The organism is Acinetobacter sp. BD54 (assembly GCF_044778325.1).
GTDB classification, from domain to species: Bacteria; Pseudomonadota; Gammaproteobacteria; order Pseudomonadales; family Moraxellaceae; genus Acinetobacter; species Acinetobacter baumannii.
In genome coordinates, this window is sequence record NZ_JANJEP010000017.1 from 1 (window position 1) to 48,721 (window position 48,721).

39 protein-coding genes and 5 pseudogenes are annotated in these 48,721 nt (G+C 38.3%); 17 read left to right on the top strand and 27 right to left on the bottom strand.

The genetic code is table 11. The annotated features are described in order from the left end of the window. A pseudogene (locus NQ782_RS18150) lies at window positions 1-88 on the top strand (aldehyde dehydrogenase); the annotation flags it as partial. 77 nt (window positions 89-165) lie between these two features. Here the strand turns inward: NQ782_RS18150 and NQ782_RS18155 are convergent. Continuing rightward, window positions 166-786, bottom strand: a complete 621-nt coding sequence (locus NQ782_RS18155) for a TetR/AcrR family transcriptional regulator (protein WP_001278394.1) — start codon at window positions 784-786, stop codon at window positions 166-168. A gap of 166 nt (window positions 787-952) precedes the next feature. Here NQ782_RS18155 and NQ782_RS18160 point away from each other — a divergent pair, with 166 nt between their 5' ends. Then, entirely contained in the window at window positions 953-2,530 is a 1,578-nt protein-coding gene (locus tag NQ782_RS18160; RefSeq protein ID WP_057094082.1) for an MFS transporter, read from the top strand. Further along, entirely contained in the window at window positions 2,527-3,615 is a 1,089-nt protein-coding gene (locus tag NQ782_RS18165; RefSeq protein ID WP_057094084.1) for an HlyD family secretion protein, read from the top strand. The genes NQ782_RS18160 and NQ782_RS18165 overlap by 4 nt, the downstream gene beginning before the upstream one ends. Before the next feature lie 67 nt (window positions 3,616-3,682). Here the strand turns inward: NQ782_RS18165 and NQ782_RS18170 are convergent. Further along, window positions 3,683-4,612, bottom strand: a pseudogene (locus NQ782_RS18170) (aminotransferase class III-fold pyridoxal phosphate-dependent enzyme); the annotation flags it as partial. On the opposite strand from NQ782_RS18170, the pseudogene NQ782_RS18175 reads away from it, so the two are divergent. Continuing rightward, window positions 4,596-5,475: pseudogene (locus tag NQ782_RS18175) on the top strand (LysR family transcriptional regulator). The pseudogenes NQ782_RS18170 and NQ782_RS18175 overlap by 17 nt on opposite strands. Before the next feature lie 232 nt (window positions 5,476-5,707). On the opposite strand, the gene NQ782_RS18180 reads toward NQ782_RS18175, so the two are convergent. The 6 genes and pseudogenes from NQ782_RS18180 to NQ782_RS18205 all read right to left on the bottom strand — a co-directional run bounded on the left by NQ782_RS18180 (window position 5,708) and on the right by NQ782_RS18205 (window position 15,971). Beyond that, window positions 5,708-6,187: a hypothetical protein gene (locus tag NQ782_RS18180; RefSeq protein WP_024437453.1), complete on the bottom strand. Its 480-nt coding sequence runs from the start codon at window positions 6,185-6,187 to the stop codon at window positions 5,708-5,710. A gap of 11 nt (window positions 6,188-6,198) precedes the next feature. Next, complete coding sequence (locus NQ782_RS18185; RefSeq protein WP_086230956.1) at window positions 6,199-12,744, bottom strand: DUF637 domain-containing protein; 6,546 nt, start codon at window positions 12,742-12,744, stop codon at window positions 6,199-6,201. Window positions 12,745-12,768: 24 nt separating this feature from the next. After that, entirely contained in the window at window positions 12,769-14,508 is a 1,740-nt protein-coding gene (locus tag NQ782_RS18190) for a ShlB/FhaC/HecB family hemolysin secretion/activation protein (RefSeq protein ID WP_057093711.1), read from the bottom strand. 356 nt (window positions 14,509-14,864) lie between these two features. After that, a pseudogene (locus tag NQ782_RS18195) lies at window positions 14,865-14,981 on the bottom strand (hypothetical protein); the annotation flags it as partial. A gap of 87 nt (window positions 14,982-15,068) precedes the next feature. Beyond that, complete coding sequence (locus tag NQ782_RS18200) at window positions 15,069-15,527, bottom strand: DMT family transporter (protein ID WP_000153881.1); 459 nt, start codon at window positions 15,525-15,527, stop codon at window positions 15,069-15,071. 9 nt (window positions 15,528-15,536) lie between these two features. Further along, entirely contained in the window at window positions 15,537-15,971 is a 435-nt protein-coding gene (locus NQ782_RS18205) for a DMT family transporter (RefSeq protein ID WP_001166494.1), read from the bottom strand. Window positions 15,972-16,070: 99 nt separating this feature from the next. Between NQ782_RS18205 and NQ782_RS18210 the strand changes: the two genes are divergently transcribed. Beyond that, complete coding sequence (locus tag NQ782_RS18210; protein ID WP_000366425.1) at window positions 16,071-17,003, top strand: LysR family transcriptional regulator; 933 nt, start codon at window positions 16,071-16,073, stop codon at window positions 17,001-17,003. 100 nt (window positions 17,004-17,103) lie between these two features. Here NQ782_RS18210 and NQ782_RS18215 read toward each other — a convergent pair whose 3' ends face one another. Then, window positions 17,104-18,447, bottom strand: a complete 1,344-nt coding sequence (locus tag NQ782_RS18215; protein ID WP_057093772.1) for an MFS transporter — start codon at window positions 18,445-18,447, stop codon at window positions 17,104-17,106. A 295-nt stretch (window positions 18,448-18,742) separates the two neighbouring features. Between NQ782_RS18215 and NQ782_RS18220 the strand changes: the two genes are divergently transcribed. Further along, window positions 18,743-19,621, top strand: a complete 879-nt coding sequence (locus NQ782_RS18220) for an SMP-30/gluconolactonase/LRE family protein (protein WP_057093415.1) — start codon at window positions 18,743-18,745, stop codon at window positions 19,619-19,621. Window positions 19,622-19,714: 93 nt separating this feature from the next. Here the strand turns inward: NQ782_RS18220 and NQ782_RS18225 are convergent, their stop codons facing one another. Next, entirely contained in the window at window positions 19,715-20,446 is a 732-nt protein-coding gene (locus NQ782_RS18225) for a GntR family transcriptional regulator (protein ID WP_057093416.1), read from the bottom strand. A 111-nt stretch (window positions 20,447-20,557) separates the two neighbouring features. Between NQ782_RS18225 and NQ782_RS18230 the strand changes: the two genes are divergently transcribed. Genes NQ782_RS18230 through NQ782_RS18240 form a run of 3 tightly spaced genes read left to right on the top strand, consistent with a single transcriptional unit; the run spans window position 20,558 to window position 24,017 of the window. Beyond that, window positions 20,558-21,847: an SLC13 family permease gene (locus NQ782_RS18230; protein WP_000126040.1), complete on the top strand. Its 1,290-nt coding sequence runs from the start codon at window positions 20,558-20,560 to the stop codon at window positions 21,845-21,847. A gap of 7 nt (window positions 21,848-21,854) precedes the next feature. Then, window positions 21,855-22,667: an amidohydrolase gene (locus NQ782_RS18235; protein WP_057093417.1), complete on the top strand. Its 813-nt coding sequence runs from the start codon at window positions 21,855-21,857 to the stop codon at window positions 22,665-22,667. A 9-nt stretch (window positions 22,668-22,676) separates the two neighbouring features. After that, window positions 22,677-24,017 (top strand): MFS transporter, encoded by a 1,341-nt coding sequence (locus tag NQ782_RS18240; RefSeq protein WP_016685633.1) that lies wholly within the window; start codon window positions 22,677-22,679, stop codon window positions 24,015-24,017. 193 nt (window positions 24,018-24,210) lie between these two features. Here NQ782_RS18240 and NQ782_RS18245 read toward each other — a convergent pair whose 3' ends face one another. From NQ782_RS18245 to NQ782_RS18300, 12 genes are all read right to left on the bottom strand, one after another. Beyond that, window positions 24,211-24,351 (bottom strand): hypothetical protein, encoded by a 141-nt coding sequence (locus NQ782_RS18245; protein WP_000770271.1) that lies wholly within the window; start codon window positions 24,349-24,351, stop codon window positions 24,211-24,213. Window positions 24,352-24,618: 267 nt separating this feature from the next. Continuing rightward, window positions 24,619-24,936 carry a hypothetical protein gene (locus tag NQ782_RS18250; protein WP_000721410.1) on the bottom strand — a complete coding sequence of 106 codons (318 nt, stop codon included), beginning with the start codon at window positions 24,934-24,936 and terminating at the stop codon, window positions 24,619-24,621. A gap of 202 nt (window positions 24,937-25,138) precedes the next feature. After that, complete coding sequence (locus tag NQ782_RS18255; RefSeq protein ID WP_000174324.1) at window positions 25,139-26,176, bottom strand: hypothetical protein; 1,038 nt, start codon at window positions 26,174-26,176, stop codon at window positions 25,139-25,141. A 126-nt stretch (window positions 26,177-26,302) separates the two neighbouring features. After that, window positions 26,303-26,860 carry a TetR/AcrR family transcriptional regulator gene (locus NQ782_RS18260; protein ID WP_057094320.1) on the bottom strand — a complete coding sequence of 186 codons (558 nt, stop codon included), beginning with the start codon at window positions 26,858-26,860 and terminating at the stop codon, window positions 26,303-26,305. Window positions 26,861-27,624: 764 nt separating this feature from the next. After that, entirely contained in the window at window positions 27,625-28,527 is a 903-nt protein-coding gene (locus NQ782_RS18265; protein ID WP_000534579.1) for a bile acid:sodium symporter family protein, read from the bottom strand. Window positions 28,528-28,601: 74 nt separating this feature from the next. Then, window positions 28,602-30,242, bottom strand: a complete 1,641-nt coding sequence (locus NQ782_RS18270; RefSeq protein WP_057092804.1) for an AMP-binding protein — start codon at window positions 30,240-30,242, stop codon at window positions 28,602-28,604. Window positions 30,243-30,379: 137 nt separating this feature from the next. Next, a complete protein-coding gene (locus NQ782_RS18275) occupies window positions 30,380-31,753 on the bottom strand; it encodes an outer membrane protein transport protein (RefSeq protein WP_002058393.1) in 1,374 nt (457 codons plus the stop codon). 156 nt (window positions 31,754-31,909) lie between these two features. Beyond that, window positions 31,910-33,733 (bottom strand): acyl-CoA dehydrogenase, encoded by a 1,824-nt coding sequence (locus tag NQ782_RS18280; protein ID WP_057092806.1) that lies wholly within the window; start codon window positions 33,731-33,733, stop codon window positions 31,910-31,912. 9 nt (window positions 33,734-33,742) lie between these two features. Continuing rightward, window positions 33,743-34,204: a MaoC family dehydratase gene (locus NQ782_RS18285; protein WP_057051687.1), complete on the bottom strand. Its 462-nt coding sequence runs from the start codon at window positions 34,202-34,204 to the stop codon at window positions 33,743-33,745. A 2-nt stretch (window positions 34,205-34,206) separates the two neighbouring features. Next, window positions 34,207-35,118, bottom strand: a complete 912-nt coding sequence (locus tag NQ782_RS18290; RefSeq protein WP_000154576.1) for an SDR family NAD(P)-dependent oxidoreductase — start codon at window positions 35,116-35,118, stop codon at window positions 34,207-34,209. A gap of 44 nt (window positions 35,119-35,162) precedes the next feature. Beyond that, entirely contained in the window at window positions 35,163-35,918 is a 756-nt protein-coding gene (locus NQ782_RS18295) for an SDR family NAD(P)-dependent oxidoreductase (protein ID WP_000272931.1), read from the bottom strand. Window positions 35,919-35,930: 12 nt separating this feature from the next. Continuing rightward, entirely contained in the window at window positions 35,931-36,695 is a 765-nt protein-coding gene (locus NQ782_RS18300) for an SDR family oxidoreductase (protein WP_000190715.1), read from the bottom strand. A 178-nt stretch (window positions 36,696-36,873) separates the two neighbouring features. Between NQ782_RS18300 and NQ782_RS18305 the strand changes: the two genes are divergently transcribed. The 5 genes from NQ782_RS18305 to NQ782_RS18325 all read left to right on the top strand — a co-directional run bounded on the left by NQ782_RS18305 (window position 36,874) and on the right by NQ782_RS18325 (window position 41,743). After that, window positions 36,874-37,809, top strand: coding sequence for a LysR family transcriptional regulator (locus NQ782_RS18305; protein WP_057092808.1), 936 nt, complete (start codon window positions 36,874-36,876; stop codon window positions 37,807-37,809). 93 nt (window positions 37,810-37,902) lie between these two features. Next, complete coding sequence (locus NQ782_RS18310) at window positions 37,903-38,472, top strand: TetR/AcrR family transcriptional regulator (RefSeq protein ID WP_032059457.1); 570 nt, start codon at window positions 37,903-37,905, stop codon at window positions 38,470-38,472. Window positions 38,473-38,612: 140 nt separating this feature from the next. After that, window positions 38,613-39,632 carry an MBL fold metallo-hydrolase gene (locus NQ782_RS18315; protein ID WP_057092811.1) on the top strand — a complete coding sequence of 340 codons (1,020 nt, stop codon included), beginning with the start codon at window positions 38,613-38,615 and terminating at the stop codon, window positions 39,630-39,632. Window positions 39,633-39,830: 198 nt separating this feature from the next. Beyond that, entirely contained in the window at window positions 39,831-40,379 is a 549-nt protein-coding gene (locus tag NQ782_RS18320) for an Rrf2 family transcriptional regulator (protein WP_057092981.1), read from the top strand. 158 nt (window positions 40,380-40,537) lie between these two features. Further along, the gene (locus tag NQ782_RS18325; protein WP_057092983.1) at window positions 40,538-41,743 is read left to right on the top strand and encodes an NAD(P)/FAD-dependent oxidoreductase; all 1,206 of its coding nucleotides are present in this window, start codon (window positions 40,538-40,540) and stop codon (window positions 41,741-41,743) included. Window positions 41,744-41,834: 91 nt separating this feature from the next. On the opposite strand, the gene NQ782_RS18330 is transcribed toward NQ782_RS18325, so the two are convergent. Further along, window positions 41,835-42,527 (bottom strand): type 1 glutamine amidotransferase domain-containing protein, encoded by a 693-nt coding sequence (locus NQ782_RS18330; RefSeq protein ID WP_057092985.1) that lies wholly within the window; start codon window positions 42,525-42,527, stop codon window positions 41,835-41,837. Between the two features lie 155 nt (window positions 42,528-42,682). Between NQ782_RS18330 and NQ782_RS18335 the strand changes: the two genes are divergently transcribed. Continuing rightward, window positions 42,683-43,099, top strand: coding sequence for a MerR family transcriptional regulator (locus NQ782_RS18335; protein ID WP_001026795.1), 417 nt, complete (start codon window positions 42,683-42,685; stop codon window positions 43,097-43,099). A gap of 76 nt (window positions 43,100-43,175) precedes the next feature. Further along, window positions 43,176-43,982: a type 1 glutamine amidotransferase domain-containing protein gene (locus NQ782_RS18340; protein WP_057092987.1), complete on the top strand. Its 807-nt coding sequence runs from the start codon at window positions 43,176-43,178 to the stop codon at window positions 43,980-43,982. Window positions 43,983-44,043: 61 nt separating this feature from the next. On the opposite strand, the gene NQ782_RS18345 is transcribed toward NQ782_RS18340, so the two are convergent. The 3 genes from NQ782_RS18345 to NQ782_RS18355 all read right to left on the bottom strand — a co-directional run bounded on the left by NQ782_RS18345 (window position 44,044) and on the right by NQ782_RS18355 (window position 47,355). Further along, window positions 44,044-45,111, bottom strand: a complete 1,068-nt coding sequence (locus tag NQ782_RS18345; RefSeq protein ID WP_057092989.1) for a trans-acting enoyl reductase family protein — start codon at window positions 45,109-45,111, stop codon at window positions 44,044-44,046. Window positions 45,112-45,126: 15 nt separating this feature from the next. Next, entirely contained in the window at window positions 45,127-46,365 is a 1,239-nt protein-coding gene (locus tag NQ782_RS18350; protein WP_057092991.1) for an NADH:flavin oxidoreductase/NADH oxidase family protein, read from the bottom strand. A 159-nt stretch (window positions 46,366-46,524) separates the two neighbouring features. Then, the gene (locus tag NQ782_RS18355; RefSeq protein ID WP_057092993.1) at window positions 46,525-47,355 is read right to left on the bottom strand and encodes an alpha/beta fold hydrolase; all 831 of its coding nucleotides are present in this window, start codon (window positions 47,353-47,355) and stop codon (window positions 46,525-46,527) included. Between the two features lie 329 nt (window positions 47,356-47,684). On the opposite strand from NQ782_RS18355, the gene NQ782_RS18360 reads away from it, so the two are divergent. After that, window positions 47,685-48,581 (top strand): hypothetical protein, encoded by an 897-nt coding sequence (locus NQ782_RS18360; RefSeq protein WP_004747046.1) that lies wholly within the window; start codon window positions 47,685-47,687, stop codon window positions 48,579-48,581. Window positions 48,582-48,633: 52 nt separating this feature from the next. Here the strand turns inward: NQ782_RS18360 and NQ782_RS18365 are convergent. Beyond that, window positions 48,634-48,721 (bottom strand): annotated as a pseudogene (locus tag NQ782_RS18365) (aldehyde dehydrogenase); the annotation flags it as partial.

Consider the following 48,721-nt stretch of genomic DNA (forward strand, 5'->3'; position numbering starts at 1 on the left):
AAGTTTATTGCCGGAAGCCTTAAAAGACAGCAATCCGTTGCAGATTTTAAGACTGGTAAATGGTGAGATGACCAGAGAAGCGATCTAAGAATAAAAAGAGACCACAAGTTGGTCTCTTTTTACTTCTACATTTAGGGTTTTTAAGGAGTTATAAGCTCCTTAAAATCAATCTAGTTTGTAATTAATATTTTTTAAAAATAAATCAACAGCGTATTCAACCCAAATACTAATTTCATTAGCTGAGATTAAATAATCAGGATGAGTCAAACATTTTAAGTGAGCATCACTTCTTAACAGTGATAAAAATATATTTGCTGCGACTTCCGAAGAAGACGTTAATTCAATTTCTCCTTGTTTAACCGACTTTTCAAGATAACCTGCAATAATATTTGCTAGACGTTGTGGTCCCACTTCAAAGAACTTTTCGGATAATTCCGGGAACCTTACAGCCTCTGCAATACAGACTCTAAAAAAAGCCAAACCTGAATGCGATAAGATAAAGCACAGATAAGTTTTCCCAATTTCGGTTAAGGCTGAACGTAAATTTTTGGCTTTTGTCTCGACCGACATAATTTGTTTTTGCATGTTGGTACATTGACGTTCAATGACCGCAGCAAACATCGCTTCTTTATTTTTAAAACAACCATACATAGTCGCTTTTGAAACGCCGGCTTCTTTTTGAATCATATCTGTGGTTGTTCCACTAAAACCATGGATCAGAAAAAACTTTGTTGCTGCATCCAGAATTTTTTGATCTTTCTCATTCGTTTTAGTGCAATCAGACATACGACCCTACAAACATATTTAGCAATTTCATTCTTAGTGTAACTCATCGAAAAGTTCAAAATCGAGAATTGACGTAAATTTAATAAGATAGTAGAGTACCGATCGGTACAGTTGAGCTTAATCACCGCTATAAGCATTAAGCTCATTTTAAAATTTAAGGTAAAAGATGAATATACGACCACTCATCGGTTTGGCAGGTGCAATTTTTGCAGCCATGACTGTCGAATTTAATAACCGAATTAGCAGCATTACCTTGGTCGATATTCGCGGTGAGATGGGTATTAGTGTCGACTCCGGTTATTGGGTCAGCAGTATTTATGCCAGTGCCATGATTATTGGGATGATCCTGTCCACCAGTTGGGCGGTTATTTTTTCTATGCGTCGGGTTCTTCTTTTTGCGATAGGACTTTGCCTCTTCTCTAGCGTTTTAATTCCTTTTAGCCCAAATATCGAAATATTTTATTTATTACGGGGCTTACAAGGACTCGCCAATGGCTTAACCATTCCTTTATTAATGGCATGTGCACTTAGATTCCTAGGACCTGAAATTCGTCTATGGGGCTTGGCCTGCTATGCATTGACAGCAACTTTTTTCCCAAACTTAAGCGCTGCGCTTGCTGCCTTTTATTTAGATGTGATTGGTTGGAAGATGATATTTTTCCAAACCATTCCTTTTTGTGCTTTAAGTGCTGCGTTAGTTTACTTCGGTATTCCGCAAGATCCGTTAAATTACTCAAGAATAAAAACTTACGATTGGACTGGCGCGATTCTATCCATTATTGGTTTGGCAAGCCTTAGTACCATGCTTTTGCATGGCAATCATTTGGACTGGTTCCATTCAAAATTGATTTGTGTTTTGGCTTTAATAAGTGCCATTACCCTACCTTTATTTTTAATACATGAATGGCGCTATCCAACACCATTAATTAAACCGCAAATGCTCGAAATACGAAATTTTGGTTATGCTGTTATTGCGTTGTTCTGCTTTGTGGTTATTGGTATGTCAACCAGTACATTACCCCTTAATTACTTAAGCGCTGTGCATGGTTATAAGCCCACTCAAACCATGTGGATTGGCTTACAAATTGCCGCATTACAATTTATCTATATCCCAATTGTTATTAAAGTTTTGAACCAAGCTTGGGTTGATAGCCGATATGTACATGGGTTTGGTTTACTTTTGGTTATGGTTGGCTGCTTAGGTGCAAGTCAGCTTGATACGACTTGGAACCAAGACCAATTCTATTTTTGGCATGCAATCTCATGTTTAGGACAAACCTGTGTAGTGCTTTCGCTCCTCATGATGGGTACAAATAGTGTCCACCCAACTATGGCAATCTATGCTTCACCTATGATTAACACCCCGCGTGCTATTAGCGGCGTACTTGGTGTGTGTCTTTTAGACTGGGTCAATCGAGTACGTGGTGAATACCATTCAACACGGCTGATTGAAAATACTGCACAACATGTTTTTCAAAATATTCAAGGTCCTGTTATTAATCCTCTTACCCCGCCTGTGCTGAGTGCAGATGGTACCGAACGTGTTTCCGGTGGTTTATCTGCCTTAAATTCTGCGATTCAGGCACAGCAATCTGTTTTAGTCATTAGTGATCAATATCTGATTTTAGCGGGACTTACTGCAATTTTATTTATCGTTATGCTGATTTTGCCAGTTAGAACTTATCCACCACGCATTGCTCTCATTAAGTTAATGAATAGTCATAACTCAGGAAAATCTTTATGAGTACTCTCGAAGCCCAAGATCACTCCATGACCGAGTCACCCAAGTTAACAAAGATGCAATATCTTAAGAAACACTGGGTTATGGTTATTGCATTTATTATCGTTCTAGTTTCCATTTTATGGATTTTAAAAGTTATATTTTTACCTTATTCCATTGTTAAAACTGACGATGCGCGGGTAGATGTCGAGTACTCAACCATTGCTCCCAAAGTGTCAGGTAATATTGAAGAAATTTATATTAAAGATCACCAGACCGTAAAAAAAGGCCAGCTTTTGGCACGAATTGATGCACGTGATTATCAGGCGGCTTTAGCTGAAGCTGAATCTAATTATGCCAAAGCACAAGCTGACTTAAATGAAGCAATGCTGGCAGTAGAAAGACAACCAACTGTTATTCGAGAAACAGAGGCCCAGCTTAGAAAAGTAGAAGCCGGCATTAAACTCACTAAAGATAATACCGCACGCTATGAGCAATTACAGGCACTTGGCGCTGAATCTAGATTGATTACACAACAGTCAAAAACCACACTAACCGAGCAATATGCCGACTTGGACAGCAGTAAAGAAAAAGTCATTGATGCGCAGTATCAGCTCAACCAATATAAGATTCAGGTTCAAGCTAAACAAGCGGCTTTGAAACAAGCCCAAGCTGCGCTTGATAAAGCAAAACTGAATCTGAGCTATACAGAAATTCGAGCGCCTATTGATGGTATGATTGGGCAGAAGTCTGCAAATGTGGGCAACTTTGTTGGCGCAGGTAATCCACTCATGGTGGTTGTGCCTTTAGATCAAGTGTATGTAGAAGCAAACTTCCGTGAAATTGAGCTAAAACAAATTAAAATCGGCCAGCCTGTCACTGTTTATGTCGATGCTTATAACGTTGAGTTAAAAGGTGTGGTAGATAGTTTTTCACCATCGACTGGTGCATTCTTCTCGCCAATTTCAGCAACAAATGCGACGGGTAACTTTACTAAAATTGTTCAGCGTTTACCTTTACGCATCAAACTCCTTGAGAACCAACCTGATATTAAATTGTTGCGTCCTGGTCTATCTGTTGTGGTTTCTGTAGATACGACTAAAAAATAAATTTGAGGATGCTAGTATAATTAAGAAAAAAGAGACCATTCACTGGTCTCTTTTTAATTAATCTAAATTCATGGCTTACCACCACGCCACCCAGTGGAATAGCGCCGTTGGTAATTTGTTTGGCAAAATTTAAAATATCTGGCGTGACATCAAAATATTCTGAAGCCGTCCATTTCCCCATTCGCCCAAAACCAGTAATGACTTCGTCAAAAATAAGTAAGATATCGTGTTGATCGCAGATTTCTCTTAAGCGTTTTAAATAACCAGTCGGCGGCACAATACATCCTGCCGAACCTGACACTGGCTCTACAATAACTGCGGCAATATTCGAAGCATCATGTAGCTCAATTAACTTAAGCATTTCATTGGCAAGCTCTACGCCACCTGTTTCAGCACAGCCTTTGGTAAAACTTAAATCGGGCTGCAAGGTATGCGGTAAGTGGTCTACATCCATAAGCTGACCAAATATTTTACGGTTGCCACCAATACCGCCTAAGCTTGTTCCCGTAACGTTTACACCATGATAGCCACGGGCACGACCAATCAATTTAGTCTTGCTTGGTTTACCTTTAATGCGCCAATAGGCACGCGCCATTTTAATTGCGGTGTCGGCAGACTCTAAACCTGAGTCGGTAAAGAACACATGCTGCAATTTTTCAGGCATAAGCTGAATAATTCGTTCAGCCAATTGAAACGACAATGGATGGCCAAACTGAAATGCCGGTGAGTAATCCAACTTTGCCAACTGAGTACTTACGGCTTGCTGAATTTCAGAAAGTGTATGCCCAGCACCACAAGTCCATAGACCTGATAATGAGTCGTAGACTTCACGACCAGTGCTATCAATTAAATATGATCCTTTAGCACCGACAATCATGCGCGGATCTTTATGGAAATTACGATTTGCAGAAAATGGCATCCAATGCGCTTGATAATTTAAGCTCATCTGAACATTTGATTGAACGGTTTCCGATTTTGATATTAAATTACTTAAAATATTTAAACCGGTTTGTGACTGTCACAGCTTTACGTCTGCCGAAAGTATTCTCGGCATTAGTCGTTCTGGAATTAGTTTACATATGAGCGATTTAGAAAATCGTTTAGGCATTCGGCTATGCCAACGTGGCCGCGCAGGGTTTGCACTAACTGATGAAAGTCGTGAAATTTTAGAATATATAGAAGTCCTCACCGCTTCTATCGAAGACTTTCGCTCCAAAGTCAATCAAATGCATAACCGTCTAAAGGGTGAGTTTAATATAGGTATTATTAATAACCTCGTGACCATGCCAAGTGGCTACATTACCAATACGCTGGCACAACTTGCCGAAGAACATTCTGAAGTGATCATTAATATTAGCATGAGTACACTTTCAGATATTGAGTGCCGTGTGCTAGACAACCGTTTACATGCGGGAGCAATTCCCCTTGTGACTCCGCTGTCTGGCCTAGACTATTTTGACTTAATATAGCGAAAGTTCATTTTTATATTACGGTAAAAACCATCCCTTTTTTAGCAAATGTAGCAAGATGGATTTAGATGAATTAAAAAAATGGAAAGCTGCACTTCCCAATTATGCAATCACACCTGAAGCAGCAAAGTTGCACCAGCTTTTAGACTGTAAAGCGACAGCAAGTGACCGTGAAGGAATTGCATTTCTAATTTTAACCGGAAAATTTTTAGGTTTTTTACCCGATTACTATACAAAGAAATGGGTTGAAGATGGTTTTATGCAAGCCATTTCAAAAGAAAAAATGCATTACAGCACACCCATTTGCTTAATTACTCACAAAGGCAAAAACCATAATATTATTTTAAAAACCTTTATGGAGATGCTTGAGAAGCGGATCGTTGCGAGTTAAAAATCTTTATATTAATAGAGCTGTTCTATTAATTCATGGATGTATAAAATAGTAACTTATTAAGAATAAGTTACTATTTTATAGGGCGAAGCCCATTTAAAATGGACTTCGTGTAATTAATTTTCTTTAAGTGTTTAGCTAAATATTTAAGAGTTTAACTCCAAGTGACGAGATTTTAAGTTAATATCGCCATCAAAATATTTACCAGACAATAATTTAATTTTGAAAAAAATCATAAGAATTGTAGATTTAACCTTTTAGCTTCAGCTTTATCACCATACCACCAGACCGTTTTGTTTTTTACTTTAGCTGACATCTCTTCATCAACCCCATAATATTCCTCTGGATATTTTGGAGCTGGACTACCATCTTCAAATCTAGTTAATGTCGTATTATTAACGAATAAATCATATGCCTGTTGATGACAATTTGGGCAGGGAGGTAATGAGCTTAAAAACCGTTTTAGTTTATTTTTATAGTACTCTCTGTAAATTGGTCCACTGTCAGGTATATTACTATCATCTTCATTCAAAATAGGATCATTACGACCTGTTATCCATACGATTGTATAGCAGTTTCCACATTGACCACCTGCCGGTTCTGCTTGTGAATCTCTTTGAGGCTGATATTGTAAACCATGTTGCTGATATTTATTTAAATAATAAGGTATCACTCCAATCATATTCGCTGCTACTTGATGTAAGGCTCTCATTGTCTCACTCCTTATTTCTTTAAAATCGGTTTATCTAGTACTGGTTTAATCTTTTCAGCATCATAACGTCCACCAAATAGAATCACTGCTCGATTATTGCTGGATCCAGTATTACGACTGCTATTATAAATAATACCAGAGTAACCTTTATCGTAAGCTTGATTAGCTATCTTGTTTGTATACGCATATACAAAATCTTGTTCAGTAGAGGTATTCACAATTTGAGTCAACTTCTTCTGATCAATACCCATTTGTTTTAATATTTTAGGGTCAGTTAAATCCAACATGTTCTTAACCTCTACCTGTCCCACAAATAAAGACTTACCATTGACAGCCTGTCTAACTTCGAAATAAGAGGTCGCAATATTTTCACCAAAATAGACATCCCCCCCAGTTTTTCTATGCGTAGGATCAGAGAATCTATAAGTTGCTCCAGGATTTGTACTCAATGGAGTAAATTGAGGGTCATAGATTTTATGACCATCTAAAGTAACTGGAATACCCTTATCGGAAATTATGATAGGATCTTTCAAGACTTTATAGCCTACTTTTGCGGCTACTTTTTCTGTTAGAATCACTCCACCTTTAGCAATACTAGCCCCACCAGCAAATAAACTCGCTACATCAGCTGTAAGTTTGCCTGCTTCTAAACCTGCATTATATGAGCCTTTAATACCAGCTTTTTCATATTCTGATTCAAGCTTATTAATACGGTTCGTATAATCTTGTTTAATAGCATCACTAATATTACCTAGAGCGTTTTCACTATTGATAACTTCTTTGATCGCTTTATAGGTTTGTATTGGGCTAAGAGCCATTTTTGCCAAACCTACTACCGACTCAGCAACAGAGGTCGGAATACCTACTGCAAAGCCTGCTGCATAATTTGCATCTTGTCCTGCACTAATTGCAGCCCATTTAACAACGACTCCACCACAAGTAAGAACATTACAATCTTTAAGTTCTTGACTTTTTTGCTTCTCTTGCACATGGTTCAAATAATTATTGCTTACGGCTATATCCGCTGCATTTGCAGCAGCAGTCACATTATACCCCGCATAGGCAGCAACAACTCCAGTGGTAAGTTTAGTGATGTTGAGAATTTTTGATTTTTCCGCTTCCGTATATTCAATGCCATTCGCTGGTTTGAACATATTTTCCGCAATAACTTCCCCTAAAGCAGCTCCAAGAGCCCGTGATTTACATTCATTATCAACCACTCCTGTTGCACAACCCGCTGCAGCATGCGCAGCAATAGCAACAACTTTACTCACAAAGGCATTACTACTCATCCCTAATGTGTCACCAATTGCGCCTGCTAATGGTGCTTGCAATGAGTTTGCTAATCCTGCTAATAAAGCTTTTTCCAGGCCTTCGCTTAGGTCTCTACCATTAACCGCAGAATCTATCAACGTACTGCCAACGCCTTGTATCATTCCAGTTGCCATATTATTGGCAATGTCATTCACAATAGCATTACTACTAATATTTAAGTTTGTCGCCACCCCGTTCAACAATCCAGCAGTGACTACTGAAGCTGCTAAATTCTTAACCGAGTCTTTACTCCCTAAATCTTTTAGTGTTTTACCGATATCTCCACCGTTGTTAATCAATCCTACACTTGCTTGAGTTGCTAAACTTGTAATAGCAGCATTTGCCATAGCCCCAAGCGTAGAAACGCCTGTAATTGTTGTAACACCTCCAACTGTTGCTGTTGTAACACCAGCTGAGCCAATCATACTTGCACCCAAGCCTACAGTAGTTCCACTTGCTGCTGTTCCACCAGCAGCTCCTGCGGCTGCAGCAGTTCCTGAACCCATCGTAGCAATCGTTACAATAATGACAATAAGAGCAGCACCCGCAGCTGTTAACCCTTGTGACTTATAATCCCAATCCTTTTGAGCAAGAAGTACTTTCTGCCAATCAACATCTTTTCTATTAACTAATTCTTTGAGATAAGCATTACCTGGCTGATTTGCCAGTTTTAGGATTTCATCTCTCAATTCAACTTTATTAACATCTTTTTCACTGATTGGAACTTGCACACTCAAACCACCTGCCGCTTTAAAGGTAGGTAAAACTGGCCCATTAAAACTTGGTAGCTGAGCAGTTTCAGTAATTGAGCCTTTATCTTGCATTGACTGCCAAACTACAGAGTTTTTATCTCTTTTTAAAGTTTGTTCAACTATATTAGAAGCACTTTCAAGAGAAATTACACCACCAGCTTCAATAGTTGCTCCACTTAAATATTCAAATTCAGGACCTTTTAAACGTGTGTCTAAACCTGATTTAGTACCAATATAGTCTGCTTTCAACGTCGCAGGTAACTCAGCCTTAATATTACGTGTAGCTGTAGTCTTTGATTTATTAAGTTTCACCCCTAAAAAAGATGACTTTTTTGTTATATCATCGGTGTTTTGTTCAACATCAAGTGCAGTAAGAAAATTTAAATCTCCTCCAGCTTGAATGCTAATTTTTCCACCAGTTGCTATAAATTGACTAGAATACATATCAATACTTGTACGGTTTTTCCCCGTCATTTCTTTTGTATTCTGTTCTTTACTCTTAATATTAATATTCTTTGCATTAATGTTTACAGAAACCCCTTCACTTTTATTTGAAGTATTTACCGTAGTTGTGGTGGTTTTTTTACCATACCATTTCTTTTTAGTTTCCGTCGTTGTACTCTTATCGTAACCACTTTCCACAGCCACATCAAAAATGATATTTTTATGGGCTTCGATATTAACATCACCTTCCGAACGAATATCTACTCCTTGTAATACTAAGTTGTCTGTAGTATTGGTTCCTGTAGCTTTAATCTTTACACCCTTTTTCCCATATATGCTTGGAGCATCTACAGGACTTCTCCAAGCATATGTTGTATCTGTTTCATTTCCAAATTCGTATGAATCTTGATTGGCATCAATAATAATACTGCTAGCTATAGCGCCTTGTTTAACACTATTTTCAGTGGCGCTATCATATTGACCTTGAATATTATAAATATTATTTGTTAATGTTCCTGCCGCTTCTATCCGGACTTCTCCTTGTTGAGCATTGACTTTTGAACCACTTAAACTCAAACCTTTGGCCGAAACTAAATTAATATTTCCATCAATTGATTTTATATTTACCGAAGCATGTTGTTGTCCTTTTAAGTTTTGCTCGTAAAAACTAATATTTGCCCCTGACTGATCAATATTTCGTTGCAATCCATTCAAGTTTGTAATTAAAGTTTTATATGTCTCGTTAACCTGAGCTAATTTTCTCTCACCCTCATCTTTCAGTCTTTTTGCTGTTAATGCAATTGATCCTTGTGCTGTTCTCATCCAATCTTCACCAGCTTTTATCTGATCATTTGCATCTTTTAGTGCTTGCTGATAATTTAGATATTCTTGGGTTGCTTTCAGCACATTAAGTTCTTGAATAAAATCAGTTTGTACTATTTTTTCTCTATTGGCCTTATCTGGAAATTTTATATTAGAGAAAGAATTTCTTACACCATCAATTAAAAGATCATCCTTAGTTGATACCACTTGAATATCTTTTTTTGCTATTAGTTGTGAACCTTGAATATCAACTTTAGTACCCTCTAAATTAATACCACCATTTGCTGTATCCAGCTTAACAACTTGTTCCGATCCATTTCCTTTTGCTCCTTCATAGCCTTTTAAAGTCAAAGTACCAGCTTTAGAAACGAGCTCGATATCACCAACAGCCTTTAAGCTGTAAACTTTTGGGTCAATCGTTAAGTTAGAATTTGTTTGAATAGTTAGGTCCCCATTTAAACTATTTAACTTTGTATCATTCTTAAGTAAATCACTTCCGACTGCATTTAAGTTCAATCCAGTCTGGCCTGTAATAAAACCACCCGCTTCTAATAGAACAGCTCCGCCGGTTAAATTTGTATTTTGTAATACTTGGTTTCCTGTAGCCGTTACAGAGGTGACACCCTTAGATGTTAAGTTTGTTACTTTATTCGCAATCCATTTGGTCGCTGGCGTATACTCAGCATTGCTATAAACCGTACGGCCAGAGCTTACTGCCAGATGCTGGTCTGAAGTAGCATTCACGCCCTGTAAAGTCAGTAAATCTTTTGCAAAGAGTTCAGTATTACCTTTTGACGTTAATACGCTATCGATAATTGTACTCATGCCTGCTCTACTATTGATCGCAAGTTTACCAACCGTAGAGCCTAGATCTGTATTTTGGATTTTAATATCGGATTTGCTATTTTCTATCGAAACGGTTTGTCCCTTTAGAACATTATTGACTATTTTGGTATAACCAGTGTCTCCTTTCACAGAAACATCACTATTAGCCTTTAGATTGATTCCATTATTACTCGAAACTAATATATCACCCTGATTCGCATTAACTTGTACCGATTGCAAGTTAACAGTGCCATCACCAATCGAGCCAAGTGTTACGCCTTTTAAACCACTAATAACCGTCTGATCAGTTGCTAATTCATCTTTATCAGCTGAAGGCATCGCCTTGGTTGTTTGGGTCGAGTTTAAATTCAGATTTTTATTCGCGAGTATAGAAATCTTTCCAGCCGAAGATGTGGCCTTTAAGCTATTTGCAGTAACTCCACCAGCAAGTGCTGTAATATTAATATCATTTTGTGTATTTAAATTTTTTTCTAAAATTAGATCATCTTTTTTAGAGGTAATATTAATATTTTTTTGACTATCTAACTCAGAATCTAATTTAAGCTGACTTGCTTGTAAATCAATGCCATCTAATGCAATTAATTTCTTTCCACTTAATGTTAATTTCTCACCAGCTTCTGCTTGTATTTTACCCACGAATTGAGGCGGGGCTTTCGTTAAATAATCCCAAAGTAAGTTATTCTTGCTATACAGTTTAAAGTTTTTAATTTTACTATTACCATCATTTAAAGTTGTAATATCCAAATTTTTTAATAAAGTATTCCCCGAGCTATATAAACTTACATTACCTACCGCATTTAATATTGTTTCAGAAAGATTAATATTACCTAAATTTCCATCATCACTATTGCCTACAATATTAATATTTCCTTTATTTGCAACTAAGCTAGAATATGAAGAATCAATTTTTTGTGCAGAAACATCTAAATCATAAATTGATGTAATACTTGAATTATTTTTAAGTATTATACCATTTTTTGCAATAACAGAATTAGCACCATTACTGCTAATACTTGATTTATTCTCTAATTCAATATTATTAGCATTCAAATACATATTTGAACCTAATTTTAAATTAGATATAGATGCCCTTTCTGAAAGTTTGATATCTCCTTTAGCCTCTATTATTACAGGCACAGGTTTTATAGCGGTACTTTGAATTCGCCCACCATTAAGGTTAATACCACCATTAAGGTTAATATTATTGGATGATTTAATACTTAAAGGTCCTTTGCTAACAATTGCCCCACTGTTTAGAATATCGCCATCTGTAGCTACTCCTATTGTTTCTATATTTAACCAACTCTCTGTCGGGCTGGTTGATTCTAAAGTCCCCTTATTTTCAATTTTCCCGGCACTGGTAATCACCAGGTTGTTTACTGCCTGAATAGTCCCTGCGTTTGTCACGCCTAAGCCTTTTTCAGTTCCCATCAAATAAATATTGTTGGCATACATCCCACCCAGTGCTTTAACATCCACAGCCAATGTCGGTGCAGTTCCAGTACCAGTTTTAGCAGTAACATCCTGTAAATCTGCACTGATATTATTTGCCCCGGCAATCACCTGAATATCATTTTTGGCACGTAGTTCCGCACTGAGTTCTAATGCACGCGCATAGAGATCCACATAATTTGCATCGTTATTATTTCCACCCAAGCCAAATTTAGAATTAGGGTTTGCTGAAACCGTAATTTTTCCTTGGTCAACCGTAAACTGCTTGATACTGCCATCGGCATTTAACTGAGGTTTACCTGTGGTAAAAATTGCCTTATTGGCATTAATAAAACCACCACCTTTAATATTAATACCGGATGGGTTGGCAATAATCACATCTGCCATTTGCCCGGCAACTTCCAAGTTCCCTTCAAAACGTGAGGCAGCGCTGGAATTTACTTCGTTGAGGATGACACGGGCTTCACCAGTCGCTAAAAACGGGTTTGCCCCCACGGCTCCTACCGTTTTAGTGGTAGCTCCTGTTCGGCTGTTATTTAAAACAGTACCTTCAGCCAACACATCAAACTGTTTATAAATATTATGGGATATACCATTTTTTGGAGTTTGAATATTAACTACCGGAACAACTGTACCTGCCGAGTTCTTACCAGCACCGATGACTGCTCTATTCGCAGCATTTGCGGCACTGTCCGCTACGATACCCGCATAAACAGGTGCTAAAGGCATCCACAAACTTATACTTGCAACCAGTGCTTTCACTTGCCAAAGTTGATGAAATGCCTGAGATTCATTGTTATCAATATTGTTCCGAGTACTTGCTTCACTTTGACCAGAAGTCTTGGTTTGGCTTCGTACATTTTCAGCCACAGCCACAAACATTTGACGTGCTTTGCTATAAATAATGCGATAACTATTCTTGTTCATGAATAAAGTCTTTTCTAAAGTAAATTAATAAGAAAGGTTGATACTAAAACCGGTAACCCAGTCTTTTTTTATGCTGTCAGGTGCAATCAGCCCCCGACCTGTAAAGGCATCCAGATAAAAACTATTTTGATAAGTGCGTAGCCCTAAAACACTTCCGAGTAAATAACGCTGACCCGGTATGCTATTGCGGCCATTGACCCAGCCCTGATCGACTGCCATATAAAACTGGGTATTAGGAATTGGTGCATTCAAGCTGATTTCTTGCTGTAGATACTGTCCGTTATCGCCAGAGAGCATGAGTTCACCATCAAAGCCACGCACGCTATAGCGTCCACCAATATAGAAGCGGTCATTGGGTACTAAAATTTTCGGTGCATATTGTCCACGCCAGTTAAAGCGATATTGAGCTGGCTTATCGAGCAAAAGGAACGGTGTAGTAAAACGCAGATCTGCACTCCACAGTGGAGCACGGGAGTAACCTTCAACAGGAAGATGGTTTCCATAAACATCCGTAATGTTTTCTTCAGGGGCAGTTCGGGCTTCCACCCCCATCCCACGACGGTAATCGATGCTGCCGTCTAATACCGCATTTCCTAAATATTGACGGTGTTGAACGCCTAAATTCCAGCCTGAGGTTCTTCGGTGTAAAACATTAATTTCAATATCGTCAATAAAACTTTGGCTTTCTTTATGATAAAGCTTTCCATACACGCTGGTTTTATGTTGTCCGCTACGGCTAATTACACGAGATAAATTTAGGTTGGCTTGCTGACTGTTGCCATGATAAAGCAGTGGACCGTTCCCCCCTAAGACTGTTTGCTTATATTGATAGTCATTGTAGCTAAGGCCTAAATCATAATAACCAACAGGTAACTGATAACTAACAAAATAACTTCGGTTTAAATCTTCATTAAAGTCATCTAAAGAGTGACTCACGTTTAACGATAAAATATCATTTAAATGAAATGGATTATTTATGCCTAAGCCGATATTTCCCATGTAGGTGCCGGTGTCCTGATTACCCGAGTCATCTACACTTAAATTGAAATTAACTTTTTGTAGGGGTTGAAGTTTGAGTATTAAATCGCTATAGCCTGTTAATTCTTTATCTTGAGCAGTTGCGGGAGTAATTTGCATATCTACCGCATAGACACGTTTTAGATTTTCTAGACCCTGATCGAGCCTTTTTAGGTTCACAATGTCGCCCGCTTTAAAGGGCAAGCCTGTCTTAAGCTGTAATGAGGAAATTTTACCTTCCTGAATTATGATTTTATTCAGACGTCCAATTTGCACACTCAGGTTTAAATTACCCTGATTTAAGTCTTGCGGACTCACGACAATTTGACTGGTAATTAAACCCTTTTTTAAAAGTTCATTCTGGGCATAGTTCACAATGTTATGTAAGCTTTGGGTTCCAATACATTTGCCTAGAATATTTTGTGGGTGTTTTTTTATAGCCTTAACCACAAAGTTAAATTGCTGTAAGTCAGATTCCGACTGACCAATTAAAGGGATAAGACTAATTTCTTTAACCGCTACACAGGGGCTTTCTTTAACAGCTAAATACTTAAAGTCCTGTAATGGCTTGGTGTTTTGATAAGGAGTTTGCTGAGCAAGCTGGTCTTGTAATTGCTGGTTAAGCTCTTTTAAACGCTGATCTTGCAATACCTGACTGGGTAAAGAGACATCTTCAATCGCATAAACATATTGGTGAAAACCCGCAAAAAGAATAATAGAAGAATTTATAAAGTTCTTAGTTAACATCACATATACAGAATTGTACGTATAAAAACTTTATTTTACACAAAAAAAACACATTATTCAATTTTTCTTTATATTTGTATAAAATTAAATTTATCAAAATTAAGTAATCTTCCTCTATTTAAGTCATATCCATTAGAATTGATGAAGATCTTGTTAGTATCTCGATAATCTTAGATAGAAAAATTTCTACAATATTATTAATCCTCGCTACAATATAAATTATTTTAAAATCAATTACTTTAATTAATCTCTTATAAAAGATCCAAAAACCTCTAGCTTTTATTTAATTCATTTAAATATAAAGCTGAATTACTAAAAACTTTTATGGAGATGCTTGAGAAGCGGATCGTTGGGAGTTAGAAATTTTTGTTTTTTAATTTATTGAGCTCAAAAATCATATTCTTATATTCAAGGTATACCTTTTCACTGATTAGAATCACAGCATCTTTCTCTTTTCGTGTAATTCCAACGGCTAACTTAATATTAAGCATGGCCTCATTATTAGTATGCTTTACGACTAACAATGAGACTTATATTAATTTCAATATTAAGCCCGTATTTTACCCTTCTACCTTTTTATCCTTACTACTTGAATAGATAAAATATAAAGCAATCCCTAAGCAAATTAGCGCCCCTAATCGATACAATGAAAAAGGAAGCGTTTCATTGCCAAACCAGCCAAAGTTATCAATTAAGATACTCATCAAAAGTTGCCCAAAAATCACAGCCACCGTAGCAACTGCAGCCCCAATTCTTTGTACAGCCAGTACCATAATGACAATATAAGGTACGCCACACATGGCGCCTAATAACTGCCATTTAGGAACATCTAATAACGTTAAGGTATGTTTAGGTTCAAAGTAAAAAATAAGGAGAGCCGTAATTAGAGCACCGACCGAGAAAGTCAAAAAAGCACTACGAAATACACCAACTTTTGCTCCAAGTTGCCCATTAATTGCAGCCTGTACACTCAGCAAAGCACCGCCAATGACGGCGAGAAGAATCATTAAAATTGTCATGGCTGTCTCCTACGCTTTTGACACAAGTACAAGTGCGACAACAATAAAGATGAGTGCCACTACCCGTTTACGGTCTACTTTTCGATGTGGAGTCCCCAGTAAACCATAGTGGTCGATAATCAGACTTTTAGATACCTGTCCCGCTAAAATGCCAATCATGGTCATTGCAATGCCAATAATTGGAGTAGTAATGGTCAAAATAATGACGTAAGCCGGACCTAAAACGCCACCGAGTAATTGCCAAGATGGAAGTGTAAAAAATGAAGGGCTATTGCGTGGGCTAAAAAACAACATGAGTAAAAAAGTAAGTGCTGCACCCACACCAAAAATACTAAACGTGGCCCACAACTCACCTACTTCCTTTCCTAAGGGCCCTAAAAGCCCAGCTTCGACCGATAGCCCCATTCCTCCTAAAATGGTTAGGAGTAGTAATAGAATTTGCATCTACATTGCCTCATCTGTATCTAGGCAACGAATACTAAGGTAGCCAATTCATCAGAAAAACAGCATAATTCATGAATCACTTTTGCAGAAATTGCACAAATGGATTTAACAAATTCGATTGATATCCGCACGCTTCGCTTCTTTATTAGTGTTTACAATGCTCAAAACTTCTCGAATGTAGCACGTAAAGAAGATGTGTCTGCCTCCATGATTTCTCGAACCATTCAACAACTTGAAGATGCGTTGGGGCAGCAACTTTTCTACCGAAATACACGAGCTATCACACCGACCGAATCGGGCAAATTATTTTTTGAATATGCAAAAAGAATTACCGAACAATTTGATGAAGCTCAAAAGGCTTTACAAGATAAAACCATAGAACCATCCGGACTTGTCCGAATTAATGCCCCTGTGTTTTTTGGTCAACGGCATATTGCGCCGTGGTTGGCGGGTTTATCAGAGCGTTATCCAAGGCTTCTAATAGAACTAATTCAAACCGATGAATTTATAGACCCATTACGCGAAAGCACAGATTTAATATTTCGTATTGGAGCACTGACTGATTCATCATTTCATGCCCGTATTTTTGGTACACAAAAATATCATTTAGCCGCCTCTCCTCAGTATGTTGCCAAATACGGTACGCTCGACCACCCAACAGAACTTAATCAACACAAGTGCCTAGTTTATAAAGGTTTTGAAGGTCCTAACCGCTGGTTAGTGAGAAAGCCCAATGAAGAATGGGTACATTATCCAATTACCCCGTTACTTTCTTCAAACAATGCCGAGAGTTTAATGACAGCCGCGCTTCATGGCATGGGGATTGTTTTATTTCCTGATTGGCTGATTGGCGAAGCTTTAAAAAAAGGTGACTTAATAAAGCTTTTACCTGAATATGAAGTCGCGATTAAATCACAACCCCAGCATATCGCAGCCATTTATCCAAATGTTCGTCATCCACCACTTAATATTAGAGCAGTGATAGATTATTTTGCAGAAATCTATGGTGACACACCGTATTGGCAGAATTAGTTTTCTTTTCAAGGCCAGCAAAGTATTCAAATATCGACATACTTTGCTGGTGTCTCACCAGTGATGAAAATAAGACTAAAAACTTTAAATAAATAAGAATTTAATTTGCACTCAAACTTAAATTATCAACTTGTTCTGATTTTTCTTTTTTAATGAGATAACCCAATATAATTTGTAAAATCACGCCAATAAACGCGCAACATGACATTAAGAGAAAACACCAGATATACCCCTGATGACTATGCCAGCCACCAAAGCTCGTAAGCAAATATCCCATAATAATCGGTGCGACAGCCCCACCTACATACTGAGCAACTGTAATTAAACTATTTGCTGTTCCAATTGCTCCGGCTGGCGCATAATCTGATGCTGTCGCATAGAAAATAGGCCAAATTGCGTTGGCAGATAGACCAAAAAACAGTTGTATTGCAATGACGGAAACCACACCTGAGGTTAAACAAAAACTTGCAATGCTGACCGCCATCCAACAACCACATAAAATCAATGTGAGTCTTCTGCCAATCTTATCGGACAAAGTCGGCCAAATAATTTGCCCCATCATGCCGGTAATTGTAAATACAGCGCTCAAGCCAGCCGATTTCGCCAGATCTAACCCGACAATATTGTATAAAAATGCAGGAAAGATAGTTAAAAAACCAATATAAACCACATGGGTAATTAAAGTACTGGCTGCGGTAAACACAATTCCCCGAGAACTTAGAGTTTGTTTTAAACGTTCCCATGTACTATGCGTACTTGTTTTTTCTTCTCCTTCATCGTGCACAAAATCTGTTGGTGGTGTGAATTGATTATCTACACAAGATTGGTGAAACTCTGAATAACGTTTACGGGTCGAATAAATCGCCCAAAAAGTTAATGCCGGTACAGCAAATATAATTCCAAGAAAAAAGGCATAGCGCCAATTTTGCGGGCCAAAATAGGTAATGATGGTGGCCATTGCAACACCGCTAAGTAGCGCTCCAACCGGATAACCTGAGTGATGAGCACCTATGGCAAAACCGCGATGTTCCTTGGGCCACCATTCAGCAGTATTACTCACCCCAACTGGCTCTGCCACCCCACAACCCAAAGAAACCATAATACGTAAGGTTACAAACTTATAGAAACTTGAACTTAAAGATGTAATGCCTGAAAGCAACGAAATAAAAGTAAATCCAATTACTAAGGGCCACTGAAAAATTCCTCGCTTCCAACCGGACGCATGTTTATCACTTAAAGCAGCAACCGGAATACTAAGAACGGCCAAAGAAAGTGTAATTGCAGCAATGGTGTATCCCCATTGCGTCGGAGATAAATTAAATTCATTACAAATCATATTGGCTGCGCGGAAAATCAACTCTCGGTCATATGCAACAACCACCCAGATAATCCAGCAAATCACTAATGATACCCAAGAGTGGTGATGAACTTTTTTTAGGCTCATTTCTAATTCCTTTTTAATTAAAATGCATCCACATGCTTTTACGTATAACGCTATGTCATTTGTCCACTCTTAAACTATCAAGTCGATTTAGAATTACTAATGATATTTCTACACCACGTAATAACTTATATTTATCAATTTAGTTTTAGCTATTTATCTCCATACATTTTTAATCCACTGGACCAATAACAATCCTTTATTAGGTAAAGAAAAATTTTCATTGGTTTTTATATTTAGCTTTCATTAATTTAGTTTCATCGATGAATGACTGAATAAAAGGACTAAAAAAGGAATTATGGAAATTAAAGTATTGGTAGATGTAAAAACAAAACTTGGAGAATGCCCAACTTGGGATGCTGTTCGCCAACGCCTATTTTGGGTAGATATTGTTGATGGACGATTATTCTGTTGTGATGAATTCGGTGGGAATATACGGGCGTGGGAAGTTCATAAAAAAATAGGTTCTTTTGCTTTACAAGAAAATTATAACGGCGCAATTGTTGCGCTCGAAGACGGGTTATATCAACTCGACTTTGAAACAGGCAACTTAAAATTTATTTGCAACCCTGAACCAGACCTACCCCAAAATAGATTAAATGATGGCCGTATTGATCGGCGAGGTCGATTCGTTTTTGGCTCTATGAACCGCCGCGAGGATGGGAATACCGCATCTCTTTATCGATTAGATGCAGACTATAAAATAGAAAAATTAGAAAATAATATTAATACTTCAAATAGTATTTGCTGGAGTCCTGATGGTACTAAGCTCTATTTTGCAGACACATGGCAAGGTGAAATCTGGTCTTATGATTATGATCTTGAAACAGGCCAAATCTCAAATAAAACCATTTTTTGTAAGATAGATACCTCAGACGGTGGTTCAGCAGACGGCTCGACAGTAGATCGTGAAGGTTATTTATGGAATGCAAAAGTATATTCGGGTCAGTTAGTACGTTATCGACCTGATGGAAAAATCGATCGTATTATTGAAATGCCTGTAAAAAAAATTACCAGTGCAGTTTTTGGCGGAAAAAATCTTGATGTCTTGTTTGTTACATCTATGTCACAACCGCCTCTTCCGAGGTTCCCTGATGACAACCAATTGCGGGGCAGTGTTTTTGCCATTTATGGGCTAGGCATCCAAGGAATAGCCGATGCTCGATTTATGGGGTAATGACTCACTTCCTACAAGAAATACTTAACTATAAAAGATAGTAAACCAGCTCTGCAGCTCAATAAGGAAATCTTTATTAAGCTGCATCAAGAATTAATTAATTGTTATTTTATAATGAAAATTATCGGCCAAACCATAAGACTCACGGTATTCGACCGCTACACCTTCAAGATTTTTTGCAATACGGCATACCTTCACTAAAGGGTCTTCAAGGTGGTTATTTAAATAGCTATCTTTAATATTTTTCTCAAAAGTTAACCGTTCTGTTGCAGAAGAAATAAATTGGCCACAGTGCTGATAATAAAAAGGATAAAGTAAGTTACCAAACTCAGCGATTGGAATTTCTTCCAGATTTTTAAATAAGCGTTCAGGTAGCCAGATTCTCTCACTTAATACAACGACATCTTCATGCTTACGGACACGCTCGATATAAAGCAACTTGTCAGTGTGCCCAAGCCCTAACTCGGCATTTACTTCCGGTATTGCATCACACACTTCTACTTTTTTGATTTGTCCTTGTGGCTGAATGAACTCGCCTTTTTTATTACGTAATCTAAAAAAACGAATGAGCGAATTTTCAAAATTAGGTTGTTTGAGGAAAGTTCCTTTTCCTTGCTGTTTAACCAATAGGCCGTCTTCAACCAGTCCTTCAACCGCCTTTCTAACGGTTCCTACCGATACACTATACATTTGCGCAAGTTCTTGTTCACTTGGAATAGGCTCTTCGACTGTCCATTTTGACTGGATCAGTAGTTTTTGAAGTTCCCAACGGACCTTTTCATATCTTGGCAATTTAAAATTTTTAAATGCAGTCTCATCAAGCATTTGCGTTAAACATTATGAAATCGATTTGACAATATTAGCATAGTTCTGTGTAATACAAAAAACCAAACATATATATGTTTAGATGTTTATATATTTATCAAGGAAGATAATATGACTGCATTGATGCTGATGGCTTTAGCCGTATCGATAGGTTTAGGTTATAAAACGAAAATTAATATCGGATTTTTTACGATAGCGTTTGCCTACCTGATTGGTTGCTTTGGCATGGGTCTTAAACCTTCCGAAGTTATTGAATTATGGCCTGTCAAAATTTTCTTTATTATTTTATCCGTTACTTTGTTTTATAACTTTGCTTTGGCAAATGGTGCTTTAGAGAAGCTTGCCAGCCATCTTTTATATAAATGCCGTAAGTTTCCTCAGTTTTTACCTTTAGCGATTTTTTTCGCAGCAACCATTATTGCTGGCCTAGGTGCTGGTTTTTATACAGTACTTGCCTTTATGGCACCGATTACACTGCTGCTGTGTAAAAAAACCAATATGAATATGATTATTGGTGGGATGGCTGCAAATTACGGCGCTTTAGCTGGCGCAAATTTTATGACATCGCAAAGTGGCATAATTTTCCGAAGCTTAATGGAAAATACTGGCATTAGCTCACAAACAGCTTTTTCATATAGCAGTGGAATTTTTGTCTTGACTTTAATTATTCCAATTGCGGTGTTGGGAATTTATACCCTCTGGAATAGAAAAAGTAATTCAATTGTGATTGAAGATCAAAAGCCTGAACCATTCGACAAAAAACAGAAACAATCCATCTTCCTTATTATTTTAATGATGTCGATTGTTTTAGTTTTTCCAATCTTGCATCTTGTTTTTCCCGATGTAAAAACGATTAGCTTTTTAAACTCCAAAATTGATATTGCCTTCCTTGCGATTACCTTCTCGCTCATTAGTTTACTTATGAAACTTGCGGATGAGAAAAAGGTCATTGCACTTGTGCCTTGGGGAACACTGATCATGATTTGCGGTGTTGGTATGCTCATCGCATTAGGTGTGAAACTTGGCATTATTACTACCCTATCTGAATGGTTAGCAAACAATGTTCCTGTATGGGTCATTCCAGTACTTTTATGTCTGATCAGTGCCATTATGTCTGTATTTTCAAGCACTCTAGGCGTGGTTGCTCCTACCTTATTTCCAATTGTTCCTGCGCTTGCACTTACCTCTGGCCTAAACCCACTAGTGCTGTTCATTTGTATTGTGGTTGGCGCTCAGTCTACAGCGATTTCTCCTTTCTCGTCTGGCGGTAGCCTCATTATGGCTTCAGCACCAGCAGACATCGACAAAACCAAATTCTTTAATCAACTGTTATTTAAAGCAATTCCTGTAGGAGTCATTGCCGCTTTAATCGCTATTTTCGCGTTAAAATTTGTAATGTGAGATGAAAATGAACTGTATAGATACACATGCACATGTTTTTTCGACACAGGACCACAGTATCGAAACAGCACGTTATGCACCTGATTATGAGGCAACTGTACAAAGTTTTATCTCTCATCTTGATGAACACAATTTCACGCATGGTGTTTTGGTTCAACCCAGCTTTTTAGGTACCAATAACCAAGCGATGTTAAACGCAATTCAGCAATACCCTGACCGTTTAAAAGGGATCGCCGTTGTTCAACATACGACGACGTTTGATGAGCTAGTGAATCTCAAGGCACAAGGCATTGTAGGTGTTCGCTTAAATCTATTCGGTCTTAACCCTCCTGCGCTAAATACGCCTGACTGGCAAAAATTTTTACGAAATGTGGAAAGCCTCAACTGGCAAGTTGAATTACACGCACCGCCGAAATATCTGGTTCAGCTTTTACCACAATTAAATGAATACAGCTTGGATGTCGTAATTGACCATTTTGGCCGAGTTGACCCTGTTAAAGGGATTGAAGATCCGGATTATCAGAAGTTTTTAAGCTTACTTAACGTAAAACAGCACTGGATTAAAGTGTCTGGTTTCTACCGTTTGGGCACTACTCCAAACAACATAAATACGGCACAACAGGCCTATAACATTTTTAAAGAAAAAGGCTTTTTACACAAACTCATTTGGGGAAGCGATTGGCCGCATACCCAACATGAATCTTTAATAACTTATGAAGATGCGATTAAAGCTTTTAAACATATTGTGTTTGATAAACACGAGCAATGTTTAATTTTAAATCAGAACCCTACCGAGCTGTTTGGTTTCTCACGTACATAAGGAGTATGTATGAAAAATGATATATCTATATCGGAAGTAGAAAAGTCAACGATCCGTAAACTTTCTTTTCGTATTCTTCCTTTCCTCATTCTTTGTTATTTCATTGCATATATTGATCGGGTGAATATTGGTTTCGCCGCTTTAACCATGAACCAAGAAATTGGTTTAACTGCTACTGCCTTTGGTTTTGGTGCGACATTATTTTTTATTGCATATGTCATATTTGAAATTCCAAGTAACATGGCAATGGAAAAGCTAGGTGCACGTATCTGGATTGCCAGAATCATGATTACTTGGGGAATTGTCGGTTGCTGTACCGCCTTCATTACCGGCCCGATTTCATACGCAATTTCACGGTTTTTGCTTGGTGCTGCAGAAGCCGGTTTTTTCCCAGGCGTATTACTGTATTTAACACTATGGTTCCCTAAACGATATATGGCTCGAATTGTTGCCGTATTTATGGTTGCCATTCCTTTATCTAACTTTATTGGGTCACCGTTATCTGCCTTACTGTTAGGCTTGCATGGTTTACTGGGTTTAAGTGGATGGCAAGTGCTTTTAATTCTTGAGGCATTACCTGCAATCCTTCTTGGTTTGTTGTGCCTTGTATGGCTGCCGAATACCGCGAACAATGTGAAATGGTTAAATCAAGAAGAAAAGGAATGGTTATCAAGCACTTTAACTTTTGAAAAAAATCAATTGTTGAACTCTGAAAAACAAGATAGTGCCGAACAGAAAAAGAGTAAGTTCAAGTTGCTGATTACCAATAAATATTTATGGTTCTTTGCAATTATTTATGCAGGAAGTTCAGCAACCAGCAATATTTTATCGTTATGGATGCCTCAGATTTTAAAAGCCTTCCATTTAACTGCCATGCAGACAGGTCTTTTAAATATGATTCCGTTTGGTTTAGCTGCCGCTTTCATGATTGTTTGGGGCGTACATGCCGATAAAAGTGGAAATAAGAGTCTCAACACAGCTATTCCGTTATTTGTAACCAGTTTTGGTTTGCTCCTTACTATTTTTACTTCATCTTTAACCTTGAGCCTACTTTTATTCTCACTCGTTTTGATGGGTAACTATGCCATTAAAGGTCCTTTCTGGGCATTGGTTTCTGAGCGCTTACCACCTACTTTAGTGGCTGTAGGTATTGCAGCAGTGAACACCATTGCGCATATCGGTACTGGGCTTATGAACTCTATTATGGGTATTGTGAAAGATTATTCGGGTAGCTTCCCTATCTCTCTTTTACCGTTATGTATGCTTACATTTACGGGTGCCATGATTGCGTTGTATTTGGGAAGAAAACCGACATTGCCAAAAGCGCAAAAGGTTCAAAAAGCAGTTTAGGTTTTAGAAATAAAAGATTTAATCAAAAGAGACCATTAATGGTCTCTTTTTTATTTATAACAAATATATAGAAGCTAACATGGGTCAATATTTTCTTATTTTTATATGAAAACTATAAGCTTGTCTGTTTTTACTCCAACAAAAAAGCCCATCTTCCGATGAGCTTTTTATTTAATTAAGATTATCAAATGCATTAGGCTTTAAATTCTGCTAATACAAAGTTTTTTACTATTTCATCAAAATTAGGATTCAGAAGAGTTGGCTTGCTATTTTTTATAGTTTTATACCAATAACTCGCTGCAACTCCCATGCTAACCAAAGCTAACAATTTCATAGCTCACCTCACTTATTGGGAAGAGTGGAGTTTAAAGTATCATTCGCGTTTGTAGCGTTCCAACTTGTTTTAAAGAGGTTTCTGTATATTTTTTAAGCAATGTGTAATAAAAAAGCCCACATCTTTGTGAGCTTTTAAGCTTTAGAATGAAAATATCTTTATATTAATTCGAAACATATTAACTGTGGATTCTATAAATAACATAACAGAAAATAGTTTATTTGTAAGTTCATCCTTTCTACAAAGAATATTCCCCTTCTATTTAAGTTAGTCTTTACACTTAACTTTCAAAATCGCTGCTTTTGTACTCACCGGAATAATCATTCCTGAATTGTAGGCAGTATGATGGTTTACAATTTTGTTATTACTATCTAACTCATCAAAGCCTTTATTCTTACATACTTCTTCCGCCTTAGTGATGAGCTTTGATCGTAAAGCATCCCTTGAACCAAATGCATTGCTTTGAGCATGAAGTTGATAAATTCCAGGATTTATCTCGGCTACGGTAGGTGGAAACATTTGCAGACAACCTGACAACATGAATGCAACTATGCCCAGAATACTTATTAATTTAATCTTTTTCATTTAACTGATCTTCAAAAATAATTAAGCAAAAATAAAGTTTAAAAATGACAATATAATTTCAATACTGTAAAAATCTTTACTCTTTCAAGTAAGCTTTATCCTCATGAGTTTTCTACTCAAGAATAACGATGAGTCTAATCCTAAAAAGACTAGACTCGATTCAAATTAAATTATCAATTTTAGAAATGAAATAATCTGAAAATTAATTCACTAAGCTCTGATTAATCAATGATTCAATTTTTTGAGAAGCAACTGAATTATAGTAAGTACATTCATTCTTTGCTTCTTCAATTGCGCTTTGGAAAGAAATTACATCCTCATAATTATTAAATGAATCAAGTGATCTTTCATAACCTGCAACAATACTATCAATTGAAGTGTTAGGATTCTTTTGCCAATAACCTGAAGCTAATTTATTGTCTATATTCATATAAACTGAAATCGTATAATACTTTGGATCATTTGCCTCGGTATTTAAATAAGCCCACTGTACATTGCCCCATTTTCCAGTAACGGCATTACTTCCAGCTAAAGAAATATAATTTGAAAGGTTATTAACACTAACACCATTAATAAAAGCCAAGCTGTCCGTATTTGTAATTACATAATAAGGTACTGAATAACTTGTTCTTTCAACCTGAAAACATTTCGCTCCTGCTGGAAATGTATTTTTCTTGGTTAAAGCTAAAAAATCTTTAAACTGATCACCAATAAGTTTTGGATGAAAAAATACACTTGTAGGAATTTTCTCTGCAAGAAGATTCCAATATACAGCGGTTCTGTCACTTATCCTGACATTTTTTAAATCAATCCAGCGCCCTTTCTCCTCTATAACAATATTTTTTAGACCATCTTTGTTATAAGGGGTTTTTCTAAGTGTCGTTCCATCTTGCGAAGTCGATCTCAAAATATAACGTCTATAACCCAATGGATACTTCGTCTCATCTGGTCTATAAAGGCCATCTGTACTTAACATTAAGCGTCCTATATCTGGTTCTGTACCTTTATCTAACTTAGGATAATCAGCATACCAAATATTTCCATTTCTTGAATTCTTTGTAATCTCAACAAATGTTGTATCAAATTGAATAGATCCCCATTTGTAAGAAGTAGTATTATCAAACTCTGTATTAAGAATTTCATCTTTTGTTGTGGCAACAGTATCGCTACTTCCTCCACCACCACAGCCCACTATAAGAGCTGAAAGTAGAAAAAGAAAAATAGTTTTATTAAGTGTCATCAAATTTACTCTTTTTTATTGAATGGTATAAAATACTTTTAAATATAATAATTTAAAATTTTATTATATGAAATAATTAATTCTCAGCTTTAACTTATTTAATAGCAGACGTGATAATAAAAACTATTAACGGCCCAACCTGCCAAAAAACCCCTCCACCACCATATCCCTTTCCTCCAAACTCTTTGAGCTTAAAATCTGGAACATCAAGCCATCAATTAGGTTTAAAACCAAATTGGCATCGGGCTTTAATGCATGGGTTTCTAAACTAAAAATGAGGTCAAAAATCTCATGAAGTAGCCACCTTCTATACTCAACCGCCATACGGTAAGCGCTCACATACATATGTTTAATTTCGAAAAAGGCTTTAAGCAAAAGGTAATATAAGCTATTAAAGTTAACATGTAAGTTTATAATTTCTTTGAGTTTGTCCTTTGAAGTTCGGTAACGACTTGAGTAAATAATGGCAAGTACTTCTTCTTTCAGCAGGCTTTTTTGAAAAGCGATGCACATTTCAATTAACCGTTCTTTTGAGTGAAAGTAATTATAAAAAGTCGCTTTAGTTATTTTGGCTTCTTTAATAATTAGGTCTACGCCCGTCGTGTGAAAACCGTAAGTAACGAATAGACGTATGGCAGTATGAATAACCTGTAATTTTTTGGAAGAAGTTTTTAAATTTTGCATAGTTTTACCGTTATAAATTCTTGTTGTTTCTCAAAGAGATTAAAAAGCCTGTGCCTTTTCTGGGAGAAAAAAAGGCACAGCAAAGCCGTAAAGACTGTGCTTGGCACATCTCAAGTTTTATTGTTGCTAAGTTTTGGTCGTGACGATTTAAAGCCTGAAAAGCCTATAGGCGATCAAACTTTTTTAAAGTGATTTAAGTTGTGTCGAGATAGTTTTTGACAGTGGCTGCCAATAATTTATGAATGTACATAGCCAACTCCTTCTTTTGGGAGTTCTGCCGAAACATTATAAATTATGGTGGCAGAACGGAAGCAGGTTGACGGACTGGGTTCGACATCCAGCACACCCGAAGGTGTCCCACTCCCGTCCTACCGCTACGGGAGGGAACGGGTGTGCACACAAGACTACTCCTCAGAAGAAATAATCCTGATGTGGTCGAATCATCGGTCCGTCAAAACCGACTGGCAATGTAGGCCAGCCCGCAAATGGTAATCTTCAATATTTGAGCTGTCAATGTAAAATTGGCTAGAAATTATTTAATTAATTATTGTTTTTCATTTAATTACATAATTAAGGAAAACCTTAAATATTGGCTTAACAATTTGCTTTTATAACAGCACTCTAACGCTTTCTTTTTATTATGACTGCGCTTGCTCGGCCATAAATATTTTAAATTTTGAGACTAAAAAAGGAGGTGTTGGCCTCCTCTTTTAATTCAAACTATAAACATATGGTGGTAATTAAATACCTTTATCTGCCAGATATTACTGAAGATTCTTTGAGTACGTTTTAGTTGATATTTGTGTAATCTCTTTCTTTTCTAGACGATTTAGCAATGTGCCAAAGATAGCTGCAACAATGTACATAAATAATGAATAAACTGCTGCTGGCATAGCGGCCATACTGCTTGCCATTACTGTAAAAGCAATGGTCATGGCTAAGGTACTGTTATGAATTCCAATTTCAAACGCGCAAGCTTTTGCCTGAAAGCTATTTACACCCAATAATCGTGGGACAAAATAGCCAACCATTAAACTACATACGCAGAACAGCAAAGTTGCCAATCCAATTTGCCCAATATACGTCATCAGATTTTGATAATCTCGTGCAATTGCTAATATGATGATCGATACGAGAAAAACGATAGCAAAGATACGCACAGGTTTATTGAGTTTTTCGGCCGTATGCGGTGCAAAATGACGGACTAACATCCCGATCCCAACGGGAACTAAAATAATAAGAAAAACTTGTATGATTTTAGAGAATTGCAATCCTACATTTTGTCCATTTTCCATAAAGTGTTGTATTGCGAAATTCACGATTAATGGAAGTGTAAAGGCAGCAATGACCGAATTTATAGCCGTTAAAGTAATATTTAAAGCGATATCTCCTTTATAGAGATAACTAAATAAGTTAGCAGTTGGCCCGCCCGGTGACGCAGAAAGGAGCATTAATCCAACAGCAAGCATTGGTGGTAAAGCAAGAACCTTACAAATAATAAATGCAATACCGACTAAAATAACCAGTTGGCAAAATAATGCGATAAAGACAGCTTTTGGGTGTTGTCGTACGCGTTTAAAGTCATTTATGGTCAACTCTAGACCCAAACCAGCCATAATAATTGCGAGTGCAATTGGTAAAAATACGGTAATTAATCCTGAACCCATAATCTCATTCCTTTTTTCATTTATTTATGGAGCTTCTAGCCCCATACACTTATGTTTTTAATTAAAAGTTCTTATTAAACCTTGAGTTCTTTTCTTAAAATTTTACCCACGTTCGACTTGGGTAATTCATTGATAAATTGGATATGACGGGGTTGTTTATATCCTGTTAGGTTTTCTTTTGCATAGTTTTGGATTTCTTCAACCGATAAAGAGTCATCTTTTTTAACAATAAAGGCTTTAGGCACTTCACCCGATTTTTCATCTGCAATCCCAACCACGGCGACTTCTAAAATTTTTGGATGTTGGGCTAAAACTTCTTCAATTTCGTTTGGAAAAACATTAAAGCCTGACACTAAAATCATGTCTTTTTTACGGTCAATAATTTTGGTATAGCCTTTTTCATTCATATAGCCAATATCACCCGTTCTAAAGAAACCATCAGCAGTCATGACCGCTTTCGTTTCTTCAGGTAAATTCCAATAACCTTTCATAACCTGCGGGCCACGAATTGCAATTTCTCCAGTTTCACCGGGTGCTAATTGGTGACCTTCATCATCCAAAATTGCAATATCCGTGCTCGGTACAGGAATACCGATCGTGCCACTAAAAGTATTAGAGATTGGCGGGTTAAAGGTCGCAACAGGCGACGTTTCTGATAAGCCATATCCTTCACGGATAATACGTCCTGTCAGTTTTTCCCATCCATCGGCAGTGGATTTCAAAATTGCCATACCGCCGCCCGTGGTAATTTCTAAACGGCTATGGTCCAATTTATTAAAGCCTTCATGATTAAGCAGCGCATTAAATAATGTATTTACAGCAGGAAAAACCGTAGGGCGATATTTTTCAAAACAATGCACGAGAGCATCTAAATCACGCGGGTTTGGAACCAAAACAGTGGCATAACCTTTATTCATTGCACTGTGCAATAAACAGACAGTAAAACCAAAAATATGATAAAGCGGTAAGGCACAGATCGCTATTTCATCTTCAAAAGCATCTCGGTCACCAAAGTAGCTTTTGAAAACCACATTATTTTGTAATAAGTTGGCAACAATATTTTTATGGGTTAATTCTGCGCCCTTGGATACGCCTGTTGTTCCGCCGGTATATTGTAAAAGCGCAGTGTCCTCAAGAATAAGCTTAGGACGTATATAGTCTTGGGCATTTGTCTTCAATAAGATTTGCTTAAAAGCGTATTTTTTAGAATCTAAGGTGTCTAATTCAGTAGGTTGCTCGACCAACATTTCAGTCATGGTGGTGGTAATAATCTGCTCAACCGACACTTGCTCTTTGACAGCATCATAAACAGGTAAAAACTGTTCTAATATAAATAAGACTTTTGCGCCTGCATCATTTAATTGATGCTTTAACTCGCGTGCTGTATAGAGGGGGTTAATATTGACCAGAATATAACCTGCACGAATCACGGCAAGTGAAATAATTGGGTACTGAATAATATTGGGCATCATTACGGCAACTCGTGTACCTTTTTTTAGCCCTAAACTTTGCAAGAATGTTGCTACTTGTCGGCTATATAAATCGATTTCAGCATAAGAAAAAGATTGATCTGCAAATATAAAAGCCTTTCTTTGCTGGAACTTATTAAAGCTGTTGTCCCATAAATCGAGAAGTGAAGTTTGTTCATCCGGCAATGTAATCGTACTTTCTATATTCCATTGCTTATATTCGTCTAACCAGATCTGATTTGTCATCTTATTGTCCTTTTATGAGAGGGAGAAATGGACCTATTCCTACTCCACTTTTTATATTTTCTTTAATCTCTTAAACTGCTTACTCTCGTACAGAAATAAACTGTTTATATAACTAAGCGATCCATTAAATAGTTAAATTAAAATTTATAACCAATTTTCAAACCGTAACCGATTGAATAGTTATTTTTATATTCACCCACATAATATTCACTGCCTGCTTGAGCACCAAGCTGTCCTTTGGCATCACCGAGCCATAGATATTTCATTCCACCTGAAATAAAGTATTTTGAAGTTGGACTATATTGCGCACCAAGACCAACACTGTAATAACCTTTAGCTGGCCCACCTGTGGACACCCGCTCACCTGCTCCCGAGTCCCAGCCTACAGAAACTGAACCTGACCATTTATCGCTTAGGCGTTGTCCAATTCCAAGATTGGCAGACCATTGATCATCATAATAACGAACCAGATTAAAACCATTTGGACGACTTGGCGTTGATAGAACCCCAACAACTTCTGAGATTTCGCCAAAACGATAGGGTTTAAACTCAAAATCATTCCAGTGAACCCAGCGCACGTTACCGAACAATAAAGTCCCTTTGCGTAATCCGGTCTGAAATTCCAAATTCACTGACTCTGGCGCTCTAAACTTAGTTGAGCCTGATGTTCCTGCTTCGGGTAAGCCCGCAACAATACGATTGAGTGCCTCCCTCCGCGATTCAGTGAGTTGTCCTATAGAAACCATATACGCCAAATGCTGATCAAGAAAATCACGGCCTTGCTGTGTACTCAACATATCAACCAGTGGCGCATTTTCATTAGCAGTCACTTCATGCATAATTTCTGAACGATAGGTCAATGAGGCTTTAATGGCTTTTTCGGGAATTTGATAACCAAATCCTGCCAACCATCCCCAATCTCCAACTTCTTTGGCATTAAAGTCATAGCCATTATATAAACTGAAAACTTGACCTCTTAAATTGACGTTACTTTTAAATGTCTGATAAACAGGACCTGCATAAAAATTCCAGTTCTTATCCGGTTGATAACCAAATATCAGACTAAAATTTTGCATAACAAAATTCGATTTGGTGTTCCCTGTTACGACTTCTCCACCAGTCTTTTGGGCAAGTGTTACTGAATCAATACCTGGTACTAAAATCGTATCACTCGGCTTAGCAACAAAGCTGTTATTTCCATAATATTCAGAGTCGGAAGTAAATGGCTGATCGTAAAGAAAACCAAATGAAAACTGAGGTGCTAACTGTAATTTTAAAGCTGCACTGGGACGATAATCAGAGTTTGCAATATCAGAAATACTATTACGCGTTGGGTTTGTACCTGCTTCTTGTCCTTCTAACGAAGTGTCTGAAACAGATAAACTTGCCTCAAAATAATTACCAGGTTGTAGAAATGCAGAAATTGATTGTCCTGTTCGATCAAATGCTGCTGCATAGAGTGGGCTCGTACAAAATGAAGCCATGACCATGACTAATGTTTTCTTTTTCATCTTTTAATCCGTCCTAGATTTTTATTTTTACTTATTAGGGCGCTTTTTACTGAACGCCTGATGTTTGTTTTACATAGTGATTCTTATTAGGCATTTTCTATAAAATCAGGTTGTTCTCCTTTCCTTTCAAACAGCGCGTTTAAGGAATGGTTCTTACTAGAACCATTCTTCTGACATATTGAGTGGAGTGGTCTCTACCGGATCAAGTACCGCTAACCAACTTATAATTTTCGGCATTTCCCAGCCAAAGAAATAATCACACGCGGCAAGCTTCCCATGCAGAAAATCAGGATCTGTTGAGTTCGGCATGAGTTTATGAATGACTACCGCTTGATCAAGCCATAACCACCCCACCACAAGATGCCCAAAAGCTTCCAGATAATTGGCGGCATTTGCCAGTTGAAGTTCTACATCGGTTAATGCATGCAATTTCTCTGTTACATTTCGGATGAGTTGCCACTTTTGGTCTAATTGATCTGCATGATCTTTTAAAGAAGGCTCAGCTTTGGCTTGTGCGATCGTATTCATGATTTTTTCATGTAATAGCTTCATCGACAGCCCCTGATTAAGACGAGTTTTTCGTCCTAATAAATCGAGCGCCTGAATGCCAAATGTTCCTTCGTGAATGGGGTTGAGTCGATTGTCCCGATAAAACTGTTCAACATTATATTCACGGGTATAACCGTAGCCGCCATGAACTTGAATGGCTAAATCATTTGCCACAAGCCCCCATTCAGAAGACCAGCTTTTCACCACTGGCGTTAATAGATCAAGTAATTGATGGGCTTGATCGCGTTGCTCGGCATCTTCAAGAGAGTGGATATCATCGGTTAATCGGGCTGCATATAGGCACAGTGCCAACGCACCTGAGACATATGCTTTTTGCGCCAAGAGCATACGGCGAACATCCGCATGTTGAATGAGCGGAATTTGTGGAGAACTCGGATTGCGTTCACTACGAGAACGACCTTGTACTCGAGTTTTTGCATAATCTAAAGCATGAAGATAACCTGTATATCCCAATGCTGCTGCCCCAAGTCCAACCGAAATTCGGGCTTCATTCATCATATGGAACATATAGGCCAGCCCTTTACCAGCTTCGCCGACTAGTTCACCAATTGCGCCTGCTTCTCCTTCGGGTGTGAAACGACCTTCCCCAAAATTCAGCACACAATTCACAGTTCCCCGATAACCCATCTTGTGGTTAATTCCAGCTAATACCACATCATTACGTTCACTTGGCTGTCCATTTTCATCGAGTAATTTGCGCGGTACGGTAAACAGAGAAATTCCTTGCACACCTGCTGGTAATTGTCCATTTTCATCTGGAATTTTTGCCAAAACCAAATGAACAATATTGTCAGAGATATCGTGCTCGCCGCCTGAAATCCACATTTTGTTTCCAAACAAACGATAACGACCATCTTTTGTTTTAATCGCACGTGTACGAATATCAGCCAGACTTGAACCTGCTTGCGGCTCCGATAAACACATCGTTCCGAAGCATTTGCCTTCTATCATGGCGTTGACATAGAGCTTAACTTTTTCAGGTTCACCATGAGCCATTAATAAATTTGCATTACCAATAGTTAAAAAGGCATAGCCCGCTGTTCCTGAATTGGCACCGAGTAGATATGCCATACCTGCACGCTCAATGGTATTGGGTAAGTTCATTCCATTCCAATCTGACGGAAACGCTGCACTCATCAAACCTGCATCAGCAAAGGCCTTAAGTGCGAACCCGACTTCAGGATTAACAATTACACGCTCACCATCAAAAACAGGTTCGTTACTGTCATTTTTTTTATTATGAGGAGCAAATAAATCGGTTGCCAAAGCCTCGTAAACGTTTAAAACAGACGTATATTCAAAACGGTCCTGTCCTGCAAAAGAATTGCGTTGGCTGAGTTCTTCAACTTTTAGCCAATCGAATAGCAAAAAATCGACATCACGGCGGGAGAGAATTAATTCATTGCTCATGGTTTATTCCTATACATTTACAAGTGTAAGCCACTCGGCCACAAGTGCTGGTTTTGCCTGATCTTCGATTTCAATCGTGACTTCCATGATCAACTGATAACTTCCCTCATTTTTTTGGGAAACATTTTTTAAGTGAAAATTTCCACGCACCCGCTTACCGCTATGTACAGGACTAATAAAACGCAAATTATTGATGCCATAATTCACACCAGATTTCTGCCCCTGTACAGTCGGCAAGACTTGAGCGGCCATCGCTGAAAGTAAAGAGAGTGTTAAAAAACCGTGGGCAATCGTGCCACCAAAAGGTGTCTGACGAGCAGCTTCTTCATCCACATGAATAAATTGATGATCTTGTGTGACATCCGCAAAGGTATTAATCATGTTTTGATCAATGGGCATCCATTGCGAGCTACCTAATTCTTGACCTTGCAACTCAACCAGTTGGTCGATGCTTAATGTATTTTTTGTCAAAATTACTCTCCTGCCATTAATGAAGCTTTTTTCAGCTCAAGCTCACCTTGAGCGCCTCCTCTGACAGGCACAAACTCACCTGTTCGGTCTGCAACATCAGCTAAACGTTGTGCTAAAACATGCGGAACCTGTTCATCCGTACCTAAATAAATTCCTTGAGTAAGGGTAATGTGGGCAGCTTCAAAACTACCTGCGCCCGCACAAAGAATCATACGAGTCGGTGCATCTTCGCTAACCAAAGTCGCGATTGCAGGACTGACCGCACTTGGAGCAAGAGCTTTAAGGGCTTCTTCGGGTAATAATCCTTCAAGCATACGAGTTGCTGCTGTTGGTGCTAGACAATTTACCCGAACATTAGATTTTTCACCTTCTAAAGCCAGTGTCTGCATGAGTCCAACCAATGCCATTTTTGCAGCACTATAGTTGGACTGCCCAAAGTTGCCATATAGACCAGATGATGAAGTCGTCATAACAATACGACCATATTTTTGCTCGCGCATGATATCCCATACCGCTTTTGTGCAATTTACTGCCCCCATTAAGTGGACATCAATCACGGTACGAAAGTCATCTAGTGACATTTTGCTAAAAGTTTTATCTCGAAGAATTCCAGCGTTATTAATTAAAATATCTACACGTCCCCAACGGGCAATGGTTTCATCTACCATCTGTTGAACTTGTTCAATATCAGTGACTGAAGCACCATTTGCCATCGCCTCGCCACCAGCCGCAATAATTTCATCCACGACTTTTTGGGCCGCCATGGTTGAGCCACCTTTTCCGTTTACATCGCTACCAAGATCATTCACGACCACTTTTGCACCCAAACGTGCCAGTAACAATGCATGTTCCCGCCCTAGACCTGCGCCTGCACCTGTAACAATAGCCACTCGATTGCTTAAATTAATTGTCATGATTTTTTCCTAAACATATGAATAAGATGTATTTAATAAATGTTTTAATAAGCTGTCACGCCGCCATCAATCGCAATGGCTTGACCTGTGAGATATGAGTTTTCTTTGGCACACATCATCAGCATCATTGCCACCACTTCGCTTGGATGGCCAAGACGCTTCATTGGCGAGGCCTGCGCTAAAAAGTCCTGCTTCTCTTTGAGTTCACTGTCGACCACCATCGGGGTGGTTGTATAAAATGGACAAATTGCATTAACTCGAATGCCTTTATTTGCATATTCAATCGCTGCTGTTTTGGTTAATCCCACCACAGCATGCTTTGCCGCAGAATAGGCAGCCAATTTGGGAGCCGCACCTAAACCTGCAACTGAAGCAACATTCAGAATAATGCCATCACCTTGTTGCAACATCTGACGAATTTGATGCTTCATTCCAAAGAACACACCTTTGGCATTGACGGCAAAACTCAAATCCAGATCTGCTTCATCGGTATCAATAAAGCTTTTCATAGGCGGACTCATACCTGCATTATTGATCCCGACATCGACTCTACCAAACTGAGTAACTGCACTTTGCACCAAAGCCTGTACATCTGCTTCACAGCTGACATCACACACTTGCGCAACCACTTCCACTCCTGCTTGGCGTAGCGGTTCAACTACGGTATTTAACCCTTCAATATTCAAGTCACCCAACACTAATTTTGAACCATACTTTGCCAGTTGCTCTGCCAGCAATGCACCAAATCCACTCGCCGCACCTGTGATTAAGACCACTTGACCTGAATAATGTTCGTACATTGCTATTTCTCCCTAAATAGTTAAACCGCCATCAACCACAATACATTCACCATTGGTGTAACTCGCAGCATCGGACACTAGATACAATACGGTACCTGCCATTTCACGTGGTTCTGCGTGACGGCGTAATGGAATTGTGTCCATCCAGCTTTTATAAATATCTTCATTTTCAAATAGTGCCGAAGCAAATTTGGTCTTGGTAAGACCCGGCAATAAAGCATTCACTCGAATGCCCAATGGTCCACATTCTTTTGCAAAGGCTTTGGTCATATTCACCACCGCAGCTTTGGTAATAGAATAAATACCTTGTCGATCTCCGGGTTGCAGGGCATTTACAGATGCGGTATTAACAATTGCACCGCCACCCTGTTCTTTCATTAATTTACCTGCCTCAACAGACATGAAGAAATATCCACGAATGTTGACTTCAACCGTTTTGTTATAGGCCCCAATATCTGTATCCAGAATATGCCCAAAATAAGGGTTGGCAGCTGCATTATTGACTAAAATATCTAAACGACCATGTTCTTTACGAATATATTCAAAAATTTCTGCAATATCTTCGAGTTTACCCACATGACAAGCGACTGCCTCCGCTTTACCATTTGCTGCAATAATTTCATTAGCAACACGTTGGCAATCTTCAACTTTCCGACTAGAGACAATTACATGTGCACCTTGTTCAGCTAAAAGTTTGGCAATTTCCTCGCCAATGCCGCGACTTGCACCTGTAACTAAAGCTATTTTTCCAGTCAAATCAAATAAATGTGTTGCCATATCATTTCCTTATGTTCATAGGTTTTATAAAAATTAGTTGTAATCAATGTTTCTAAATGTGGTTACCACAAGCGCTACATTCAAAATTCACGGTTTTAATCACTCTATTTCTTACGCTATTTCCTGACCATATCTAACTTGTTACAATGAATAAAATGAATTGTTTGAATAACAAAGTATGAATGAAATGAATAATAATATTGCCTCTCTTGCTCGTATTGACCTGAATTTATTTCGTGTATTTGTGGCAATTTATAAAGAAAAAAATCTAACACGGGCCAGTGAACAACTTTATCTAAGTCAACCTGCTGTTAGCCATGCTTTGGCACGTTTACGTGATCATTTTAATGATCCATTATTTATTCGAGATGGACACGGTGTTGTTCCATCACCTTTAGCCAAACGTTTATGGCCTAAAATTGAACAGTCATTACAACTTATACATCAAGCAATTCAGAGCACACATGACTTTGTGCCAGCACGAGATTTAAAGCATCTCACAATTGCTATGAATGATGAGTATGAAGGAATTTTTTTACCCTCTATTATTCAGCACTTGACTCAATTTAATCCTAATTTGCAGTTAAATAGCGTACGCATTGATCGTAAAAACTTAAGACATGAGCTTTCTACGGGGAAAATCGATTTTGCGATTGATGTTCAACATTCGGTTGAAGATAGCATTGGTTATGAATGCCTTACTAAAGATCAATTTGTAGTAATAAGTCGTAAACAGCATCCCTTATTATCCAAAACGAACCTAACCAAAGAAATTTATTTAGAAGCTAAGCACATTACAGTGTCCTCTCGTCCCACAGGTCGTGTTTTTGAAGATTTTTTCTTATCTAAACAAGGTATCAAAAGAACGATTAGTTTCCGCTGCCAACAATATGAAACGGCAATCCGTTTAATTACACAAATGGACCATTTACTCACGATTCCTCAATGTCAAATTGCTCATTTTAAAGATACTTACCCTCAAATTAAGGTACATGCGCTACCGATAGATATTGTTGGATATCAAATGAATTTATATTGGGATCAACAAAAGTCCCATGAACACCAAATCGTATGGTGTAAGAGCCAAATATTGCAGCTTATGAATAGTTTATAAAATAGTAAAGTTATGACCGTAAAATTCTATTTCGCTTGCACTGCTCATACTTTCATGTATGATTGAGTAATCACTCAATTATTTTATTTGTATATGGCTCGTCCTCGTAGCGAAGATAAACGTAATGCAATTTTAAGCGCTGCTATCGAAACATTGGCAGAGCTTGGCGAGCGTGCGTCTACCTCAAAAATTGCCAAAGTTGCTGGCGTAGCAGAAGGTACTTTATTTACCTACTTTAGTAATAAAGAAGAGCTGCTTAACCAGTTATATCTTTCGCTAAAAGCTGAGTTACGTCAGGTCATGATGCATGGTTACCCGACTAACGCTGACTTGCAAACACAAATGTCGCACATTTGGCAAAGCTATTTGGACTGGAGTTTAGAAGCTCCCCTTAAACGTAAAGTGATGGCGCAACTTTCCACCTCGGAACAAATTACCGAGCAAAGTAAACAAATTGGTATGCAAACCTTTTGTGATTTTACTCAAAACATTCAAGAATGTATTAATGACGGCAAATTAAGAGATTATCCGCCGTTATTTATTGCTTCAATTTTAGGTGCGCTTGCCGAAGTTACACTTAATTTTATTGCCCAAGACCCTTCTCAAGCCGAGCGTTACCGCAAATCAGGTTTTGAAGCCTTTTGGCATGCAGTTTCAATATAGATAAAAAATAAGGATGCGCGGCATTCTTATTTTTAAACCAATTAATGAGTGAGTAAATACTCATTTAAATAAATCAAAATAAGCACTTATCCCAAGTTCTTATTTGTACATATAGGTTTGTTCCAATAAGGAAAAACAAAATGACTATTTCAAACACAACAGACTTGCCTGCTCCCTTAATGCCATCACAGCAACACAATGGCAAATTTAGAAATACGCGTCCAAACCAACACAAGCCTTCTTTTGGCAAAACGCTTCAACTTATGTGGAAGTTTCTATTTAACAAACCTAAAGACACTGTTCCAAACAAAGCAATTCCTGTTTTAAGTTTGTCAAAAGAACAATTATTAAGTGCGCCTGACCGCTCTCTATTTCGTTTGGGCCACTCAACCATTTTGTTAAAACTGCAAAATGAGTTTTGGTTAACCGACCCTGTTTTTTCGGAGCGTGCCTCACCTTTTCAATGGATTGGTCCAAAACGTTTTCACCAACCACCGATTAGCATTGCAAACTTACCACCCATTAAAGGCGTGATTTTGTCGCATAACCACTACGACCATCTAGACTACCATGCGGTCATGCAGCTTAACGATAAAGTTGAGCATTTCTTAACACCACTTGGTGTAGGCGACACCCTTATTAAATGGGGAATTCCAGCAGAAAAGGTTCAGCAGCTCGACTGGTGGGACACTACACATGTAGATGGACTCGAACTGGTGGCTACCCCTGCCCATCATTTTTCAGGCCGTGGAATGGGTGATAGCAATGCTACGCTTTGGGCGTCGTGGGTGATTATTGATAATGACTTACGTGTATTTTTTAGCGGTGACACGGGATATTTTGACGGTTTTAAAGAGATTGGACATCGTTACGGTCCTTTCGATCTGACCATGTTAGAAACTGGTGCTTACGACCCCGAATGGCCCGATGTTCATATGCAACCAGAGCAAACTTTACAAGCTTATATCGATTTAAAAGGACGTCATTTGTTGCCTGTGCACAATGGTACTTTCGACTTGGCACTTCATGCTTGGGACGACCCTTTTGAACGTATTGTCGCTTTGGCTCAACAAAATAATTTAGCGATTAGCACACCGCAAATGGGTGAATTATTGAACTTAGAGGAACCAAATATTGAAAATTATTGGTGGCGTTCGTAAGTTTTCCGATAATTTTTTAAATTATTTATCCTATTAAATTTCAATTTAAAGGTATTTAAATTCAGTTATATACCCTACACATCTAGCCTTAATACCACTTTCAAACAAAACTAGGACAAACTTTGTCTTAGTTTTATTGTTGACTTAAAACACAGACTACATTAGTCTGTGTTTATAGTTGATCAATTATGAAATTAAATGGCTTATATCACTAGTAGCGTCGAGTATGCGATTCACTGTCTTCTTTTTCTTGTGAACAATGAAGATAAACCTTTGAGTAGTAAGGATCTTGCTGAATTACAAGGAGTTTCTCCGAGTTTTATGGCCAAGATTTTTCCCAAACTTGAAAAGGCAGGTCTGGTTGTTGCTCAAGAAGGTATTCGCGGCGGCTATTTACTGGCTCGATCTGCCCACAAAATCAGTTTTTTAGATATCGTGAATGCAATCGAAGGTGAAAAACCGCTTTTTGAGTGCCAAGAAGTGCGTGGTAAATGTGCAGTCTTTAACAGTGCCCCGCCAGATTGGGCAACCAGTGGTGTGTGTGCCGTACATGCTGTCATGCTACAAGCCGAAAAAGCTATGCGAGACGCTTTAGGTGCTCATACACTTGGCGATATTGCAGACCGTTTTGGCCGTTATGCACCCGACGTATTTTTTAGTGATGTAAATGGTTGGATCAACGAGCGCATTGAAGGAAGAACAGCAAAAATGCGGAAAAGTAAAATATCGCGGGATACTCCCGACTAATGAGCTAATAAGCCTCAAATACTAAAGTAAAACATCCCTAATCCGTTTTAAACGCCTTCTCAGATTTTTTCGGACAATCAGAGAATGGATTCGCTCACCCTAAATTTTATGATGAGCTGGAACGTGTTGTCCGAAAAATCGATCAAAAGGATAATCCAATGAGTAAGCGTATTATTATTGCTGGTTCTGGCTTTGCAGGTTTATGGGCTGCACTCGCTGCACAAAGAGCAATCCATTTAGCATCACAAGAACAAAACATTGAAGTGATGATGGTTTCCCCTAGTCCAAATGTCGGGATTCGTCCTCGTCTTTATGAAGCTGTGCTTGAAAACATGAACCCTGATATTTCAGAGTTATTAAGCGTGGTTGGGGTTAAATTTCTGGCAGGTTGGGTAAATAAAATTGATGTCAACCAACAAACTATCGAAGTTGCAACCACCGGTGGCAGCAAACAAAATTTAAGCTATGACCGTTTTGTTCTGGCAACCGGAAGTACGACTTTTATGCCACCTATACCGGGTCTAAAAGAATATGGATTTAGCGTAAATACATTAGAAGATGCTGAAAAACTGGACCAACATCTTAAAAATTTAGCCAACAAACCTGCAAATGCAGCCCGTAATACTGTAGTCGTTGCTGGTGGTGGTCTTACTGGGTTAGAAACTGTGACCGAAATACCTGAACGTTTGCGTAGCATTTTAGGTGAAACTGATGTCCGTGTGGTTTTGGTTGATTCCTCAACAGACATTGGTGCGGCAATGGGTGACCAAGCTGCGACTGTTATTCGAGAGGCCCTTAATGAACTCGGTGTTGAAGGTAAAGCTGGGCTAAGAGTTACTGCGCTAGATGCCACTGGCGTAACGCTTTCTAACGGCGAAAAAGTTGAAACAGAAACCGTGATCTGGACTGCCGGCATGCGGGCTAACCCCCTCACTTCTCAAATTGCTGGTGAAAAAGATAATTTAGGCCGTTTGATTGGGGATGCTTATTTACATGCACCTGAAGCAAAAAACATTTTTGTGACTGGCGATACTGTAAAAGTTCCAACCGATGATTTAGGCAATTTTAATGTGATGTCGTGTCAGCATGCTATGAGCTTAGGCCGTGTGGCGGGTTACAACGCTGCGGCAGAATTGGTTGATTTACCACTTCATCCATACAGCCAACCAAAGTATGTCACTTGTGTTGACTTAGGTCCTTGGGGCGCACTTTATACTGAAGGTTGGGATCGACAAGTTCAATTTGTGCGTGAAGAAGCGAAAAAAATTAAACAGGAAATTAATACTGTTTGGATTTATCCACCAGTTGCAGACCGTGAAGCAGTTTTTGCAATAGCAAACCCTGATTTTGTGATTGTTCCTTAAGCTTAATTTTTTACACCAATCCATTTATTTAAAACCCTAAAAGCAAGCCCATCGCTGTTTTGCTTTTAGGGTTTATATTTGAATCATTAAATTATGACTTTTCTAGCTCTTCTATTATCGCTAAAGCTGTCTTTTTAGCTGAAAACGGGTTTTGCCCCGTAATTAACTTACCGTCTTGAACGACATACGGTGCAAAAGGAATAAAAGCCTTTTCATAACGAGCACCATATTCTTTCGCTAACTCTTCGGCATTATATGGCACTTTTTTTGCCACCCCTGCCAAAACTTCTTCACTCCATGCAAAGCCTGTTAACTTTTTGCCTTTTATAAGTCGTTCGTCATTGGAAAGTCTGACATTGAGCAAGCCACAGTAGCCATGACAAACACTCGAAACAATACCGCCTTTTTCATAAATATTTTTGGTGATTTCTTGCAGTTCAGGGTTATCTAAAAAATCCCACATCACACCATGACCACCTGTGTAATAGATCACGTCATAGTCTTGCCAATTAATATCGGAAGGCTTAAAAGTATTTGCCAACAGCGTAATAAAAGCTTGATCATTTTCTCGATCTTTAACTGATTTATCTGCCACTAAAGGCGCAAGTGATTTAGGTTCAATCGGAGTTTTTCCGCCATTTGGGCTGACAATATCTTGCACATAACCTTGCTTTTCAAACTCATCATAAGCATGAGTGAGCTCCCCTAACCACAGCCCTGTTGGTTCATCGACATTCTTATAGCGTGAAACATTGGTCACGACATGTAATATGCGTTTAGACATTTTCTCACCTCATTCTTCATATTTATAATTCTATCTTTTATCTATCAAAACATAGAAAGCTGTTACTGAAAGTGTGCGCTTAGTAAAGTTATGAACCTTGCTTTTACATTACTATAAGTCTAAAGTTAACTTTAATGTCAATAGAGTATGTGGCTATGAATATTAGCGAGTTATCAAAACTAAGTGGTTTAAGTACCCCTACAATTCGTTATTATGAGCAAATCAAACTCTTGCCTAAAGCAAAAAGAAAATCGAATGGCTACCGTGAATATACTGATAATGATTTGAAACAACTTTCTTTAATTCAGCAAGCCCAGCAAGTTGGCTTTTCTTTAGCAGAAATTAAATCATTTTTACCGTCAAAGGTAACTACTTGGAACCATGACGCACTCATCCAAACACTTGAATCTAAAATTCAGGAAATCGAACTTTTAGAACAAAAGCTAAAAGTCAGTAAGCAAAACTTACGTACTATGGTTGAAGCAATTAATAACAAACCCGATGAAATTACCTGTGAAGAAAATGCCGAACGTCTCATGAATCTCTATTACGATAAATCAAAAACTCCGTAATTCCTTAAAGGTATATTGACCTTAAAGTGTGCTTTAAACATACGATGGATCACAGGTGATAGATGAGGAACCTGTGATGTTTAAAGTTTGGGATTTTAAGCGTTGGTTAACAATTATTTTTGCTATTTTTTTGACTACCAATGTGGCACATGCCACAGAGTCAGACAAAGCTCAGAGCCTTGCCAAAGCAAATGGAAAAATTTTAGTCGTGATGACCAATCACTCGGCTTACCCTTCCCGTTCGGATAAAACAGGACTTTGGCTGACTGAACTCACTCATTTTTACGATGTCGCTTTGGCTGCTGGCTATGACATGGATTTTGTAAGTCCATTAGGCGGTCAAGTGCCGTTAGATGAGCGTAGTTTAAAGTCTATTTACTTAGACAAATCCGCTCGTCAGCATTTAGCTGACCCAGCATTTATGCAGAAGTTGAAAACGACATTGGCTCCGAACACGATTAATCCTACCCAGTACAAAGCTATTTACTATACGGGTGGACACGGTACCATGTGGGATTTCCCAAACAATAAAGCTTTGCAAAACATTAGCGAACAGATCTATCGCCAAGGTGGGATTGTTTCAGCGGTCTGTCATGGCGTAGGTGGTTTATTACCTCTACAGGATGACAATGGTAAACCACTAATTTCGGGTAGAACTGTTACTGGTTTTGCAAATATTGAAGAAACATTATCGGGTATTAAGTCTCAAGTTCCTTTTTCTTTACAAAACGGACTCATTGAACGTGGAGCAAACTACAAAGAAGCATCTGTTCCATTTACTTCGTATGTGGTTTCAGACGACAGAATTATTACTGGACAAAACCCACAGTCGAGTAAAGAAATTGCTGAAGCAGTCGTTAAGCGTTTAAGTACCCTTCAATAAATTGATAAAATATTCATATTAAAAAGCCAATTACAGATTAACTCTCTAATTGGCTTTTCTTTTAAGTAATAATCAGTGGACCTGAACCCGGCAGCTCAGTCACTAGCTTATAACCCATCAGTTTTGCGGGTGTATATGTACCGCCTTTAACGGTATTGTTGAGCAAATAATTCACCACAGTCAGTGAGCCATTTACGGTAAGGCTATAAGCGTTTTCCGTTTGGATGCGGGCGGTTTTTATTTCCCCACGTGTATTTCTTGCTTCTCCCCAAACATAGGTGGGTACTTTCGCGCGGAGTTCCTCATTTGGTCCAACAACCGTTTTTTCAATACGTGATTTAATAAACTTTTGCACGGCATTGAGTTTTAATACAGGGCGGAAGCAGTTCATCATTTTCGCACCAAAAATCATTTTGGGAGGCGCAGGAACAAATACTTCAATGTTTGGAATACCCGTTGTATAAAACGCTGTAGATACATCTCCCCACGGAACGCTCATAGCACTTTTTTTACCATCACCGAAATCGATAGTACGGACATAATGTGCTAATGGAACAGTGGTAATTTTTCCGTCTTTACGAATTTTGCCGCCTTCGGCCATACCTTCTGTAGTTGTTTTTGCCGTACCTGGTGAGAGCCCTGTTTTTGAATCAAAACCAAGCGCCAAATGGGTCGCATCTGGCAGTGCTTCTTTGAGCGCAGCGGCAACGCAATCTGTCGGAATCACATCAAAACCAACACCTGGACAAAGCACAACATCGGCTTTTTCGGCTTGGCTGTTAAGTGACTGTGCCAACTCAAATACTGAGATTTCGCCCGTAATATCTAGATAGTGAGCACCTGCCTTTATACAAGCTTTCATCATGGGTTTCGATGTCGCGGAAAATGGCCCTGCACAGTGCATGACCAGTTTAAAGCCTTGGAGTTGTTCACTTACCGCATCCACGTTATCTAGCCCAAAAGCCTTATAACCAAGCCCCAACTCTTGAGCAAGTGCTTCAACCTTAGCTTTGTTACGACCAGCCAAAGTTGGTTTTAGACCTAGGCGTACAGCTTCACGAGCGATTAACTCGCCCGTGTAGCCATTTGCTCCATAAATTATCCAATTTGAAACATTCGGATTTGTCATAACACAACTCACTTATTAAGAAGCAAATGAATAGTCACGCATGCCTTTTTTGTATTGGCGAGTACGGCATGACATAGCTGATTGTTGCAAAATTAAAGCCCAAGCTGGTGAAACATTTGGTTTTGTTTTTTTACCTGCGCTTAAATTACGTAACTGGAATTTGACCACAGCCATATTGGCAAGTGAAGCCAATGTTTTATTTTCCCATGTAATTGGTGTGAGTTCAGGTGAAATATTTTGGCCTTGTTTCCAAGCATTTGGCAAATTAGGTTCAATGGCTAAAGCTGTGGCAATACCGACCATATCTACACCATTTTCAATTACTTTTTCTGCCACTTGTTTACGGCGTATCCCACCTGTCACCATAACAGGCATTTTGGCAACTTTACGAATCTCATGCGCAAATTCTAAAAAGTAAGCTTCACGAGCAAGTGTACGGCCATCACGTGCTTGACCTTGCATTGCAGGTGCTTCATAGGTACCGCCTGAAAGTTCAACCAAATCGACTGTATGCGCATTTAATATTTTAACCACTTGTTGAGCATCTTCAGCGCTAAACCCACCACGTTGGAAATCGGCTGAATTTAGTTTCACTGCCACAGTAAACTGAGGCGAAACCACTTTACGAACAGCTTTAACAATCTCAATTAAAATGCGAGCGCGGTTTTCTAAAGAACCACCCCATTGATCTTGGCGTTTATTACTCAGTGGAGAAAGAAACTGGCTTAATAAATAACCATGCGCTGCATGAATTTCTACACCCGTAAATCCTGCTTTTTCACCTAAACGCGCCGTGTTTGCAAAACGCTGAATCACCTCTGCAATCATAGATTCAGTCATTTCAATTGGCGTGTTGAAGCGATTTGACATTTTGCCAAGATCAAGTGAAATAGCTGATGGTGCCCACGTCTGCTGACCAAGATTGGCTTGCATTTGGCGACCCGGATGGTTAATTTGAAGCCACATCTGAGCGCCTTTTGAGCGCCCAATTTGTGCCCATTTTTTAAAAGTATCTAGATGCTTTTCATCTTCAAGCACTACGCCGCCCGGTCCAGTCATCGCTCGGCGGTCTACCATTACATTTCCGGTAATGATTAGACCTACGCCACCATTTGCCCAAGCCTGATATAAACGCATTAATTCTTCTGATGGTGCATGGTTTAAATCAGCCATGTTTTCTTCCATTGCTGCTTTAGCAATACGGTTAGGAACATATGAGCCATTTGGGAATACTAATTTTTCGAACACTTTCATTGGTATGACCTCATTCAGTATGACTTTACTTTAAGATTAAAGCTAACTTTAATGTCAATACCTTTTATTATTTCTATATTTATTACTTTCAATTTCAGTAATTTATAAATAAAAAAGAGGCACTTAATATGCCTCTTTTTTAAAGTTTATAGCTTTAAATTATTCACGAATAAATGCCAACAAGTCAGCATTAATCACTTCATGGTTTACGGTTAACATACCGTGAGAAAAACCTGGGTAGATTTTGAGTTGGCTATTTTGAAGTAACTCAGCAGATTTTACGCCAGAAGTTTTATACGGCACGATCTGGTCGTCGTCACCATGTAATACCAAAACAGGAATGGTGATTTTCTTTAAATCTTCGGTGAAGTCAGTTTGTGAGAATGCCACAATACCATCGTAATGTGCTTTTGCACTACCCGTCATACCCTGACGCCACCAGTTCGAAATGATACCTTCAGATGGTTTCGCATCTGGTCGGTTAAAACCATAGAACGGGCCAGATGGAAGATCACGGAAAAATTGCGCACGGTTTGTGAGTACTTGATTTTGAAGGTCATCAAAAACTTCTTTTGGTAAACCTTCGGGATTATTTTCAGTTTTAACCATTAGTGGAGGAACTGCACTCACAAGGACTGCTTTGTTAATATTTTCCTGACCATGACGTGCAATATAGCGGACTACCTCGCCACCACCAGTTGAGTGTCCAATATGAATTGCATTTTTAATGTTCAGATGTTTAACCACTTCTGCAACATCATCTGCATAATGGTCCATATCGTGGCCATCCCACACCTGACTTGAACGCCCATGGCCGCGTCTGTCATGAGCAACTACGCGGAAACCTTCTTTAAGGAAAAAAAGCAATTGTGTGTCCCAATCATCTGAACTTAAAGGCCAACCGTGATGAAAAAATAAAACTTGGGCATCGCGTGGCCCCCAGTCTTTATAGAAAATGTCTACGCCATCTTTTGTGGTTACATATCCCATCTTTGTACTCCTGCTGAAAATCTGCTTCTAGATTCGTTATAAAGGTATGAATATTTATCGTAAGATTAAAGTTAGCTTTAAGGTCAATAGCCTCAATCTTATTGTTAAAATAAAATTTATATGAAGACTCTACTGTACTCTGTATCTTTTTAATCTTTAATTGTTTTTTATTTTATTTCTTTTAAATGTCAAAGACTTTACAGCTAGAAATTAAAGTCTTGACTTTAAAGTGAACTTTAACCTTATAGTGCCGACATTGGCTATAAATTAACACGTCTTGATAAAGACAACGGTAGCTACGCGGTCAATTAATGTAAAGGTGAACTCCAATGAATATAAAACAACAATTTACTGAGGTTGAATTTGGACAACAAAAAATCAAAGTACCCAAAGGTGGTTATTATGACCGTTTTAGAATGAATCCCGATTTAGATGAAGTCGCTCAAGACCCTGCTGCTGGCAATATCGACTTTTTCCGTCATATTCCTAAAAAATTAGTTGAATCAAGAGTTGGACCTGTTTGGGCACCGAACTTTTATTATCGTAGTGCAAATGTTCAGCTATTAATGCTTGCTCCCATTAAACAGATTAAGGCAAAACTTCCTGATGCTTTAACGCCCTTACAACCATTTCCTGGTTATGGGTTAGTCGCCGTCACTTTTTTCTCTTATTCGGTTTGTGACAATGACCCGTATAACGAGGTGTCGATTGCGATTGTTGTACGTAAACCTAAGGCTCGTGGGCCTCACATCGCAGAGTTAATGAAATCGATGCGTCAACGCCACTTTCATGCACATGTTTTAGCTTTGCCTGTAGATACAGAAATTGCTAGAGTCCGTGGTGTATATGGTTACCAGTTACCAAAATGGTTAACAAAAATTGATATCGGTATTAGTTCAAAAGAGGTTCAAGCCAAAATTTTCGATGTTAATGGAAAATTGGATTTAAGTTTAAAAACCCGTGTACCGACTTTAAAACATGTCGATTCTGAAACACATATTAATAAAGCAACCATGCTACATATAGTCGATGGGAAATGGCATCAAACAGATGTTCAATCAAACGTTCTTTCTTTTGCGCAAAAGCTTTTTCCAAAGAAAGTACAATTTGTGAAAAATGGAGGCCCTTTGACAAAGTTGCTAAATGAACTTGGCGCTTCAAAAATTCTCCGCTTAGATGTTATTCAAGATGCCCAAGCAGTCCTTAATTTGCCTACTCCGTTATAAATCTATTCTTCGAGATATAAAAAGAGACCAACTCGTGGTCTCTTTTTATTTTTTAGATCGCTTCTCTGGTCATCTCACCATTGACCAATCTTAAAATCTGCAATGGGTTGCTGTCTTTTAAGGCTTCCGGCAATAAACTC

Coding starts and splice junctions, on each gene's coding strand:
- NQ782_RS18260 (WP_057094320.1), bottom strand. CDS start 26,860: ATGCAAAATTTAAAAACTTCTTCCAAAAAATTACAGGTTATTCATACT.
- NQ782_RS18210 (WP_000366425.1), top strand. CDS start 16,071: ATGGATTTAACAAATTCGATTGATATCCGCACGCTTCGCTTCTTTATT.
- NQ782_RS18250 (WP_000721410.1), bottom strand. CDS start 24,936: ATGAAAAAGATTAAATTAATAAGTATTCTGGGCATAGTTGCATTCATG.
- NQ782_RS18235 (WP_057093417.1), top strand. CDS start 21,855: ATGAACTGTATAGATACACATGCACATGTTTTTTCGACACAGGACCAC.
- NQ782_RS18220 (WP_057093415.1), top strand. CDS start 18,743: ATGGAAATTAAAGTATTGGTAGATGTAAAAACAAAACTTGGAGAATGC.
- NQ782_RS18355 (WP_057092993.1), bottom strand. CDS start 47,355: ATGGGATATGTAACCACAAAAGATGGCGTAGACATTTTCTATAAAGAC.
- NQ782_RS18245 (WP_000770271.1), bottom strand. CDS start 24,351: ATGAAATTGTTAGCTTTGGTTAGCATGGGAGTTGCAGCGAGTTATTGG.
- NQ782_RS18335 (WP_001026795.1), top strand. CDS start 42,683: ATGAATATTAGCGAGTTATCAAAACTAAGTGGTTTAAGTACCCCTACA.
- NQ782_RS18320 (WP_057092981.1), top strand. CDS start 39,831: ATGGCTTATATCACTAGTAGCGTCGAGTATGCGATTCACTGTCTTCTT.
- NQ782_RS18350 (WP_057092991.1), bottom strand. CDS start 46,365: ATGAAAGTGTTCGAAAAATTAGTATTCCCAAATGGCTCATATGTTCCT.
- NQ782_RS18310 (WP_032059457.1), top strand. CDS start 37,903: ATGGCTCGTCCTCGTAGCGAAGATAAACGTAATGCAATTTTAAGCGCT.
- NQ782_RS18280 (WP_057092806.1), bottom strand. CDS start 33,733: ATGAGCAATGAATTAATTCTCTCCCGCCGTGATGTCGATTTTTTGCTA.
- NQ782_RS18270 (WP_057092804.1), bottom strand. CDS start 30,242: ATGACAAATCAGATCTGGTTAGACGAATATAAGCAATGGAATATAGAA.
- NQ782_RS18225 (WP_057093416.1), bottom strand. CDS start 20,446: ATGCTTGATGAGACTGCATTTAAAAATTTTAAATTGCCAAGATATGAA.
- NQ782_RS18265 (WP_000534579.1), bottom strand. CDS start 28,527: ATGGGTTCAGGATTAATTACCGTATTTTTACCAATTGCACTCGCAATT.
- NQ782_RS18215 (WP_057093772.1), bottom strand. CDS start 18,447: ATGAGCCTAAAAAAAGTTCATCACCACTCTTGGGTATCATTAGTGATT.
- NQ782_RS18345 (WP_057092989.1), bottom strand. CDS start 45,111: ATGACAAATCCGAATGTTTCAAATTGGATAATTTATGGAGCAAATGGC.
- NQ782_RS18230 (WP_000126040.1), top strand. CDS start 20,558: ATGACTGCATTGATGCTGATGGCTTTAGCCGTATCGATAGGTTTAGGT.
- NQ782_RS18275 (WP_002058393.1), bottom strand. CDS start 31,753: ATGAAAAAGAAAACATTAGTCATGGTCATGGCTTCATTTTGTACGAGC.
- NQ782_RS18330 (WP_057092985.1), bottom strand. CDS start 42,527: ATGTCTAAACGCATATTACATGTCGTGACCAATGTTTCACGCTATAAG.
- NQ782_RS18200 (WP_000153881.1), bottom strand. CDS start 15,527: ATGACAATTTTAATGATTCTTCTCGCCGTCATTGGCGGTGCTTTGCTG.
- NQ782_RS18295 (WP_000272931.1), bottom strand. CDS start 35,918: ATGTACGAACATTATTCAGGTCAAGTGGTCTTAATCACAGGTGCGGCG.
- NQ782_RS18290 (WP_000154576.1), bottom strand. CDS start 35,118: ATGACAATTAATTTAAGCAATCGAGTGGCTATTGTTACAGGTGCAGGC.
- NQ782_RS18300 (WP_000190715.1), bottom strand. CDS start 36,695: ATGGCAACACATTTATTTGATTTGACTGGAAAAATAGCTTTAGTTACA.
- NQ782_RS18185 (WP_086230956.1), bottom strand. CDS start 12,744: ATGAACAAGAATAGTTATCGCATTATTTATAGCAAAGCACGTCAAATG.
- NQ782_RS18315 (WP_057092811.1), top strand. CDS start 38,613: ATGACTATTTCAAACACAACAGACTTGCCTGCTCCCTTAATGCCATCA.
- NQ782_RS18180 (WP_024437453.1), bottom strand. CDS start 6,187: ATGAGAGCCTTACATCAAGTAGCAGCGAATATGATTGGAGTGATACCT.
- NQ782_RS18360 (WP_004747046.1), top strand. CDS start 47,685: ATGAATATAAAACAACAATTTACTGAGGTTGAATTTGGACAACAAAAA.
- NQ782_RS18325 (WP_057092983.1), top strand. CDS start 40,538: ATGAGTAAGCGTATTATTATTGCTGGTTCTGGCTTTGCAGGTTTATGG.
- NQ782_RS18190 (WP_057093711.1), bottom strand. CDS start 14,508: ATGTTAACTAAGAACTTTATAAATTCTTCTATTATTCTTTTTGCGGGT.
- NQ782_RS18205 (WP_001166494.1), bottom strand. CDS start 15,971: ATGCAAATTCTATTACTACTCCTAACCATTTTAGGAGGAATGGGGCTA.
- NQ782_RS18165 (WP_057094084.1), top strand. CDS start 2,527: ATGAGTACTCTCGAAGCCCAAGATCACTCCATGACCGAGTCACCCAAG.
- NQ782_RS18160 (WP_057094082.1), top strand. CDS start 953: ATGAATATACGACCACTCATCGGTTTGGCAGGTGCAATTTTTGCAGCC.
- NQ782_RS18155 (WP_001278394.1), bottom strand. CDS start 786: ATGTCTGATTGCACTAAAACGAATGAGAAAGATCAAAAAATTCTGGAT.
- NQ782_RS18340 (WP_057092987.1), top strand. CDS start 43,176: ATGTTTAAAGTTTGGGATTTTAAGCGTTGGTTAACAATTATTTTTGCT.
- NQ782_RS18305 (WP_057092808.1), top strand. CDS start 36,874: ATGAATGAAATGAATAATAATATTGCCTCTCTTGCTCGTATTGACCTG.
- NQ782_RS18255 (WP_000174324.1), bottom strand. CDS start 26,176: ATGACACTTAATAAAACTATTTTTCTTTTTCTACTTTCAGCTCTTATA.
- NQ782_RS18240 (WP_016685633.1), top strand. CDS start 22,677: ATGAAAAATGATATATCTATATCGGAAGTAGAAAAGTCAACGATCCGT.